Annotated in this window: 50 protein-coding genes and 1 riboswitch (1 of these 51 running past the window's edge); of the genes, 8 read left to right on the top strand and 42 right to left on the bottom strand. The window is 54.2% G+C overall.

All coding sequences use genetic code 11. The annotated features are described in order from the left end of the window. From serC to liaF, 13 genes are all read right to left on the bottom strand, one after another. Window positions 1-675: the 5' portion of a 3-phosphoserine/phosphohydroxythreonine transaminase gene (gene serC, locus B5M42_RS19420; RefSeq protein ID WP_134752760.1), read on the bottom strand. 414 nt of this gene lie to the left of the window's left edge; the window shows 675 of its 1,089 coding nt (coding positions 1-675); the start codon lies at window positions 673-675; its stop codon lies beyond the left edge, outside the window. Between the two features lie 205 nt (window positions 676-880). Beyond that, window positions 881-1,396 (bottom strand): mismatch-specific DNA-glycosylase, encoded by a 516-nt coding sequence (locus tag B5M42_RS19415; protein ID WP_134752758.1) that lies wholly within the window; start codon window positions 1,394-1,396, stop codon window positions 881-883. A gap of 155 nt (window positions 1,397-1,551) precedes the next feature. After that, window positions 1,552-2,976 (bottom strand): type I glutamate--ammonia ligase, encoded by a 1,425-nt coding sequence (gene glnA / locus B5M42_RS19410; protein WP_134752756.1) that lies wholly within the window; start codon window positions 2,974-2,976, stop codon window positions 1,552-1,554. A 241-nt stretch (window positions 2,977-3,217) separates the two neighbouring features. Further along, complete coding sequence (gene aroF / locus B5M42_RS19405; protein WP_134752754.1) at window positions 3,218-4,261, bottom strand: 3-deoxy-7-phosphoheptulonate synthase; 1,044 nt, start codon at window positions 4,259-4,261, stop codon at window positions 3,218-3,220. A 156-nt stretch (window positions 4,262-4,417) separates the two neighbouring features. After that, entirely contained in the window at window positions 4,418-4,966 is a 549-nt protein-coding gene (locus tag B5M42_RS19400) for a DUF2062 domain-containing protein (protein ID WP_134752752.1), read from the bottom strand. 33 nt (window positions 4,967-4,999) lie between these two features. After that, entirely contained in the window at window positions 5,000-5,956 is a 957-nt protein-coding gene (locus B5M42_RS19395) for a 4-hydroxy-3-methylbut-2-enyl diphosphate reductase (RefSeq protein ID WP_134752750.1), read from the bottom strand. A 57-nt stretch (window positions 5,957-6,013) separates the two neighbouring features. After that, window positions 6,014-7,492: a sensor histidine kinase gene (locus B5M42_RS19390; protein WP_134752748.1), complete on the bottom strand. Its 1,479-nt coding sequence runs from the start codon at window positions 7,490-7,492 to the stop codon at window positions 6,014-6,016. A 1-nt stretch (window position 7,493) separates the two neighbouring features. Then, window positions 7,494-8,183, bottom strand: coding sequence for a response regulator transcription factor (locus B5M42_RS19385; protein WP_134752746.1), 690 nt, complete (start codon window positions 8,181-8,183; stop codon window positions 7,494-7,496). A 157-nt stretch (window positions 8,184-8,340) separates the two neighbouring features. Next, window positions 8,341-9,942: a S1C family serine protease gene (locus B5M42_RS19380; protein WP_134752744.1), complete on the bottom strand. Its 1,602-nt coding sequence runs from the start codon at window positions 9,940-9,942 to the stop codon at window positions 8,341-8,343. A 213-nt stretch (window positions 9,943-10,155) separates the two neighbouring features. Next, window positions 10,156-10,569 carry a YugN family protein gene (locus tag B5M42_RS19375; protein WP_134752742.1) on the bottom strand — a complete coding sequence of 138 codons (414 nt, stop codon included), beginning with the start codon at window positions 10,567-10,569 and terminating at the stop codon, window positions 10,156-10,158. A 79-nt stretch (window positions 10,570-10,648) separates the two neighbouring features. After that, window positions 10,649-11,314: a response regulator gene (locus tag B5M42_RS19370; RefSeq protein ID WP_209280709.1), complete on the bottom strand. Its 666-nt coding sequence runs from the start codon at window positions 11,312-11,314 to the stop codon at window positions 10,649-10,651. Further along, window positions 11,307-12,377 carry a HAMP domain-containing sensor histidine kinase gene (locus tag B5M42_RS19365; protein ID WP_134752738.1) on the bottom strand — a complete coding sequence of 357 codons (1,071 nt, stop codon included), beginning with the start codon at window positions 12,375-12,377 and terminating at the stop codon, window positions 11,307-11,309. Before B5M42_RS19365 ends, B5M42_RS19370 begins: the two co-directional genes overlap by 8 nt. Window positions 12,378-12,385: 8 nt before the next feature. Then, window positions 12,386-13,621, bottom strand: coding sequence for a cell wall-active antibiotics response protein LiaF (gene liaF, locus B5M42_RS19360; RefSeq protein ID WP_134752736.1), 1,236 nt, complete (start codon window positions 13,619-13,621; stop codon window positions 12,386-12,388). Between the two features lie 277 nt (window positions 13,622-13,898). On the opposite strand from liaF, the gene B5M42_RS19355 reads away from it, so the two are divergent. Further along, window positions 13,899-15,191, top strand: coding sequence for an ammonium transporter (locus B5M42_RS19355; protein ID WP_134752734.1), 1,293 nt, complete (start codon window positions 13,899-13,901; stop codon window positions 15,189-15,191). Between the two features lie 221 nt (window positions 15,192-15,412). On the opposite strand, the gene B5M42_RS19350 is transcribed toward B5M42_RS19355, so the two are convergent. From B5M42_RS19350 to B5M42_RS19340, 3 genes are all read right to left on the bottom strand, one after another. Next, window positions 15,413-15,730: a hypothetical protein gene (locus B5M42_RS19350; protein WP_230633026.1), complete on the bottom strand. Its 318-nt coding sequence runs from the start codon at window positions 15,728-15,730 to the stop codon at window positions 15,413-15,415. Between the two features lie 138 nt (window positions 15,731-15,868). Continuing rightward, window positions 15,869-17,392, bottom strand: a complete 1,524-nt coding sequence (locus B5M42_RS19345) for a methyl-accepting chemotaxis protein (RefSeq protein ID WP_167689892.1) — start codon at window positions 17,390-17,392, stop codon at window positions 15,869-15,871. A 316-nt stretch (window positions 17,393-17,708) separates the two neighbouring features. Further along, window positions 17,709-18,422 (bottom strand): 3D domain-containing protein, encoded by a 714-nt coding sequence (locus B5M42_RS19340; RefSeq protein WP_230633024.1) that lies wholly within the window; start codon window positions 18,420-18,422, stop codon window positions 17,709-17,711. Window positions 18,423-18,707: 285 nt separating this feature from the next. On the opposite strand from B5M42_RS19340, the gene B5M42_RS19335 reads away from it, so the two are divergent. From B5M42_RS19335 to B5M42_RS19325, 3 genes are read left to right on the top strand one after another with little or no spacing between them, the layout of a single operon-like run. After that, window positions 18,708-19,217 carry a MerR family transcriptional regulator gene (locus B5M42_RS19335; protein WP_134752728.1) on the top strand — a complete coding sequence of 170 codons (510 nt, stop codon included), beginning with the start codon at window positions 18,708-18,710 and terminating at the stop codon, window positions 19,215-19,217. After that, window positions 19,214-19,660, top strand: coding sequence for an SRPBCC family protein (locus B5M42_RS19330; protein WP_134752727.1), 447 nt, complete (start codon window positions 19,214-19,216; stop codon window positions 19,658-19,660). Before B5M42_RS19335 ends, B5M42_RS19330 begins: the two co-directional genes overlap by 4 nt. Continuing rightward, complete coding sequence (locus B5M42_RS19325; protein ID WP_134752725.1) at window positions 19,657-20,115, top strand: SRPBCC family protein; 459 nt, start codon at window positions 19,657-19,659, stop codon at window positions 20,113-20,115. The genes B5M42_RS19330 and B5M42_RS19325 overlap by 4 nt, the downstream gene beginning before the upstream one ends. 111 nt (window positions 20,116-20,226) lie before the next feature. On the opposite strand, the gene thrS is transcribed toward B5M42_RS19325, so the two are convergent. Together thrS and ytxC are read right to left on the bottom strand one after the other, a co-directional pair. After that, complete coding sequence (thrS, locus tag B5M42_RS19320) at window positions 20,227-22,161, bottom strand: threonine--tRNA ligase (RefSeq protein ID WP_134752723.1); 1,935 nt, start codon at window positions 22,159-22,161, stop codon at window positions 20,227-20,229. A 369-nt stretch (window positions 22,162-22,530) separates the two neighbouring features. Continuing rightward, on the bottom strand, window positions 22,531-23,478 hold the full coding sequence (ytxC, locus tag B5M42_RS19315) for a putative sporulation protein YtxC (protein ID WP_167689890.1): 948 nt from the start codon (window positions 23,476-23,478) through the stop codon (window positions 22,531-22,533). A 204-nt stretch (window positions 23,479-23,682) separates the two neighbouring features. Here ytxC and B5M42_RS19310 point away from each other — a divergent pair, with 204 nt between their 5' ends. Continuing rightward, a complete protein-coding gene (locus B5M42_RS19310) occupies window positions 23,683-24,774 on the top strand; it encodes a GGDEF domain-containing protein (RefSeq protein ID WP_134752719.1) in 1,092 nt (363 codons plus the stop codon). Window positions 24,775-24,832: 58 nt separating this feature from the next. Here B5M42_RS19310 and B5M42_RS19305 read toward each other — a convergent pair whose 3' ends face one another. The 8 genes from B5M42_RS19305 to B5M42_RS19270 all read right to left on the bottom strand — a co-directional run bounded on the left by B5M42_RS19305 (window position 24,833) and on the right by B5M42_RS19270 (window position 35,389). Beyond that, on the bottom strand, window positions 24,833-26,059 hold the full coding sequence (locus B5M42_RS19305) for an epoxide hydrolase family protein (RefSeq protein WP_134752717.1): 1,227 nt from the start codon (window positions 26,057-26,059) through the stop codon (window positions 24,833-24,835). Between the two features lie 117 nt (window positions 26,060-26,176). Further along, window positions 26,177-26,632, bottom strand: coding sequence for a MarR family winged helix-turn-helix transcriptional regulator (locus tag B5M42_RS19300; RefSeq protein ID WP_134752715.1), 456 nt, complete (start codon window positions 26,630-26,632; stop codon window positions 26,177-26,179). Window positions 26,633-26,730: 98 nt separating this feature from the next. Continuing rightward, a complete protein-coding gene (gene mqnC, locus B5M42_RS19295) occupies window positions 26,731-27,867 on the bottom strand; it encodes a cyclic dehypoxanthinyl futalosine synthase (RefSeq protein ID WP_134752713.1) in 1,137 nt (378 codons plus the stop codon). A gap of 164 nt (window positions 27,868-28,031) precedes the next feature. Continuing rightward, entirely contained in the window at window positions 28,032-29,339 is a 1,308-nt protein-coding gene (locus B5M42_RS19290) for an EAL domain-containing protein (RefSeq protein WP_167689888.1), read from the bottom strand. A 180-nt stretch (window positions 29,340-29,519) separates the two neighbouring features. Further along, entirely contained in the window at window positions 29,520-30,692 is a 1,173-nt protein-coding gene (locus B5M42_RS19285) for a trans-sulfuration enzyme family protein (protein WP_134752709.1), read from the bottom strand. Then, window positions 30,692-31,858 (bottom strand): aminotransferase class I/II-fold pyridoxal phosphate-dependent enzyme, encoded by a 1,167-nt coding sequence (locus B5M42_RS19280; protein WP_209280708.1) that lies wholly within the window; start codon window positions 31,856-31,858, stop codon window positions 30,692-30,694. The genes B5M42_RS19285 and B5M42_RS19280 overlap by 1 nt, the downstream gene beginning before the upstream one ends. Before the next feature lies 1 nt (window position 31,859). Continuing rightward, window positions 31,860-32,798 carry a homoserine O-acetyltransferase MetA gene (gene metA, locus B5M42_RS19275; protein WP_134752707.1) on the bottom strand — a complete coding sequence of 313 codons (939 nt, stop codon included), beginning with the start codon at window positions 32,796-32,798 and terminating at the stop codon, window positions 31,860-31,862. Window positions 32,799-32,879: 81 nt separating this feature from the next. Further along, window positions 32,880-33,009, bottom strand: a riboswitch (SAM riboswitch). A 163-nt stretch (window positions 33,010-33,172) separates the two neighbouring features. Next, window positions 33,173-35,389 (bottom strand): IPT/TIG domain-containing protein, encoded by a 2,217-nt coding sequence (locus B5M42_RS19270; protein WP_209280707.1) that lies wholly within the window; start codon window positions 35,387-35,389, stop codon window positions 33,173-33,175. Window positions 35,390-36,037: 648 nt separating this feature from the next. Here B5M42_RS19270 and corA point away from each other — a divergent pair. Further along, complete coding sequence (gene corA / locus B5M42_RS19265; protein WP_134752705.1) at window positions 36,038-36,973, top strand: magnesium/cobalt transporter CorA; 936 nt, start codon at window positions 36,038-36,040, stop codon at window positions 36,971-36,973. A gap of 35 nt (window positions 36,974-37,008) precedes the next feature. On the opposite strand, the gene B5M42_RS19260 is transcribed toward corA, so the two are convergent. Beyond that, the gene (locus tag B5M42_RS19260; protein ID WP_167689886.1) at window positions 37,009-38,016 is read right to left on the bottom strand and encodes an HRDC domain-containing protein; all 1,008 of its coding nucleotides are present in this window, start codon (window positions 38,014-38,016) and stop codon (window positions 37,009-37,011) included. Window positions 38,017-38,215: 199 nt separating this feature from the next. On the opposite strand from B5M42_RS19260, the gene B5M42_RS19255 reads away from it, so the two are divergent. Then, window positions 38,216-38,509, top strand: coding sequence for a DUF3055 domain-containing protein (locus B5M42_RS19255; protein ID WP_134752701.1), 294 nt, complete (start codon window positions 38,216-38,218; stop codon window positions 38,507-38,509). A 62-nt stretch (window positions 38,510-38,571) separates the two neighbouring features. Continuing rightward, complete coding sequence (locus tag B5M42_RS19250) at window positions 38,572-38,877, top strand: hypothetical protein (RefSeq protein ID WP_209280706.1); 306 nt, start codon at window positions 38,572-38,574, stop codon at window positions 38,875-38,877. 65 nt (window positions 38,878-38,942) lie between these two features. Here the strand turns inward: B5M42_RS19250 and B5M42_RS25385 are convergent, their stop codons facing one another. From B5M42_RS25385 to B5M42_RS19175, 15 genes are all read right to left on the bottom strand, one after another. Next, complete coding sequence (locus B5M42_RS25385; protein ID WP_268999288.1) at window positions 38,943-42,656, bottom strand: prenyltransferase/squalene oxidase repeat-containing protein; 3,714 nt, start codon at window positions 42,654-42,656, stop codon at window positions 38,943-38,945. A gap of 448 nt (window positions 42,657-43,104) precedes the next feature. Then, window positions 43,105-43,953, bottom strand: coding sequence for a 5'-3' exonuclease (locus B5M42_RS19240; protein ID WP_134757024.1), 849 nt, complete (start codon window positions 43,951-43,953; stop codon window positions 43,105-43,107). A gap of 140 nt (window positions 43,954-44,093) precedes the next feature. Continuing rightward, a complete protein-coding gene (gene ssuE, locus B5M42_RS19235) occupies window positions 44,094-44,636 on the bottom strand; it encodes an NADPH-dependent FMN reductase (RefSeq protein ID WP_134757018.1) in 543 nt (180 codons plus the stop codon). A gap of 164 nt (window positions 44,637-44,800) precedes the next feature. After that, window positions 44,801-46,966: a phospholipid carrier-dependent glycosyltransferase gene (locus tag B5M42_RS19230; protein WP_134757016.1), complete on the bottom strand. Its 2,166-nt coding sequence runs from the start codon at window positions 46,964-46,966 to the stop codon at window positions 44,801-44,803. 124 nt (window positions 46,967-47,090) lie between these two features. Then, a complete protein-coding gene (locus B5M42_RS19225; protein WP_134757014.1) occupies window positions 47,091-47,318 on the bottom strand; it encodes a DUF7667 family protein in 228 nt (75 codons plus the stop codon). A gap of 91 nt (window positions 47,319-47,409) precedes the next feature. Continuing rightward, window positions 47,410-48,588 (bottom strand): DNA sulfur modification protein DndB, encoded by a 1,179-nt coding sequence (locus B5M42_RS19220; RefSeq protein ID WP_134757013.1) that lies wholly within the window; start codon window positions 48,586-48,588, stop codon window positions 47,410-47,412. Further along, complete coding sequence (locus tag B5M42_RS19215) at window positions 48,588-49,724, bottom strand: DNA sulfur modification protein DndB (protein ID WP_134757011.1); 1,137 nt, start codon at window positions 49,722-49,724, stop codon at window positions 48,588-48,590. Before B5M42_RS19215 ends, B5M42_RS19220 begins: the two co-directional genes overlap by 1 nt. A 114-nt stretch (window positions 49,725-49,838) precedes the next feature. Next, a complete protein-coding gene (locus B5M42_RS19210; protein ID WP_134757009.1) occupies window positions 49,839-51,014 on the bottom strand; it encodes an aminotransferase class I/II-fold pyridoxal phosphate-dependent enzyme in 1,176 nt (391 codons plus the stop codon). Continuing rightward, window positions 51,011-51,379 (bottom strand): arsenate reductase family protein, encoded by a 369-nt coding sequence (locus B5M42_RS19205; RefSeq protein ID WP_134757007.1) that lies wholly within the window; start codon window positions 51,377-51,379, stop codon window positions 51,011-51,013. Before B5M42_RS19205 ends, B5M42_RS19210 begins: the two co-directional genes overlap by 4 nt. Window positions 51,380-51,565: 186 nt before the next feature. After that, on the bottom strand, window positions 51,566-52,090 hold the full coding sequence (locus B5M42_RS19200; protein ID WP_134757005.1) for a phage tail protein: 525 nt from the start codon (window positions 52,088-52,090) through the stop codon (window positions 51,566-51,568). 18 nt (window positions 52,091-52,108) lie between these two features. Then, the gene (locus B5M42_RS19195) at window positions 52,109-52,609 is read right to left on the bottom strand and encodes a phage tail protein (RefSeq protein WP_134757003.1); all 501 of its coding nucleotides are present in this window, start codon (window positions 52,607-52,609) and stop codon (window positions 52,109-52,111) included. A 16-nt stretch (window positions 52,610-52,625) separates the two neighbouring features. Next, window positions 52,626-53,135 (bottom strand): phage tail protein, encoded by a 510-nt coding sequence (locus tag B5M42_RS19190; RefSeq protein WP_134757001.1) that lies wholly within the window; start codon window positions 53,133-53,135, stop codon window positions 52,626-52,628. A 53-nt stretch (window positions 53,136-53,188) separates the two neighbouring features. Next, window positions 53,189-53,485 (bottom strand): DUF6916 family protein, encoded by a 297-nt coding sequence (locus B5M42_RS19185; protein WP_134756999.1) that lies wholly within the window; start codon window positions 53,483-53,485, stop codon window positions 53,189-53,191. Window positions 53,486-53,532: 47 nt separating this feature from the next. Further along, a complete protein-coding gene (locus B5M42_RS19180) occupies window positions 53,533-53,997 on the bottom strand; it encodes a GNAT family N-acetyltransferase (protein ID WP_167690285.1) in 465 nt (154 codons plus the stop codon). 169 nt (window positions 53,998-54,166) lie between these two features. Next, a partial coding sequence (locus tag B5M42_RS19175) for an S-layer homology domain-containing protein (RefSeq protein ID WP_230633022.1) occupies window positions 54,167-57,671 on the bottom strand: 3,505 nt, incomplete at its 5' end.

Genomic DNA, 57,671 nt, shown 5'->3' with positions numbered 1-57,671 from the left:
CAGCATGGTCGGGATGTTTTTCGGCAAGTCCTGAAGCATGTCCTCACGCAAAATAACGACCGTAACACCAGAAGGTCCGAGGTTTTTCTGCGCGCCCGCATAGATCATCGCAAATTTCGACACATCCACCGGACGGCTCAAAATATCGGACGACATGTCGCCGATCAGTGGCACGCTGCCCGTATCCGGGAAGCTTTGGAACTGTGCGCCTTCAATCGTCTCGTTCGACGTCAGGTGCAAATAAGCGGCATTCTCGGGAATGACAATCTCGCTGAGTGCAGGGATTTTCATAAATTTCTGATCCTTCGAGCTGGCTGCCAGCTGCACTTCGCCGAACAGCTGCGCTTCCTGGATCGCTTTCTCAGCCCAGGCGCCTGTCAGCACGTAGCTGCCAACCTTGCCGGCTTTCAGGAAGTTCATCGGAATCATGGCAAATTGCGTGCTCGCTCCGCCTTGCAGGAACTGCACTTGATATCCTTCCGGAATGCTGAAAATTTCTTTCAGCAACGCTTGCGTTTCGTTATGAACCTGCTCGTATTCCGCACTGCGGTGCGAGATTTCCATAATTGACATGCCGATTCCTTGAAATTCGACAAGCTCCTCTTGCGCTTTTTGCAGCACTTCAAGCGGAAGCGCCGCAGGACCCGCGTTAAAATTGTAGGCCCGGTTTCCCATGTTTAACCACACCTTTTCTACATGTATTATGGCTATGATAGCAATATTCCCCGGTTGCATCAAGTAAAACCTGACCGCACGGGCTGAAAAATACCTGCATCCGCTTCCACGGACCGTTCAGCTGCGGAATCTTCCGCTCACGGCTTCAAGCATGCGGCAGCGACGTACTGCGCCCTGCTCTCGCACCGCTTGCCTCCGCCATTTTTCACGGCTGTTCGACATACCTCAACAGCCCGCGGTAGATGTCGGTCATCTCGTCCAGCTTCATTCGCACCAGCCCGCTGGACGACGGACATACATATTCGACCACGCCCGGCACAAGCGGATCGGGCTGGGCGCCCCAGCCCATGCCGCGGCGACCGCTGTACTGCTCGTACACGCCTTTGCCGACAAAGCAAGCGACGCGCGGGCGGTACGCAGCGATTTTGCCGCGCAGTATCTCGCGACCTTCGGCGTATTCTGTGGGCGTAATTTCTGCCGCCGTCGCTGTCGGACGAGCGACAATATTCGTAAAGCCGTAGCCAAGCGCGAGCAGATCGCCGTCCTCTTGCGGCTTGTACAGGCGCGGCGTCAGTCCGCAGCCGTGCAAAATGCGATAAAATCGATTGCTCGGATTGGCATAATGATGCCCGGTTTCGCCCGAACGGATGCTCGGATTGTAACCGATAAACAAAATCGCCAGCCCCGGCCTCAAATGATCGGTAATCGGCGCAAGCGTCATCTGCGTCCACCGCCTTTCACGCATTGCCTCGCAGCTTCATCCGGCTTGGCGCACCGCAAACAGCCGCTTGATTTCACATGAAAGGGCTGTCCCCGAAGTCGCATTGACCTTCGGGACAGCCCTCGTCTTTCTATTCGCGCCTGTTTCGCCGCTAATTAGCAGTCGAAGTACAGGGAGTACTCGTGCGGATGAATGCGGATGGAAACAGCTTTCGCTTCGCCGCGTTTGTAGTCCACATAGTTGTTGATGAAGTCTTGCGTGAATACGCCGCCTTCGAGCAAGAACTCGTGATCGGCTTCCAGAGCGTCAAGCGCTTCGTCCAGTGTGCCTGGAACGCTGCGGATTTCCGCTTTGTCTTCGTCAGCAAGATCATAGATGTTTTTATCCAGCGGACCGTAGCCCAGTGCGCGAGGATCGATTTTTTTCTTGATGCCGTCCAGACCTGCCATCAGCATAGCTGCGAAAGCGAGGTATGGGTTAGCTGTGCTGTCCGGTGTACGGAACTCGATACGGCAGCCTTTTGGCGTAACTGCAGCAACCGGGATACGAACGGCAGCGGAACGGTTACCTTTGGAGAACACGAGGTTAACCGGAGCTTCGTAGCCAGGAACAAGACGTTTGAACGAGTTGGTGCTTGGGTTCGTCAAAGCGATCAGGGCTGGAGCGTGGTACAGGATACCGCCAATGTAGTACATAGCCAGATCAGACAGGTTAGCGTATTTGCCTTTTTCGTAGAACAGCGGCTCGCTGCCGTTGAAAATGGATTGGTGAACGTGCATACCGCTACCGTTGTCGCCAAACAGCGGCTTCGGCATGAATGTTGCTACCTTACCGTATTGTCTAGCTGTGTTGGCAACGATATATTTGTATTTCAGCAGGTTGTCGGCAGTTTTCGTCAGCGTGTCGAAACGGAAATTGATTTCCGCTTGACCTGCAGTTGCCACTTCGTGGTGGTGACGCTCGATGCGCAGGCCGGTTTCAGCCAGCAAACGACACATTTCACTGCGGATATCTTGTTGGGAGTCCGTTGGAGCAACTGGCACGTAACCGCCCTTTACAGGGATTTTGTACGCAAGGTTGCCGCCTTCTTCTTTGCGGCCTGTGTTCCAGCCAGCTTCTTCGGAGTCAACTTCGAAGAACGATTTGTTCATGCCGGATTCGTAACGAACGTCGTCAAAGATGAAGAACTCGGACTCAGGCGCGAAAAATGCAGTCGTACCCACGCCTGTCGTTTGCAGATATTCTTCAGCTTTTTGCGCGATGCTGCGTGGGTCACGCTCATAACGCTCGCCGTCCGGCGTGTGGATGTTACACATGATCACGAGTGTTGCGTGAGCTGTGAAAGGATCAATATAAGCCGTTTCTGTATCAGGCATCATAACCATATCGGACTCTTCAATGCCGCGGAAGCCAGGGATTGAGGAACCGTCGAAAGCAACGCCCACTTCGAACGTTTCTTCTTCAACTTCGGAAGCTGGAACGGAGATATGCTGCTGTTTACCGGAAAGACCTACGAAACGAAAATCAACCCATTCAATTTTCTTTTCTTTAATGAGGTTCAATACATTTTGAACTGACATTTAAAATAACCCTCCTGTTTCCGTACATTCAACGTACTTTGCGATATGATTGTTCAACTTTTGGTTGATATCTTGCACATATTATATAGCTTTAGAGCTTTCATCGTCAATACTTATGTAAGGTATTTTTTATAGGGGTGTGAGCTAATCTTACACTGTTCACAGATTTGTGCGAACCGCAAAAAAGAGGCCGTTTTCCCGCTTATGGGAAGCTCGGCCTCTTGATTTTTTCATGGTTATGTTAAGCCAGAATCGGCTCCTTTTTCGTATCGAAACGTTTGCCCAGCAGCGGCGCCAGCTTCTCCAGATCGGCCAGCAGTCTGGCGAATTGATCCGGGAACAGCGACTGTACGCCGTCTCCGGTCATCGAATTGTCCGGATCGGTGTGCATTTCGATGATCAGTCCGTCCGCTCCGGCGGCTACAGACGCCTTCGTCATCGGCTCGACCAGCTCGCGGCGTCCCGTGCCGTGGCTCGGATCGGAAATGACCGGCAGATGGCTCAGGTTCTTGAGCACGGGAATCGCGGACAAATCGAGCGTATTGCGCGTGTAGGTTTCGAATGTTCGGATTCCGCGTTCGCAAAGCATAACGTTCGGATTTCCACCCGCCAGGATGTATTCAGCGGCATTCAGAAATTCGTCGTAGGTGGAGCTGAAGCCCCGCTTGAGCAGCACCGGCGTCTGGATCGTTCCTAGCTTGCGCAGCAAGTCGAAGTTCTGCATGTTGCGCGTGCCTACCTGCAGGATATCGGCATGCTCGGCGCAAATATCCACGTATTCCGGCGTCATGACTTCGGTAATCGTCAGCAGTCCGTGCTTGCGTCCCGCTTCGGCCATCATCTCCAGTCCTTCAACGCCCACGCCCTGGAAGCTGTAGGGGCCCGTTCTCGGCTTAAAGGCGCCGCCGCGCAACACCTGACCGCCTGCCGCTTTGACCAGACGAGCGATTTCATCGATTTGCTCCGGCGATTCGACCGCGCAAGGTCCGCCCATAATGACGAGTTGATCGCCGCCGATCTCGATGTCCTTGATTTTAATGACCGTATTCGACGGATGGAAGTCGCGGCTGGCCAGCTTGTAGGACTTGGAAATCTTCACGACCTGCTCGACGCCCGACATTTGGCGCAGCTGCTCGGCCAGCTTGGGATCGGCTTTGCCGATAATGCCGATGACCGTCCGGTCCTCGCCTTTGGATACATGCGCTTGCACGCCGTTCTTTTCAATGATATGCACCAGCTCTTGAATACGCTCATCGGAAACTTTGTTGGATGTAATGACGATCATGTTATTCACTCTCCTAAACTCTTAATCACTTCAACGCGTGTATGCTTCTATGCGTGTATGCTTTTATGCTTGTTCGCTTCAACGCTTATTCGCTTTTAAGCTTTTAATCACTAAAGCAAATATACAACGCCTGACGTTATTTCGTCAAGCGTTAAATTATTTCGCTTTATCCAGAATCAGCAGCTGCTCCTTGCGCAATCTGCGCTTTTCCTTCCGGCGGTTAGCATGATACTGCAACAGCAGCACAACCGGAAAATACATGATAAGTCCAAGCACGGCGCCGACAACCATTCCTCCAACGAGCAGATCGAGACTGCTGCGGATAAACTTGACCAGCAAATGCGGCAAATGCGGAGATATATGGATCAAATAATATTTGACCGGCTTAGGTACGAGAATTTCACCGACCTGCTTGTTCAGAAAAGCGAGCGGAATATAGATCAGCTTGCCGAACAAAAAACCGATCAAAGCTCCGGCTAAATTGGCTCTCATCAAATATACGAGGGGAAGGATCAGCAAAGCGGCGAGACCCGCCGTCGGCAAGGTGAACATCTCAACGGCAAGACCGATGGAGAAGCCCCTGGCCACCTTGGACGGTCCTCCCTTGGCGCGAAGCAGCATCAGATACTTGTATCTGAACCAACGTTTGGTGCTTTTCCAATCGAAGCGAATTTTGTTGGCCTTCACCTTCTGTGCACGCTGCATACTGCTCATCCCTATCGGATTGGAATAAAAAAGCTATTCGTTGCTCACGTTCTTCGTCTTGGCGGCAGGAATCAGCTTCTTCATATTAATACTACGTTTAACTTCCCAAGTGGTTTCATCTTTCGGATCGTACGCTTCCAGATAATGAATGACCTCTTTGGTAATCGGCGTTGGCGTCGAAGCGCCCGAAGTTACCGCCACCTTGGAAATTCCCTCCAGCCATGCGCGGTCCAGCTCGGTAATATCGGCAATGCGGTACGCCTTAACGCCGGCAATTTCCTCCGATACCTGAGCCAAACGATTGGAATTGTTGCTCTTAGGATCGCCCACGACGATGACCAGCTCGGCCTGCTTGGCCTGCTCGGCGACAGCCTCTTGGCGCACCTGCGTCGCCAGACAAATCTCGTTATGAATTTCGGCGCGCGGAAACCGCTCCAGCAGCCGGTTCATAATGTGCTTGATATCCCATTGGCTCATCGTCGTCTGATTGGTGATGAGGATGCGCTCGGCAGTCAGCTCCAGCTGGTCCGCTTCTTCCAGACGCTCGATCAGATGCACGCGCCCCGGCGCAACGCCAACGGCGCCCTCCGGCTCGGGATGACCTTTTTTGCCGATATAAATGACCTCGTAGCCCTCGGCGACCTTCTCACGAATCAAAACATGCGTCTTCGTCACGTCGGGACACGTCGCATCGACCACGGTCAGCCCCTTTTCACGCGCCCTGCGGCGCACCTCGGGCGATACGCCATGCGCGGTAAAAATCACAGTCCCCTTCTCCACCTGCTCCAAAATTTCCAGACGGTTCTCGCCGTCCAGCGTAATAATGCCCTCTTCGTTAAAAAACTCCGTTACGTGCGCATTATGCACGATCATGCCCAAAATATAGACCGGTCTCGGTAAATTCAGATTGCGGGCAGCTTCCGCCGCCAGCGCCATCGCGTCGACTACGCCATAGCAGTAGCCGCGCGGCGATATTTTGATCACTTCCATGCTGGGTACACTCCGATCCGCCTACTACAGCAGCCGTTTTCTTTTTATTATAGCGAATTAGACGGATACAGGAAAGCTGGCGGGAATCCACACGACAAAGGTGCTGCCTTCATCCTTGCGCGTCGTCACCTCGATCGAGCCGCCGTGTTCATCGATGATCCATTTAGCAATTGAAAGGCCTAGTCCCGTGCCGGCCGTTTTGCCACGCGACACGTCCGCCCGATAGAAGCGATCGAAAATATGCGGAATCTCCTCCTTCTCCATCCCGATGCCCGAATCGGCAATTCGCAGTCCGATCTGATCCTCCGTGCGCAGCGCATCCAGCTTCACATAGCCCTCCGGCGTGTATTTGAACGCATTCTCGATAAAAATAAACAGCAGCTGCTGCAAATAATCGCGATTACCGGCAATGACGGCGTCATCCAATGCGCTCAAATCGCCGACGATCCAGTCGGCGGCATGCGGCAGCAGCTGCGCCTTGCGCGCCACGTCTTCGACGAGCGGGCGGGCTTCAAGCCGCGTCTTCTCCATCTGAATGCCGGCATCGGCCCGCGCCAAAGCCAGCAGGTCATTGACGAGCCGGCTCATCCGCTGCGATTCGCTCGCGATATCGCGCATCGCCTCCAGCGACAGCTCCATCTGCTGCGGATCGGCCAGCTGTGTCTGGTCTGAAGTCCGGCGCCACATCTTCTCCAACAGGTCCACATTGCCGCGAATCGTCGTCAGCGGCGTGCGCAGCTCGTGCGAAGCGTCGGATACGAACCGCCGCTGCGCCCTGTACGCCTCCTCCAGCTCGGAGTAAATCACCTGGATCCGCGACAGCATGCCGTTAATGGTGTCGGTGAGCCGGCCGATTTCGTCGCGCGGCCCGTCATACAAAATCCGCTTCTCCAGATCGTGGCCGCTTTCAATCTGATTGGCCGCTTCGATCACCTGGTCGATTGGCATGAGCGCCTTGCGCGCCAGAAACCAGCCGAGCGAAGCGGCAATGACGATCGTCACCAAGGCCAGCAGCGCCAGCACGTATTGGAGCCGATCCAGAAATTGCTCATATTGGCTAATCGGCTTGGCCGCCTGCAGCACGCCGAGCAGCTGCTTGGGCCCGTTCAAATCGCCGTAAATACCGATGTGATAAATCAGCAGATCCTGACCGGCGACACGCGCCTTCTCAAAATAGGTGCTGGATTGCTGCAGCTTGTCCAGCGTATCCTTCGTAACCGGCAGCTTGACATCGTAGTACTGCAAATTCGCCGAGCGGTTGACTGTTCGGAGCTGCACGTTATAAAGCTGCAGGAACGTATTGGTCGAATAGAAATCGCGGCTTTCCAGCTCCAGATCCAGCACCAGCCCCTTGAGCGACAAGCCGAGGTTTTTTTGCACGCGCGAATAGGTCGTCTCCGCTTCCCGCTTCAAGTCGCTGCGCACATCGTTGTATAGAAAGTAGTTGAGAAAAAAGTACAAGCCGATGCCGAACAGCAGCAGCGTCACCGCCAGGATGCCCGAATACCACAATGTCAGTCTGAGGCGGAGCGACATGTCAATTCTCTCCTCTCAACACATACCCGGCCCCACGGACCGTCTGAATGATACGCTTGTGACCGTGCTCCTCGGTTTTTTGCCGCAAAAGCGCAATGTAGACCTCCAGCACATTCGATTCGCCGCTGTAATCGTAGCCCCAGATTTTTTCCATAATCAAATCGCGCGACAGTACCCGCTTGGGGTTCAGCAAAAACAAATGCAGCAGCTCGAACTCCTTCGTCGTCAGCTCCACCTGCTTGCCTTCGCGGAACACCTCGCGCGTATCCAGATCCATCAAGATATCCTCGTAGCCGAGTCGGTTCGTAGCCTGCTCCTGCCGTTCCGTCCGCCGCCGCAGCAGCACGCGCACCCGGGCCAGCAGCTCCTCCAGCGCAAACGGCTTGACCAGATAATCGTCGGCGCCCAGGTCCAGCCCCTTGACGCGGTCGCTCACTTCATCCTTGGCTGTCAGCATCAGAATCGGCACCTCGCTGCCGCCCTCGCGGATCCGCCGCACCACTTCCCAGCCGTCGATTTGCGGCATCATAACATCCAGGATCAGCAGATCGGGGTCCTCCTCCAGCATTTGCCGAAGACCGTCCATGCCGTTGCTCGCCGTCGTGACGGAATATCCTTCAAAGGCCAGTCCGCGCCGCAGCATGGACGTAATTTTATCGTCGTCGTCTACTACCAGTACTTTTTCTCTCATTGTTTCTGAACCGCCTTTCCGTTTCGCACTCTACCTTATTGTACCAAATGCGCCTACGCAAAAAGAAGAGGAGCCCGCAAGCCGGCGGCCGCGAACTCCCCTTCTCCGATTTGACGGATCGCATCTAACCTTTATCGCTCTCTCTCTAAGTTGCGGATTACTCCGCTTGCTGCTGCTGTTCAAGCAGGGTGTTCTTGTCGCCGACCTCTACGACGATCTCCAGTCGTTTGCCGTCGCGGATGACGCCCAGCGTCACTTTGTCCCCTACTTTGGTCGCTTGAATTTTGGTAATGAGCTCTTGCGTGTTCTTCACCTTCGTGCCGTTGATGTCCACAACCACGTCGTACGGGCGAATGCCTGCTTTGAAAGCCGGGCTTTTGCGCTCCACGCTGCCGACCAATGCGCCGTCTGTGCTATCCAGCTTCAGCTCGCCAAGCCAATCTTTGCCGATATCCTGCAAACCTACGCCGATGTACGGAGTGGGATCCTTAGGAATTTTGACATTATTCTTGAGGTTGTCGAGGACCGAAGAAATCGTGCTGGTCGGAATCGCAAAGCCGATGCCCTGCGCCTGCGCGCTGACTGCTGTGTTGATGCCGATGACTTCGCCGTTCAGGTTCAGCAGCGGTCCGCCGGAATTGCCGGGGTTAATCGACGCGTCCGTTTGCAGCAAGTGCTTGTATTCGCGCGTGCCCTTCTCGTCCGGAATCGTAATCGGGCGCTCCTTGGCGCTCAATACGCCTACCGTAACCGTATGATCAAAGCCGTACGGGTTGCCGATGGCCACGACCCAATCGCCGACGTTGACGTCTTCGGCTTTGCCGAGCGGCAGGATTGGGAAATCCTTGTCGCCGTCGATTTTCAGCGCGGCCAGATCCAGATCGTAGCTGTTGCCGAGCAGCTTGGCAACGAACGGTTTGTCGTAGCCTTGGACCGTGATGTGGATTTCGTCGGCGCCGTCCACTACGTGCTCATTCGTTAAAATATAACCGGATTTTTCAAAAATGAAACCCGTACCCATTCCGGCCGCTTGCAGCTCACCGGAGGAATCGTTGTTATCCTGCTGCTGGTCCGGCTGATTGCCGAAATAGTCGTCGCCGAAAAATTGGCGGAAAAACGGATCGTTGAACAAGGAGTTGCCTCCGCTGCGGCTGACCGATTTCTTCTTCACGAACGATTCGACCTTGACGATGGCCGGGCCGGCGTTTTGCGCGATTTGCGCGATATTATTCGGCCGGACCACATCGAGCGCTGCCGTTTTGACGTCGCCCCCCGTACCGCCGCTGCCAGAGGCCGTCTGTCCCGCACCTGCAGTAGCAGCCGCTGCGCTCAGCGGCTCGTGGCCGGTGAACAGGTTCATCTTGTCGGCAGCAAACATCAGGCTGCTGACCACAAGCGCGCCGGCGAGGAACGAAGCGAAGATGCTCTTCGCGGATGAACGCCGCTTGGCCGGCTCCCACGGACCGGGCGGCACCTGACCGCCGCCGACATTTTCGCCCTGATAGCTGAACGGACGCAGCGTCTTGGGCGGCGTTACCTCCACGCTTGAGGTTCCCGTCGAGCTCGTAACCGAGGTTGTTCCGCTTTCCGGCTCTGGCTGCTGATGCTGCTGGTCGCCGAAAGCCGATTTATAAGGACCGTATGAGTAGTAGTAGGAAGGACGCTCCTGATTCGTTTCTGGCTGGCGCTCTTGCTCCCCTTGCGGCTCTTGCTGCGGCTTGAAAAAGTCGCTGTAGTCTTTTTTGTTGTTGTCTTCCATGATCTTACCCTCCCGGATTCGTCAATAATGTAACAAGCGCATGATAGCTGGATAGTAGTAAGTAGGTTGTGTATGCCTTGCTGTCTATGGATCTATCATGCACCCGCAACCTTAAACGAACCTTAAAAAACAATAAAAGGGAGGTAAAAAAACGCCTATAAACAAGGAAAAAAGCTGCGTGCGCAGCCTTGCTTCGCTTTCGCGCCTCGCAGCCTAATGCACCCAGCCCGTCTCCACTTCCTGCAAAACGTCCTTCGCTTCCTTCACCCACTTGTCCTCGATCGCCGCATCGGGGTCCAGCGGGGTTTGGAACTGATCAAGCATCGCGCCCATCGTCTCGGCTTCCGCTTCAACATCAAGCCCCTCGTTGTAGATGTGCTTGAGCACAAACGGCGTGCCGAGCTTGACCAGCGCATCGGTCGACGCGGTGTCGCCTTCAATCCGCCCGTCGACGACTTCAAACGGGATGCGCAGCCATACCTTATGCGCTTCATCCAAATATTTGTCAAAGTAACCGTGATCGTATTCCCAGCCGCCGCCCAGTGCAAATTCATGCTCGTGCAGCTTGTCGCGCACACTGTCGAACGATTCCTGAATCTGATCGAGCTTCGATGATAAAATCTGCATCTTCCGCCACTCCTTGCCTCTAGTTAAGCCTCTTGCGGCTCTAGGGGGTAGCATGCGCGAAAACGGCCGCTTTTATGTGTCAGTTGGCGGATTTCTCCACCCAGCCCTTGCGATGGGCGTAGATGGCCAGCTGCGTGCGGTCGTCCAGCTCGCATTTCATCAGCAGGTTGCTGACGTGCGTCTTGACAGTCTTGATGCTGATAAACAGCTCCTCGGAAATTTCCTTGTTGCTTTTGCCCTCAGCAATCAGCATCAGCACTTCCTTTTCCCGCAGCGTCAGTGCATCTTCTTCCTCATGATGGGCGGTCCGCTGCCGCAGCCCGCGCGCCAGCGCCAATGAAACCTCCGAGGTCATCACCGGCATGCCCTCATAGGCACTGCGTACGGCATGGATCAGCTGGTCGGAGGACACCGTTTTGAGCATATAGCCCGTTACGCCGGATTCCACCGCTTCCACGACCTTCGCTTCCTCCAGAAAGCTGGTCAGCATAATGATTTTGATGCCCGGATATTTCTGCGCGATCGCCTGCGTCGCTTCAATGCCGTTCATAATCGGCATCATTAAATCCATCAGCACAATATCGGGTAAATCCTCGGGCGGCTTGCTCGCCAATACGTCCAAAGCCTGCTTGCCGTTGGCTGCTTCCGCCACCACCACAAGATCGGGCTCCAGCGAAATATAAGTGCGCAGTCCTGTGCGCACCATATCGTGATCATCTACAATCATGATCGAAATGTCACTCATCAGATTCGTCCTCTCTCGTTTGGGAATCGGGGGAAATCCGCTCTGTCGCGGTAAATTTCGGAATTTGCACCTGCACGCGCGTGCCGGCGCCTGGCCGGCTGATGATGTTCACATCGCCGCCAAGCTTCTGCGCCCGTTCGCGCATCGTCGAAAGCCCGTGCGATGCCGAAGGAATGTCGCTGCGGGCAAACCCCTGCCCGTTATCCTGCAGCTGAAGCATGTACTGATGCTCCGTTTCGTAAATCGACAGCTCAAGCTGCTTGGCCGAAGCGTGCTTGACGACGTTGGCCATCGCCTCTTGTATAATCAGAAACAGCTGGTGCTCAATCGCCTCCGACATATCCGAATCCAGCTCGACATGAAGCTGACCCTGGAGCTCATTGGCCCGGCAATATTCCGGGAACCACTTCTCCAGAGCCTCTTGCAGCGTGACATCGTTCAGCTCGATCGGGCGGAGCTGGGAGATCAATCCGCGCATTTGCTTTTGCGCATGATGCGACATTTGAATCAGTTGGTCCATGACGCCGGCCGATGCCGCGGGATTGCGCTCCAAAATTTTGGGCAGCGAGGACGCCGCCATATGAATAGCGAACAGCTCCTGACTGACCGTATCGTGCAAATCGCGCGCCAGACGGCGCCGCTCCTCAATAACCGCGGCCTCTGTCAGCTCCTGCTCGCGCAGCGCTTCCGCCGCTCCGAGCTTTTGCAGCAATTGCACGCGATCCTCCACCGCCTGCGCCATCCGGTTGAACGTCTCGAACAGGTAAAGGAAGGAATCGCCGGGCTCAATCGTCATCCGTCCGGTAAAATTACCTTTGGACATCTCCAGCATCGCCAGCTGCAGCTCGTCAACCTTGCGCTGCCAGCGTTTGGTCGCCACATAGCCCACGCCGAGTGTGACAATCGGCACAATCGTGACCAGCATCGCCTGAAACAACCAGTCCGTAGCGTTCACCTGAAAATATTCAATCACAATGAACAGCACGGACATCGCAATCAAACCCGCGGCGAAAAAATAGCCGAGCAGCTGCCATTTCATATTGAATACACTCAATTTATACATACCCGACCTCATCCGATTTTTTTGATAGTAACATCGCCGATAAACATGCTTGTCGTGATGACCAGCTTGCGGTCCGCTTCTTCATAAGCTGCGGTCTGCGTGCGTACCGTGCGGAAAAAACCGCTCTCCCTGCGCTCCAGCACTTTCATATCGCCGATAAACGAGCTGGCGGAGATCCGAATCTGCACGTCCATGCCGTTGGGAACGAGAATTTTGACATCGCCGATAAAGGCCGTCACGTGAATCCGCGTTTCACCAAGCGGGATAATGGCCCGCGTCAAATCGACCACCGAGTCGCCGATAAAATGTGAGATGAACAACGGCTTGAGCTCCCAAGGCTCTTTGCCAAGATGTACGTCGCCGATAAAGCCATGACGATGAATGGTGTCTCCCGAATCAAAGCTGTTGACAAAATCGCTGTAATGATGATGGTCTTTGCCATAATGCTGGTGTTTGTGAAAATGACGCTCGTCCGGTCTGCGGACTCGTTCGGGACGCAGCGGCTCGCTGGACGGCGGCGGCGGTGGTGACGATGGCGTCGGGTCCGGCAGGGGCGGAACTTGCAGTCCGGCATCCCACGGCTCCTCGTATTTGTTCAAATCGATTTCGCCGTGGATGTCCTTGAGTACGGCCTTCTCCTCTTCGGTCAACTCGCGCTTTCCGGACGCCGACGGCTCCGTTGGAACCGGCGGAACTACTGGCGGTACGACGGGCGGAACCACCGGGGGCACACCCGGCTGAACGCCGCCCATGCCGTGATGCTGCCGTTTCCAGGCATCGCGGTATTGCTCGCGCGCTTCCCGACGCGCATGACGCAGCGCTTCCTTGGTTGCCTTGCGGTCGTCGAATCTCGTGCGCCATTCCTCCGGGCTGTGGCCCTGACCGTGACCGGCACCCGGCTTGCGCGGCCGGAACATGATATTCAGACCGAAAAGAATGAGTGCTACAGGCCCAAGCAGCTGGAACATTTGCCCCAGCGACCAATCGCCCACGCCCAGATTGTGCAGCAGGAAAATCGTGCCGACACCGCTAAGCATCAGGCTCCAGAATGCGCTGCCGTGGCGCATCCCCAGCTGCCAAAGGAATCCGACCACGCCGTAAAAAATCAGAATGACAGGCCAGTAAGTGGTCACGATATATCTAAGATCGATTTCGACCAGCCCGATCTGATTTAGCATGAAGAACACCCCGGCCGCAATCAGCACCAAACCCCAGATCACTCTTTGAAAAATGTGCGGATTCATATCGGTTTCCTCCAATTGATGTACGCTTCTGCTTATTGCTTACCTTTAGTCTATAAGATGAGAGCAGCCTTGAAAAGAGACGCAAGTTTGAAGACAATCTCGGTCTCCAGACCGAGGGACGAAACGCGGTTCAAGCATTTCTGCTCAGAACTGACATAAACACGAATATTAACGTTGTCTATGTTAGTTATTCTTACGTAATTCGTTGACATGCTTATCATCAGACACGTATAATGGGGGCAAATGGCTCGAGGAACGATAAGGAGAGATGAATTTCATGGCAGATTTGAACCAAATCGCCAGCGGTCTGGACACCATATGGGTCGTATTGACCGCAGCGATGATCCTGCTGATGGAGGGTGGCTTCGCGCTGCTGGAGGCAGGTTTTGTCCGGCAGAAAAACGCCGTCAGCATTATCATGAAGGTCTTTGTGGACATTGCCTTCGGCGCACTTATTTTTTATTTTGTCGGCTTTGGACTTATGTATGGCAAGGACGCAGGGGGCTTCATCGGCACGAGCGGCTTTTTCATGGGAGGAGACCTGACACACATCAAATTGTCGATCTCGCATGAAACGTACTGGTTATTCCAATGCGCATTTGTTATCGCTGTCATTTCGATTGTTTCCGGCGCAGTCGCCGAACGGATCAATTTCCGCGCCTACATCTTATATACCGTGGCCATGACGGCGCTGATTTATCCGATTGCCGGCCATTGGGTATGGGCTGTCGGCGGCTGGCTCGGCAAGCTTGGCATGGTCGACTTTGCCGGCTCGGCCGTCATCCACGCGCTCGGCGGCTTCTCGGCGCTTGCGGCAGCCGTGATCATCGGACCGCGGATCGGTAAATTTTCACCGGACGGCACAGCCAATATCGTTCCACCGTCCAACCTGCCGCTCGCATCCGTGGGTGCGTTCATTCTCTGGTTCGGCTGGTTCGGCTTCAACTCAGGCAGCACGCTCAGCGCCACGAACAGCTCGATCGGCCATATCGCCGTCACGACCATGCTCGCAGCAGCAGCCGGCGGCGCAACGTGCATCCTGTTCACGATGTTTCGCTACCGCAAGGCCGACCCGCCAATGGTCATCAACGGCTCGCTGGCCGGTCTCGTCGGTATTACCGCAGGCTGCGCCTTTGTCAGCGATGTCGCCGCTATCATCATCGGCGCCGTTTGCGGCATTGCGATGGTGTATGCTACTGAGTTGCTGGAGTCCAAAGGCATCGACGATCCGGTGGGCGCTTTCCCGGTTCACGGCATCAGCGGCAGTCTCGGCACGATTGCTGTCGGCTTGTTTGCCCAGCCTGACGCCGTCAGCGAAGGCACGTCCGGCCTATTCTACGGCGGCGGCTGGCACCTGCTCGGCGTGCAAGCGCTTGGACTGGTCGTTGTTTGCATCTGGGGCTTCGCGCTGACATGGGGCTTCCTCAAGCTGATCAACCTGATCGTTCCGTTACGCGTCAGCCGCGACGAAGAGCTTGTCGGACTCGATGTCGGCATTCACGGCGTGCCTGCATATAGCCAGGAAGATGGGTTCCTCGACCTCGGTCAATTGAAAAACAGCAATAACTAACATCCATCTGTACGTCTATCTACAACGAAGAAGCTCCCTGTAGCTTGTCATTCGACAAACGGCAGGGAGCTTTTGCATGAAATCCGTTTGACATCGCGCGCCACAATCGCAGCAGAGCACCGCAGCCGGATCGGCCGCTTCAGGAGTCGCGTAAACTCCGGTCTCCGGCCAACGGCAAAAAGCCCGGCACCGTCACACGGCATCGGGCAGCTTTTACAAGTTCAGTTCATTTCCTGTTCAATCTCGGCGGGTACCGAAATGACATCGCTCAGCTTGGATTCGTTCAAAATGACACGGGCCTGCTCAATCTCGGCGCGCAGCTTCTTGACCTGCTCCATCGGCTTCTTGACATAATGAATATATTCCACGGCCAGATGATGATCCGGCTTCTTCCCGGTCAGCATGCGGCGCAGCGGCGACATGGACTGATACGCGCGTTCTTCCTTCATTCTCTTGATCTCGTAGCGTTCCACCACCTGCTCGATCTCAGCAGCCTGCTGCTCCTTGCGAGCAATGTAAGCTTCCAGAAATGGGAACACATCAGCGGCTTTCCTCGGCTTGCCCTGAGGATGTCCGTTCGATAGCAAAGCGTTCAACATGACAACTCACCTATCTCCCCGTGTTAACATTCATTACAATAATTATATTTTACACTATAATTCGTGTTTTGAGAACTCCTATTTTAACATTAAATCGATGCCGACCACGCCAATCGGACTGCCCTTGTCGTCCAAAATCGCCTTGGACAAGGTTACGCAAGGCTTTTTCGTAATAGCTGACACGTATTGCTCGGAAACGAACAATTCGCCTGCCATCGCTTTTTTCCACCATTCACGCCCTTTACCGTTCACCAAACCGGCCTCCGGCAGCGAAAAGACGAACGTTCCATCTGCCCGATTGGACCAGATCGCTTCAATTCCCGCTGTTTTCTGCAAAGCTGACGTGAGTTGCATGGTGTGCTTCTCTTCATCCAAGGTCCGTATGTCAGCTAATAGTACAATGGAGCTGAGCAACTGCTTCATTTCGTTCAGGTTCACGTTGATCGTGCTTTCACCTTTGTGCAAACCGACTGCGGAAATGGCCGCGATCAGCTCGGAGGAGGAGCGGTCAAGGTTGCGGTTAATCTTCTGCAGCATGGCGATTTCCCGGCGCTGCTGCTTCATTTGGCCCAGCGTTTGCTCGACGCTGCTCATCGTGTCGTTCATCAGCTCAACGACGTGTCCGAGCGACCCGGTTGAGTCGGAGACGAGCGCCGATTGCTGCTTGGTCGAATTAGTCGTTCCCGACACCAGATTGTTCACATGCACGATCAGTGAAAAGATGGTATCGATCTTATCCTTGATCACTTTCATTTCCTCGATGCCCAGCGCCACCGATTTCTTCTCTTCCACAACCGCTTCGACGACCTGAGCAACGCCGCTTTCAATCGCCGACAAAATTTCCGAGGAACGCGTCACCGCCTCATGGCTTTGCGTAGCCAGCTTCTTGATTTCCTGGGCCACGACGGAAAAACCGCGTCCCTGCTCGCCGGCCCGCGCCGCTTCAATCGATGCGTTCAGCGCCAGCAGCGACGTCTGATTGACGACCTCGGCGATAAAGCTGTTAATTTCTTCGATCTTGGAGGTATGCGATGTAAGCTCTTGAATTTTCTTCTGCATGATGTCGTTGTTCGTATGCAGCTCATTCATCACCGCGTCGGTGGCGTTCAGCGATTTGCACACATCAACCACGGTATCCTTGGTTTGTTCGCTCTCCCGGTGCATATGCAGCGAAGAGTCAAGAATCTGGTCGGCTGCAGCGGCGACCTGCTGAATGGCCGCGAACGCCTCCTGCAGCTGGCCGACCGCTTGATTGCTGCGCGCCTTCAACTCCTCCTCGCTTTGAATCGAAGCGTCGGCAATCCATGTCAGCTCGCTGATCGAGCGATTGACCTCTTCCACGGCAGCCGCCAGCCGGTCAGCGACAACCTGCGACTCCTGAACAAACGTGCGAATCGTTTCCTGCTGCTGCCGTTCCTCTTCCGCCGCCGCGGCTGACCGAACCGACAATCGGGCAAATAAGGCGATAAACAAAAAAACAGCCAATATGGCAGCCGCAAATGCGCGGTAGGGCAGCCAAACAGCTATTGCGCTTACTACAATGCCAAGCCCAACCATTCCGTAGAACAGAGCTGCGCGTTTTCTTTCAAACCTTACACTCATCTCCATGCTCCTCCCACTGGCTATGCTAGTGTTAGTTTTTGTTACATTATAGCTAATAAATCAGCCGTTGAGAAGAGAAGGGCACAAAAAAAGAGAGACGCTTGTCTCTCCTTTACGCTTATGTTTGCTGGGTCAAACTTATTTGTTTTCCGTTTCGGAAGTCGATTGCTGTTGCTTTTTGTTAGGTACAGATGTTTCGCTCGCGAATTCTACGTCCTGATTCGCTTTTTTGTTTTTGTTTTTCGCCATGTCCATCACCTCCCCTGCAATGGTTATTATGACCGCAGGCAGAGAAGGTTATGTAGGAAATTTCAGGCTAAATGGCCGGAACGGCGGCGACGATTTCTTCCACCAGCTGACGCCAGCTGTCTTCGGTGACCTTTTTGCCGGTTCCTTTTTTGACAACAAAGACCTTGACCGTTTTCTTGCCCCATTCCTTGTACACTTGATCCTTCGTGTCGAAATAAAGATCGATTTTCCGGCCCTTGATCGCACTCCCGATATCGGCGACAACGCCGTAGCCGTAGCCCGGAATGAACAAAACCGTACCGAGCGGAAAAACGTCCGGATCGGCGGCGATCGTCGAAAGCGCCTTGTCGTCGCGCTTGACCTTGATGCCCGAATAGGTGATGCCGTACTCGGGGTCGCCCGGATTTTTGCCTGTCGACTCCTTGCCCGGCGAATAGCCGGTCGCAATCACTTCTACCGCCTTGTACTTCGACAAATCGTCGCTAAGCCGCGGAATGAACTTGTAGTTGGTCGCTTGCTGCTGGTGGTTGAACGTTGGTTCTATAGACGGCTGCACGTAAGGCGCAGGTTGCGGCGACGGCTGGGCTTGAACGCTTGCGACAGGCGCGGGACTGTGGGCAGGCCGGTAAGCAGGACCGTAAACAACGGCTTGCTCGCTGACGGAAGTCGGCTGCGAATCTTCGAGCTGGACCTCCTCTTGCCCCCAAAAAGCAAATAGTAGATTTACAGTCATAAGCATGCTGAACCACTTCGTTTGGCTGAACCACTCTGAAAAAGTCATGTTTCGATACCTCCCCCTACTACTGAAGGTTGTCCAGTTTTGATAGATCTCATACCTGCTGCGCAGATAGACCCATAGATTAGGATGACCAATTGGGCTCCGCTTTATGCGCCCACCCCGAATCAGCAGCCATCAGCGGCAGTTGCCGAGTTGGCTTTGAGCGGCGACAGATCTGCTGCCAGTGGCAACTAAAAACCGCTGCAACTTTCCGCTTGCACCTCACGTAACGTTAGGTGTTACAATGCAATTACCGGCACATGACTCGCGTCTGGAAAGGAGCTGATTATGAAACCTTATTGGAAGGTCGGAGATATCGCCAAGCTGACGGGGCTTACCATTCGCACGCTGCATTTTTACGACCAGATCGGCTTGTTTTCTCCGTCCGGTCAGTCAGACTCCGGCCACCGGCTGTACCATGAGTCGGACTTGCCGCGGCTGCATCAGATTTTATCGTTGAAGGAGCTGGGGTTATCGCTGGAGGAAGTGAAAGCGGTGCTGGACGGAGGGCAAATCAGTCCGCTTGACGTGATGTACATGCAAATGGACCGGATTAAACAACACATTCGTCAGCAGCAAACGCTGCTGGAGCAGCTCGGGCATGTGGTCAAGCATATGCAGGGGGATCACCCGCCCAGCGTAGAAGATTTCACCGCGCTGCTGCAGACGATGAAAACCGAATTCGTCAAGCCGTTTATCGAGCGGCAAACAACATGGGCACAGCATCTGGATCGGCTGGGCGAGCTTTTAGCACAAAAGAATGTAAACGGATTGAATAACGAGGAGGAATCACCATGAACGAACGATTTGTCAAACACGCGACCTTTGTTGTCGAGCGCACCTATGCGGCTACCCCGCAGCGCGTCTATCAAGCCTGGTCCGACCCGGCTGCCAAGGGGAAATGGTTCACCAAGCCGGACATCTTCGAGTTTCGCGTCGGCGGACAAGAGCGGAGCAGCGGCGGACCGCCGGAGGGGCCGGTATTTACTTTTGAAGCCAGCTACATCGACATTATCCCTGAGCAGCGCATCGTCTACACGTATTCTCTAGATATGGGCGATACGCGTTTGTCGGTATCGATTGCAACGGTTGAGCTGATTCCAACGCAGGGCGGCACCAAACTGATTATTACGGAGCAAGGCGCATTCTTCGACGGGCACGATACGCCGGAAATTCGCGAACACGGAACAAATGCGCTGCTGGACGGGCTTGGCAAGGCGCTGGAGGAGGCAGGTCAATGATTCCGACCGCACGTGAAAACGAACTGATCGCCGTCCGCGAATATCCGGTTCCCCGCGAGCTGGTGTATGAAGCGTGGACAACCCCCGAGCTGCTCGCGCGCTGGTGGGGGCCGCAAGGCTTTCGAAATACGTTTCACGAATGCGAGATGCGGCCGGGCGGCACATGGCGCTACACGATGCACGGACCGGACGGCACGGATTATCCGAACCTGAGCGAATTCGTCGAGCTGAGGCCGTTGGAGTGCGTTGTGCTTGACCATCTGGTCGGCCATCAATTCCGGGTCACGGCCACACTGCAAACCGTCGAAGGCGGCACCCAAGTGATTTTCAGCCAGCACTTCAAGCTCAAGAAGGCTTTTGAACAAGCCAAGCCCTATTGTATAGAAGGCAACGAGCAAAATCTTGACCGGCTAGGTGAGCTGCTGGCCGAATTGGCGGCAGATCGCTCTCGGTAGCTTCATGACTTGGCCACAGCAAAAAAAGACCTTATCCGCCACGATGTGCAGGATAAGGTCTTTTGCTGCCGCCGTCCGACATGCGTCGACACCGGCAGATAAGCGGTCAAGCTATTTTTTGCTGCGGATTTCTTCATTGATCATCGCGAGCACTTCATCGACCGGATGGACGCCAAGATCGCCCTGACCGCGCTTGCGCACCGACAGCGTGCCGCCGTTCATTTCGCTTTCGCCGACGACGAGCATGTACGGAATTTTTTCCAGCTGCGCCTCGCGGATCTTGTAGCCGAGCTTTTCATTGCGGTTATCGGCTTCGACGCGGACGCCGGCGAGCCGCAGACGCTCGGTCACTTCATTGGAATACGCCTCGTAAGATGGCGATACCGGGATTACCTTGGCCTGCACCGGCATCAGCCAGGTCGGCAGCGCGCCGGCGAAGTTCTCCAGCAGGAACGCTGTCATACGCTCCATTGTGGAGATGATGCCGCGGTGAATGACGACCGGACGATGCTTTTGTCCGTCTTCGCCGATGTATTCCAACTGGAACCGCTCAGGCAGCAGGAAATCGAGCTGCGCAGTGGACAGCGTTTCTTCTTTTTTCAGCGCCGTCTTGATCTGGACGTCCAGCTTCGGCCCGTAGAACGCCGCTTCGCCTTCCGCCTCGTAGAACGGTAGCCCCAGTTCCTCGACGACCTCGCGCAGCATACGCTGCGACATTTCCCACATCGCATCGTCCGGGAAATATTTCTCGGTATCCTTGGGATCGCGATACGACAAGCGGAAGCGGTAGTCGGTGATGCCGAAATCCTCGTACACCTGGCGGATCAGCTTAATGACACGCGAGAACTCTTCTTTAATCTGGTCCGGACGGCAGAAAATGTGCGCGTCGTTCAGTGTCATCGCCCGCACACGGTGCAAGCCGGTGAGCGCGCCGGACATTTCGTAGCGATGCATCGTGCCCAGCTCGGCCACGCGAACCGGCAGGTCGCGGTAGCTGCGCATATCGCTTTTGTACACCATCATATGATGCGGGCAGTTCATCGGACGGAGCACCAGCTCCTCGTTGTCCAGCACCATCTTCGGGAACATGTCTTCATGGTAGTGATCCCAGTGGCCGGAGGTTTTGTAAAGCTCGACGTTGGCGAGCACCGGCGTGTACACGTGCTGGTAGCCCAAACGCTCCTCCAGATCGACGATGTAGCGCTCCATCGTGCGGCGTACGGTTGCGCCGTGCGGCAGCCACAGCGGCAAGCCCTGACCGACCTCGCGGGAGAAGGTGAACATTTTCAATTCCCTGCCCAGCTTGCGGTGATCGCGTTTCTTTGCTTCCTCCAGCAGATGCAAGTGCTCGTCCAATTGGGCTTTTTTCGGGAAGGCCGTTCCGTAAATGCGCTGCAGCATTTTATTTTTGGAATCGCCGCGCCAGTAGGCGCCGGCTACGCTGAGCAGCTTGAACGCCTTGATTCGGCCTGTTGACGGCAAATGCGGACCGCGGCACAGGTCGAAAAATTCGCCTTGATCGTAGATCGTAATGACGGAATCCTCCGGCAAATCACGAATCAGCTCCAGCTTGAGCGGGTCCTCCAGCTCGCCGAAAATCGTCAAAGCGTCCTCGCGGCTGACGACGCGGCGTACAATCGGCAGATTCTCCTGCACGATGCGCTCCATTTCCTTTTCAATTTTGGTCAAATCTTCAGGGTTAAGCGGCGTTTCCAGATCGATATCGTAATAGAAGCCGTCTTCGATCACCGGACCGATCCCGAGCTTCACGGCTTTTTGCCCGTAAATGCGCTTGATGGCCTGTGCCATCAGATGCGCTGTGCTGTGCCGATAGACTTCCAGCCCGGCTTCCGAATCCACGGTCAAAATTTCCACGTCGGCGTCTTGCTCCAGCGCGAAGGTCAGATCGACCGGCTTGCCGTTCACCTTGCCGGCAATCGCGTTTTTTTTCAGTCCCGGAGAGATCGATTCCGCGACCTGTTCAACCGTTGTGCCGACCGCATATTCGCGGATCGCGCCGTCGGGCAGCTTGATTTGTACTACCATGTGAACTCCTCCTCGTAGGTAAACGAATGAAAATGCAAAAAAGCACACACATCCCAAAGGGACGAGTGCGCTTGATCTCGTGGTTCCACCCTAGTTCGATCCGCCCGCTCCCCGCCTCCGGCAGCAGCTTGCGAATCCTCATCAGCATTCGATAACGGGAATGTCCCGGCGTCGCTTACTGCCGATCTTCGCTGCGGTTCTTCGCAGCCCTTCGGGTTCAGCGGCACGGCTTGCAAAGGGGTAAACGATGGCTTCGCCGAAGGAGCTTGCAGCCGGGGGCTCCTCTCTCTGGACAGCAATGGGTCAATCGTTCGTGTCTTTGCTTGTAACGCCTTTCGAAATCTATTATAAAGTCGGTCGGCCTCAAGGTCAAGGAGACAATTGATCCTGCTTGAAATCGCCGTCGCCCAAATAACCGCTGCAGGTCCGGCAGTAGCCGCACAGCGTCGTCCGGTCTTCAAAAATTTGCGTAATCGTTTTGATTACCGGCATTTCGGGCTCGCGCGTGTGAATATAAATCGTTGCCGGCGACACCGTAATCAAGGTACTGACGATCATATCCTCGAAATTGATGTCCTTGTCCAGCACTTCAAGCTTAAAGGTCGCATCGAACTCATTGGCGTCGATTTGCTCCATCCGGTCGTTCAGAATCATAAATTCATGACCGCCTTTGTGGATCAAATGCGCCGCCGGAATTTTCGCATCCTGAATATAAACGAAATATTGCAGCAGCGAGATGAATTCCTGGTATTGCTTATCCATCATAAACTCGTCGATCGCATATTCTGCGACTTCCCGCAGCTCCTCCATATAATCCGGCAGGCGGAACCGCATGACTCCGTCGATGATCACCAACTGCGACTGCTCCATATAAGCGGAAATTTGCAGGGCCAGCTTGCCCTTTCTGCGCGATTCGCTTTGCCGGGCCTCGTCCGCCGTTATCTCCGGCTCTTCCCCTTGGCCATACAGCAGCTGGCGGCAGTAGCCGACGATTTGCTCCTGCTCCTCCGGCTTGTCGAAGCGGTACTCCCGCTTGACCAGCTCGCGCAAGAGCAGCGGTTCTTTTTCCTCCAGTATATAGCCGGCGAGCGCTGAGCCCACAGCTCCCTTCAGCCCGGTTGACGCCTCCGGTTCCTGCGCCGCGCCGCCTGCAGCCAGCTTGCACCGCACGACCGCATAACGCGGCTGCAGCTCGACCCTGATCTCTACCTGATTCTGCTCGATATGTAAAAGCTGAAGCTCAGCTCCGATCTGGCGGCTGAATGCCTGCGCCTGTATGTCCTCCTTTTCGGAAAACACGATTTCCCATCCATCCATGAGCCCACCCCTTTCCAACTGTCGTTGCAGCCTTCTACAAGTATATGGCCGATCAAAGACAGATATACGGCGAACAATTTGCCAGCGGCCGCTATGAATTGTTTGTCGAATCCTGCAAGAAACGCCTTCCATTTCACAAGATATTCATGGTATGATGAAGAATAAGATTGTATTTTGGCTAGATAGGTTGTGGAGTGAACAAGGATGGATTTCGAAGCGTTTAGTCAGGACAAATTCAATTGGAACCGCAGGTTGCTTAACTTGTATTGGAGCATGGTGATTATACAGGTTCCGATCGAACTCCTTTTCTTCTTTACCTCCCATGCCAGCGTGTCGTTTATTTGGAACTATCTGCTGCTGCCAACGCTCGTCATGGTCGCGGTCATGCTCGTACTGGAGCTTGTCTGCAAGCTGTTCAAGCCTTTTACCGACCACTTTATCATAGTCGGCGGACACTTGATTATCTTTGCCTTCCTGTACTTCAACTACGGCGTGAAGGCCGTCTCGATTCTGATCTTTTTGCCGGTGCTGATTTCGATTTTTTATTTCCAGCCGTCACGCATTTTGCTCTCCGTCTTTTTTGGCCTCCTATCGCTGTTCACCTTATTTTTCCTGAAGCTGGAGCCGAATGCCGGCTACAAGCCTACCGATCTCATCGCGATGATCCCGATTTTCGGCATTGCTTCCTTCGTTTCACTCAACATCATGAACCGCGGCGTCCAACTGCTGCATAACCTCAAAGCGACGACCGAGATGAAGCAGGAACTGATGATTCAGAATATCATTATGGACAAATTGTCCAAGATGGACGCGCTGACTGATCTGTACAACCATATTACCTTCCATGAATATCTGGAGAAGCTGATTGAGCAAAGCGAATCCGGTCATCTGGCCATTCATCTCGCCGTTCTGGATATCGATAATTTCAAGAAGGTCAATGACACATTTGGACATCGGGCAGGCGATACGGTGCTGAAAAAGGTCAGCGGCATCCTCAAGGAGCGCGTTGGTCTGAACGACTTTGTCGCTCGCTACGGCGGCGAGGAGTTTGCCGTGATTTTCACGGAAAAAACGCTGGATGAAGCATTCGAAACGCTGGAAGCGATCCGCTGGCACATTTCGCAAATCACGTATGAGGAGCTGAACGGCAACGCTGTAACCATCAGCATCGGATTAAGCGAATATCGGCCAGGACTCGGCAAGGAAGCGTTGTTCTCCGGAGCCGACCAATGTCTGTACACCGCCAAAAAAACCGGCAAAAACAAAACGGTGATTTTTCAATCGACAGCAAACTAACAAGAGAAAGACTTGGCGATCGTCTCGCGAAGTCTTTTTTACTTGCCGGTAGGTTCCGTTATATCCGTCCGCGAAACGTGCGGCGCAAATCCTCCACCCACAGCCCGGGAATTTCCCACGGGATAAAATGTCCGCCGCGGCTGTGTACGGCAACATGAACGTGGTTATACCACGGCGCCCGGTCGCTGTCGAGAAATTGCAACACGCGCTGCTCGGTTGTGACCCCGGGCGGATTCTCGTAAGCGACAAAGGTCAGCCCGGTCGGCGCCTCGACGACCGGCCAGCGATCATGCGAAGGCGTCCACGGATAGCGGTTGTTGTTGGCATATATTTTGATCGACGATTCAATCGCTTGATTGGCCCAAAATATCGTGGCGTGCGTCAACAGCTCATCCTTCGAAAACACACTTTCAAGATCGCCGTGATTATCGCTCCAAGCCGCCCAGCGCTCCAGCAGCCACGCCAGCATGCCGACCGGCGAATCGTTCAGCCCGTAAGCCAGCGTACCGGGATCAAGCATATGCACGGCAAGGTGGGAAGCGAATCTGCGGTCGAACTTCACGATATCGGCCCGCACCTCATCGGAAATACCATCGGGAATCGGCCGTCCCCCGGCATAATCCCAAGCCCGTTCCCCGTTAAAAAAGCTCAGCTTCAGACCGGAGCCGATATGAATGCCGTACAGCTCGCTGCTGTACTTATGGCCAAGCTGGCCGGTGACCAGCGCCCCGACATCACAGCCCCCTGCCGCATAACGGGTATAGCCGAGCGTTTCGGTCATCAGTTGATGCCAGAGATCGGCGATTTTCCAGAAGTTCATATCCGGACGGGATTGCAGCGGCGTCGAGAAGCCGAACCCCGGAAGTGAAGGCACAATTACGTCGAACGCTTCCTCAGGAGCACCCCCGAATGCCTCGGGATCGGCCAACTGATCGATGACCTTTGACCAGTGCCAGAACGTCCACGGCCAACCGTGCGAAAGAATCAGCGGAACCGGATGCGGCCCGACACCAGCTTTACGCATGAAATGAACGGGAACCCCGTCGAGATCAACGCGATAATGCTCGTACGCATTCAGCTTGGATTCCGCCGCACGCCAGTCGAAGACCTCCAGCCAATATTGAACCAGCTCCTGCAGGTAGCTACGGCGTACGCCATAATACCCGTCTTCGTTACCGGCATCCATCGGCCAACGAGTCGCAGCCAGACGCCGCCGCAAATCGTCCAGCACCTCGTCTGCCACATGAATGGGAACCGACACAAGCGGAAAAGCAGCTTTATGCATCGTATTTTCCCCCTGTCTTGTTACATACCCCTAATTATATCAGAAATTTATATAAGTAACTAATATAATTGGCAAAAAAAACGCGCCCTCGAAAGTGAATGCGAATGCGCAGCTTGCTCAAGCTTGGCCCCCCAAGTCAGCCAGCCTGCGCAATGCGGGCAGCGCAGCGGCGATAGCAACCTGCTCCTGCTCCGTCAACCCGCGGGCAAACGTCGAAAGACCGGCAATTCGCTCCGAACGACGCGATTGAATCACATCGGCCCCCGCCTCTGTGATATGCACCAGCACCACGCGGCCATCCGCCGGATCGGCTCGCCGTTCCACCAGACCATCCCGTTCCAGCCGGGTCACCAGCTGCGTAATCGCCGATTGCGTCACCTGCTCGGTCGCCGTCAGCTCGGTCAGCCGCATCGGACTTTTGCGGGACAACGTATGCAGCACTGACAACGTAGTAAAGCTCAGCTTCTCGACAGCGGGCAGCCGGATCAAAATGCGCGTCAATTCTTCCAAAGCGAGCGCCAGCTCCGTGGTGTTCAGCGCCCTGGAAGCCCCTCCACCGTTATGATTCTCCATCCTCAGTCACCTGCCGATCGGAAATGTAGTTTGCCAGTCCATAATAAAGAACGCCCACCCGGCACAGACAACGTGCGGGCAAGCGCAATGAAGCTTGATTAGTTCTGCATCACAAAATCTTTGTCAACCGTGGCATTCTCATCGTCAAACACGCGCAAAATCTCGTATTTCGTATTGCGCTGCGCCGGGATTTTGCCCGCTTCGCGGATCAGCTTTAAAGTCGAGCCGATGTTGACCTTGTGCGTCGTTCCTGCAGCCGACACGACATTTTCTTCGATCATCGTGCTGCCAAAATCGTTGCAGCCATAACGCAACGTCAGCTTGCCGATCTCCGGCCCCATCGTTACCCACGAGGATTGGAAGTTCGGAATATTGTCGAGCATGATCCGACTGATCGCCAACGTCTTCAGATATTCTTCCGGCGTCGCCTTCTCGACCTTCATATTCGTGTTGTCCGGCTGGAACGTCCACGGAATAAAGGCGAGGAAGCCTGGCGTGCTCAGCCCCTGCAGCGTCACATCGTCCTGCGCGTCGCGAATGCGCAGCAAATGCAGCGCACGCTCCTCCATCGATTCGCCGAAGCCGATGACCATTGTTCCGGTCGTGTGCATGCCAAGCTTATGCGCGGTTTGCATCACATTCATCCAATCGCGCCAGGAGCCCTTGAGCTTGCTGATCTTGCGGCGGGTCCGATCGTCAAGAATTTCCGCGCCGCCGCCCGGCAGCGAATCCAGTCCGGCTTCGTGAAGCTGGCGCACGATTTCCTCCAGCGGCAGACCGTCCGAGACGTCCTTCATCTTCATAATTTCCGCCGGCGAAAACGAATGCATCGTTATCGTAAAACGCTTCTTGATTTCACGCAGCAGGTTTGTATAATAGCTGAACGGCAGGTTCGGATTCGTCCCACCCTGCATCAAAATTTCTGTCCCGCCTACATCAAGCGTCTCCTGAATCTTTTGGAAAATCGTCTCGTCCGGCAGCACGTATCCTTCCGCGGAGCCCGGAGGGCGATAAAACGCGCAAAAGCGGCAGTACACGTCGCAAATATTCGTATAGTTGATGTTGCGTCCGATCACAAACGTCGTAATCGGCTCCGGGTGCCACTTGAGCATAATCTGATTGGCGGCGTGACCCATCTTTTCTATTTGATCGGATTCAAACAGCGTGATGCATTCTTCCACATCGATGCGTCCGCCCGAAACGGCTTTGTGCAAAATACGGTCTATCGGATTCATCCGGTTGCTCACTCCTTATGGCCTTGCGCTTGTTCAGTCTGTTCTTATCGTACCATAAAAACGCGCTCGACGCCTAGCAATCACGGTAAAAAAGCCGCGAAGCGCCTAGTCCCGCCGACGCCGCCAATAGCTTCGCCGGTCGGTTTTGCGCAGAAAAAAAGCAGCTAGGCGCTGTTCGCCTGACGCTGCTGAATTTTTTCCTTCAATCGGTCGAACTGAACGACGCGCTCGCTGGCGCTTTGCATCGGCTGCGGACGGGCAAAATAAAACCCCTGTCCCATCTGCACCTTGAGATGCAGCAGCATGTCCGCTTCTTCCTCGCGTTCAACGCCTTCAGCAATCACTTCGCAGTTGATGTTCTCGGCAAAAAACAAAAGCGCTTTCAAGAGAGATTGCTTCACTGAAAGCTGGTCAATGTTTTGGATGACCGACTTGTCGATTTTGATAATATCCGGAATCAGTTCCGAAATGGATTGCAGGCTCGAATAGCCGGCTCCCGCATCGTCTACGGCAAACCGGAAGCCCTGTGTACGGTAACGGGCCATAATGCTGCCCATATGCGCATAATCGCGAATGTTGTGGCGCTCGGTAATCTCCAGCACGATTTGCGACGGCAAAATATCCGGATACAGCTTCAACTCGTTCAGCAACTGGTCCAAAAACAACGGATGGCTCAGCGAGATCGGCGTGATGTTAATGAACACCTGCTCCTTGATGCCACGGTGATGAATTTCCTGCAGCGCCTTGCGCATGACGAGAAACTCCAGCTTGGACAGCAAATCGGCCTGATAAGCAAATTCAAACAGCTCCGTCGGCGTATGGAACGGCGTATTCTGCGGACCGCGGGTCAATATCTCCCACCCGAAGACATCGCCCTGACGCAAGCACATGATCGGCTGCGCCAAGACGGTAATCGCTTCTTCGTGAATAATCCGGTTCAGCTCCTGACGCGTTCGGGAAAAATGCGGCGGCAGCTTCTTCGTAGCCACCGATTGCGCATAATGCACGGCGCTTTGCACAGCCGCATGCGTATTCTCGATATCGCGGTCAAACAGGTAGGCGCCGGCCTGAAATTGCAGCGAGCCGTGGACAGGAGCCGCACTGCTGGTCTCCAGCTTTTTCTCCAAAAGCTTGCGCAGCGTATAGCCTGTCCGGTTCAGCTCTTCAAAGCCTGACGCATGCGCACCCTTGATAAATATGCAAAAATTTTCGCCGCCATACTGCTTGACGCCGATCACGTCGTCCATCTGCACATGCTCCTTGAGCGCAGCCATCAGCGATTTGCGGATGTGCCGCTGGAGCCGCTCCGTGTGCGAGAACGGGTATGTAGCGAAATAGTGATGGAAATCTTCCAGGTAGAGCAGCAAAAGTCCGCAGTTCTGTCCCTGCCGTCGGAAATGGCGAAGCCGCGACACAATCGGATCTCTCAAGCTGAAATCAGGCGGAAAAAACCGCAGAGAACTGTTCGACAACGGCAATGCCATCATAACCTTCAGGCGTTCTTTCCATTTATGAACAAAATATGAGACTCCCACGCACGCCACCCCTTAATGCCGCAATGCTTATGCAAGATCTGGATATACAATCTAACAAATTATATCATAGAAAAGGGGCGAAACCTATAGTTTCTGTTCCGAAAATCCGGCAAAATTCTACTCGATTTTCAGCGCCTGCTGCAAATCTTCAATAATATCTTCAATATCCTCAAGACCTACGGAATAGCGCACCAGTCCGTCGGTAATACCGCGTGCCAGACGCACGTCCCGCGGCATCGCCGCATGCGACATCATCGCCGGGTACGACAGAATGCTCTCGACGGCGCCGAGGCTGACCGCTACGAGCGGAATCCGCACATTGCCCAACAGCCGCTTCGCCCGCTCGCCCGAGCCAACGTCAAAGGATACGACAGCGCCGTAGCCGAGCGACTGCTTCTCATGGATCTCGCGGCCCGGATGATTGGCCAGCCCCGGATAATAAACGGCGGCGATATCCGGCTGTGCCGACAGCCACTCGGCCAGTCGCCGCGCGCTGCTCTCGTGCGCTTCCATCCGCGCCTTGAGCGTCTTCATGCCGCGGATCAGCAGCCACGAATCCTGGATGCCAAGCACGTTGCCCATGCCGTTCTGGATTTGCTTCATCCGCACGCCCAGCTCGTCGGTTGCGCACACAGCCAGACCGGCCAGCACGTCGCTGTGTCCGCCAAGGAACTTGGTCGCGCTGTGCAGGACGATATCGATGCCCAGCTCAATCGGACGCTGGTGGTAAGGCGTCATGAACGTGTTGTCGAGCATGGTCAGCAGCCCGCGCTCCTTCGCCCAAGCCGCCACTTCGCCGACATCGGTAATTTTCAGCGTCGGGTTGGACGGCGTTTCAATGAATACCGCTTTCGTGTTCGGACGCAAAGCGGCGCGGATTTGCTCTATGTCGGTCATATCGACAAACGTCGATTCAATGTTCATGCGGCTCAGAATCGTCGTCAGCAATCGGTACGTACCGCCATAGACGTCTTCTGTGCAGATGACGTGATCGCCGGCGGACAGCAGCATGAAGGCCGAGGAAATCGCCGCCATGCCGGAAGCGAAGGCAAAGCCGCGGGCTCCGCCCTCCAGCAGCGCGATATAGTCCTCCAGCGCCTGCCGCGTCGGATTGCCCGAGCGCGTATAGTCGTATTCCGGCGTTTGCTCCAAATCGGCCTGATGGAAGGTCGACGCTTGATACAGCGGCACGCTGGAAGCGCCGGTCACTTCGTCGATTTCCGCGCCGAAGTGAATCAGCTTGGTAGCGAAGGAGCCGATCGGGCGGCGTTTGTTATCGGAAGCGCTCATCAGTTACCGCCCCCTTCCAGTTCGGCTTGCGCCTGCTCCAAGGCATGGCCCAGATCGGCGATCAAATCGTCGACATGCTCAATGCCGACAGAAAAGCGCAGCAATCGGTCATCGACGCCCACCTTCTGGCGGATTTCCAGCGGGATGTCGGCATGCGTCTGCACGGCCGGATACGTCATCAGCGACTCGACCCCGCCAAGGCTTTCGGCAAAGGCAATCAGGCGGATATGACGCAGGACCGGCTCGACCAGCCGCGCATCCTTCACCTTAAAGGAGAAAATGCCGGTGTTGCCGCTGGATTGCTTGTTTTGCACCGCATAACCGGGATGCGACTCCAGCGCGGGATAATACACTTCGTCAATCAGCGGATGGGTAAGCAAATAGCGGGCAATCGCCGTAGCGTTCGCTTCATGACGCTCCATGCGCAGCGCCAGCGTCTTCATCCCTCTCATCAGCAGCCAGCTGTCCTGCGGCCCGAGCACGGCGCCGATTGAGTTATGCAGGAACGCCATCTGCTCGGATAGCTCCTTGCCCTTGGTGACGATCAGGCCGGCGAGCACGTCATTATGGCCGCCCAAATATTTGGTAGCGCTGTGGATCACGATATCGGCGCCAAGCTCGATGGGCCGCTGAAGGAACGGCGTAAGGAGCGTATTGTCGACAATCGACACGATCCCTTTTTGCTTGGCCCAGGCGCATACCTGCTCCAGATCGGTAATCATCATCAGCGGATTCGTCGGCGTTTCGATCAGAATGCCCTTGGTATTCGACTGAAACGCTCCCTCCAGCGCGTCAAAATCATTCGTATCCACATAGGTGGACGTTACGCCAAAGCGCGCCATGATTTTTTCCAGCAGCCGGTAAGTGCCGCCGTACAAATCCAGAGATACGATCAAATGATCGCCTTGACTGAAATAGGCGAAAATCGTTTGCAGCGCCGCCATGCCCGACGAACAGGCAAAGCCGGCATCGCCGGACTCCAGCACGGCAATCGCTTCCTCCAGCACCTTGCGCGTCGGACTTTTCGTGCGGGCGTAATCAAAGCCCGTGCTTTGGCCGAGCTTGGGATGACGGAATGCGGTTGCTTGATAGACCGGGAAGCTGACAGCTCCGGTGACGGGCTCTTCGATCGAGCCGATTTGGGCGAGACGGCTTTCCATTTTCATTTTACACTTGTACCTGCCTTTCTGATTTGGCGACATGAAGGTCGTACGGCGTTTCTTGATATACATAGTAGTTCAGCCAGTTGGAGAACAGCAGATTGGCGTGGGCTCTCCACGTAATCCGCGGCTCGCGGGTCGGGTCATCGTTCGGGAAATAGTTCCGCGGCACGGCAATCTCCAGCCCCTTCTTCACATCGCGTTCATATTCCGCTTTCAATGTACAGGAATCGTATTCGGAATGGCCGGTCACAAAAATATGCTTGCCGTCCTTCGTTCCTACGATGTACACGCCGGATTCGTCCGACTCGGACAAAATCTCCAGCTCCTCGTGCACGACAATATCCTCGCGGCGGATTTCCGTATGACGCGATTGCGGCACGAAAAACACCTCGTCGAAGCCGCGCAGCAGCTTCGTATTCGGCACGCCGACCGTATGCGGGAACACGCCGAATACCTTGTGGTCGACCGGATACTTGGGCACGCCGAAGTGATGATATAATCCGGCCTGCGCCGCCCAGCATATATGGAAGGTGGACGTTACGTTCGTTTTGCTCCATTCCATAATCTGCTGCAGCTCTTCCCAATACGTCACGTCCTCGAACGGTATTTGCTCCACCGGGGCTCCGGTAATGATCAAGCCGTCGAATTTCTCTTCTTTGATGTCGTCGAACGTTTTATAAAACATGTCCAGATGCTCGGCGGACGTATTTTTGGAAATGTGGGTTTTCGGATGAAGCAGGACAAAATCGACCTGCAGCGGCGTGTTGCCGATCAAGCGCAGCAGCTGGGTTTCCGTCGTTTCCTTCGTCGGCATCAAATTCAGCAGCGCAATGCGCAAAGGACGAATGTCCTGATGGTACGCCACGGATTCATCCATCGTAAAGATGTTCTCCTGATTGAGTATTTCTTTGGCTGGCAGGTTGTCGGGAACTTTGATCGGCATCCTGATTCACTCCTTTTCGCAAAATAAAAAATGACCCTCTCGGTCGAGAAAGGCCATCTGAAAAATCACGTTCAATGTCCTCTCTCATCTCCCAGAACCGCGCCGAACGCGCAGATCCGCAAGAATTAGCACCGTGCATTCCTTTGTGTCCAAAGGTTTGTCGGTTGCCGGGTATCATCGGGCTAGTCCCTCCACCTACTCTTGATAAGAAAAGTCGATATGCTTTGTATACAATGATACAACAAAATAACATAATGTCAAGGAAAAAGCCGCTCCTCCCCAGGTAGCGGGCGTACCGCTTCCCGCGCTTGAAAAAAACGCTTTTCCGCAAGGTTGGCTTGCGAAAAAGCGTCGCAGATTTCATTTCATTTCGATTAGAACGTGAAGCTAGTCGTAGCTGTTTCCGGCTGCTGTACGCCGTTTTTCTGGTACGTAAACGAGTAGTTGACGACATTGCCTGTCGACAGACCGGAAATGGTCGTCGTGTAAACGCCGCTGCCGGAAGTCATCAGCACGTTTTGCTGCGCGCCGCCGTACAGAGCAGTCGATTTGTAGTGAATGATCGGGCTGGTTACGCCCGTGCCAGGCGTAAATTTGACCGTTGCCGTGTTGCCGGATTTCGTAATCGTGACGGTGTAGTCGCCGGATACGGTCGAAGTCGTCACTGTGAACGTTTTGGCTGCGCTGGTGCCTGCGGAAGTCGTTACCGTTACGTTAACGCTGCCTGCGGACAGGCTGCTTGGAACAGTTACAGTAATCGAGCTGGCCGACCAGGAGCTGACAGCTGCTGTTGTCGTGCCGAACTTCACGCTGGAGCTGCCTTGGGAAGACCCGAAGTTCGAGCCGCTGATTGTTACGCTTGTGCCAACCGCACCCGAAGTCGGGCTCAGCGAGCTGACGCTTGGCGCAGTCGAGCCGGAACCGCCACCGCCAAACGTGTAGTTCGTAAACGCCGTGTCAGGTTGCTGGATACCGTTTTTCTGATACGTGAACGAGTATTTAACGATGTTGCCTGCGGACAGGCCGGAAATGGTCGTCGTGTAAGCGCCGCTGCTTGACGTCATTGTCACGTTTTGCTGCGCGCCACCGTACAAGGACGTCGATTGATAATGGATGATCGGGTTGCCTACGCCGCTGCCAGGCGTAAATTTAATGGTCAGCGAGTTGCCGGATTCCGTCGTCGTTACTGTGTAGTCGCCGCCCACAGGTGTTGGCGTAGGAGTAGGCGTCGGTGTTGCAGTCGATGTCGGTGTCGGTGTTGGCGTTGCTGTCGATGTAGGCGTTGGCGTCGGTGTTGCTGTAGCCGTCGGCGTTGGCGTCGACGTACCGTTCAGGTAGGTGCCGGTGAACGGATTGTAACGGGCGATGGCGATGATCAGCCAGCCTGTGCTGGAGATACAGTTTTCTTGCGCCATTTTCCAATAGTTGTTGTTCGAGCCTTGCAGCGAGTATGGCAAGCCGCCAAGCAAGGTGCCGCTAGTGCCTTGTTTTTTGATCATTTCGTCGATAATCGTGTCCGCTTTCGCCGTGTTGCCGTTCATATAATGAGCGACCGACATAAAGGCGGAGCCTTCGAACCAAATGTCTGCGCACAGGTTGCCATTCGGCGCGCCAGTTTGCGTGAACGCCGCGGCGCAGTCCGACTGCCAATCGAAATCGTATGCGGAGATCGTTGTGCCGTTATAAGGAAGCGTTTGCGCATATTTCGGGCTGCTTGGCGATGTACCGTTGCCGTTGGAATTGTCGACATAGCTCAGGGAAGCCGCGTAGTTGCGCGTGCCGGACAGACCCAGTGCCAGAACGCCCCAAGGGTTAACGTCCATCGGTACGAACGGATCAATCGTATTGGTGTTGTTTTTCCAGCCGCCGTTCCAGCGTTTCAGCGTGTCATTCCACACCACGTTATCAAGGAAGCTTTTTGCGCTGTTTGCCGCATTGTTGTAAGTTGTTGTACGGTCGGAGAATTTGCCGGCATAGTATTTCAAAATGTTGTAAACGTCTTCATTATGCTCAGTGGAGCTCCAAACTTCCGGTGTCCAAGCACCGTTGGCATCCCAAGTCGTCATACCGCCGGAAATGGCGCCGTTCGATTTTTGGAAAGTAACGATCCAATCAAGCGCTTTTTTGGCCGAAGCCTGATATTTCGTGCTGCCGTACATTTTTTCATAATCCATGTAAGCCATAACAACCCATGCTACCGGACCGACGTGCTTGCGGATTTCTTCGCCGTAGCCGTTCCACCAGTAGGAGTTGATCCAGGAGCCGTCCGGGTCCTGAATAGCGACCATCTTGTCCAGCACTTTTTCAGCGCGCGTGCGGTCGTTTTTCAACATGAAAGCGATTGCAGCAACAGCCTGATCATATGTGTATACGATTTGTCTGCGATCCGTTGCATTCCACCAGTCATCAAAGCTATCTACAAGACCTTCCAAAGCAAAGCCAGTTGTCAGATCCTGCTGGGCTTTCAGCCAGGTATAGGCTCTGTCCGAAGCGAGAGTCTTGTCCGCCGCTCCTGCAGTCGCATAAGGTACAAGCAGCGCCAGCAGCATCAGGCTGATCAACGCGAGTTTTGCGGAAATCCATTTTTTCATACACTTGCCTCCATTAAATTAGTTTTGGTTTGTGATTGGCTTGCCGTCGGTTGCCCGACTTCCTTCCCCCTTATGTAGAGAGTTTGGCTGAAATCCATTTCCGAAAACTTAACTAAAATATTTTCGTGAATTTCGAACCTTGTAACTATATCATATTCGCTTTTTAAAGCGTTTTCAAGGGGTTTTGAATATTTTTTTTGGCGTATTCAACCATTTATTTTGTCGAATTAAGCAATTTCACGAAAAAATCACTAAAATATTTAGTTTCGTCTTTATTTTCTTGCGAAAAATGACCGAAAATTTTTGTTTTTTATTTGTTTTCACCCCTCTCTTCGCCCAAACGCAAGCACCGGACGCGCCCCGGCTCCATACTCTAAAGTAACGCCTCCAAACGGCGTTGTTGTGCCAATCTTTTCAGCTTGAAACGTGGAAAATGAAGGTATATACTAGACAAGTATTATGCGATATGTACGGGTAAAGGGGGGCACAACGTATGGACGGAGACCCGAGGAGTTGCAACGGCATGAACGGACTACAATTTCATAGGCATGGACGCAGCCGGCGCCTCCTTCCTACGCAGCTTCTTCTTACTGTGTAATTGTTATGTTGCGCTGTTCGCTCGCTTCCGTGCTCCAGGAGGAGACTCGGATGAAGACACGATGGGTACAAAACGGCGTATTTACGCTTCTGGAAGACGCTACGGCAGCGCTCACGCCTCCTTCCAACGGATTTTATTGGATTGACGCTGGCGTCGAAGATCTGGAGCTGCTCCAGCCTTTATTTCACCTTCACGATCTGGCGGTTGAGGACTGCCTGAGCGACGAAGAACAGCGCCCCAAGATTGAAATTTACGATTCGCACTATTTTATTGTGATAAATAGCATTCGTTTTGACGATGAGGAAATTTTCCTGCGCGGACTGAATATTTTTCTCGGCAAATATTTCATCATTACGGTGACCAAGCAGAAGATCAATGAAATTCGCGCGTTGAAGCCGTTTCTTTGGGAAGAAGAGGTCAACAGCGCCGATCGCTTCATGTACCATTTGGTCGATCTTGTCGTCGATAACTACGTGGCGGTCGGCGACCGTATCGAAGCCAAGATCGAAAAGCTGGAAGAAGATATTCTGATGCATACGAAGAAAACGCATTTGAACGAAATTATCGGGCTGCGTTCCGAGGTGCTTTGGCTGAAAAAGGTGCTGGTTCCCCAGCGCGACGTGATCGGCATGCTGAACAAAAAGGACCTGCGCCTGATCGATCATCAGCTGCAAAAATATTTCGGCGACATTTACGAGAACGCCGTCAAAATTGTCGATACGTTCGATACGCTGCGCGATCTGATGGGCAACTTACGAGAAGCTTATCAATCCAGCGTCGCCAACCGGGCGAACGAAATCATGCGCGTCTTCACCGCCTTGACGACGATCTTCATGCCCTTGACCTTCATCACCGGCGTATTCGGAATGAACTTTGACAATATTCTCGGCCTGCACGTTGCGCACGGCGATGAATATGTGATGGCGTTCATGGCATTGCTCGGCTTTTGCATGTACGTCCTGTTCAGAAAAAAAGAGTGGCTGTAAGCAAGCAGCCGCTCTTTTTTTTCGTTTCCGGCCCTCTACCCGGCCCGAGCCGGCAGCTGCTTGTCGCGGCGGAAGCGAAGGCGCAGCAAACGCAGCCATTCATAAATGCGGTCCGCATCTTTGTCATTGGGCGCCTCCTCGCCGTACAAGCGCTGCAGCACAGGTTTCAGATAACGGTCGCCTTCCGATTCGAATGCCTGCAACGCCCTTGCCTGCTCCTCGGCCGGCACGGCTTTCAGCTCCGTGTCGAGCAGCGGCTCCAGATCACTGCCTTCTCGCCCAAGCTCCTCCACCCACTGCAGCACCTCGCGTCTGGTAACAGCCAAGCTCGCTTGCAGCGCTGTAAGATTCCCGCCGGCCGCCACAAGCTCCAACAGCCTCCGCTTGCCCGCTTCCTTGTCGAGCTCCAGCCGCGCCCGCTGCTCCTTCTGCTCCAGCAGCCAAGCTTCAAAGCGTTCGTTATCCGTTTCCTGCGCCACCCAATCCAGCGGAAATGCGCCGGGTTGCGGCTTGCCTGCGGTCAGCTTGAGCACATCGGCGCCATACATGCCGCTTTTTTGTTCGCCAAAGCCGGGAATTTGCAGCAATTCCTCCTGCGTCTGGGGCGCAAAACCGGCAATCAGACGGAGCACGCGATTCGTCGCCAGCATATAGGGTGCCTTGCCTTCGCGCGCCGCCTGCTGCCTGCGCCAGCGGCGAAGCTGCTCGTAGAGCTCCTCGTCCGCATTCAGTTCGCTGAAATAGATCAGCTGCTGATTCCAGCGCGCTCGACCGCTTAGCGCCTGAACAGGATAGCTGTCACCGTTGACCAACGGCTTGAAGCCGGAACGAAATTTATCCTGCAAGCCGACGCGAAACGCAGCGAGCAGCTCCTCCCAGCTAACGCCCTCATACCACAGCTCCTGATGCGCGCGTCCTTGCGGATCGCTGCCGTTCCACAGCACACGCCATACCCCTTGCGTTTCGCCAATGGTGACTTGCCCTGTCCGGACGTTGCCTTCTCCGGCGATCTGCTCCAGCGTGTTCAAAAACACAATATTCATCTTTACACCCCTACCTCCCTTGAGAAATGGCAAGCAGTTCGGAAAACAAAAAACACCTCTCCCGCTTATCGCAAGAAAGGTGCTTCCTTCTTCTGAATATACATATAATACCATAAATGGATGAATGGTTCAACATCGTTTTGTATCGGCGTTTTTTTCAGGTATAATCGTGAAGAAACTAGGATAACGGAGGAACGCGATGTCTGACTTTGACTTTTTATACGACCATACCGAAGAAACAACTACCCGCTTCGTCTGTTTTGTGGGGGAAGCGCTGCGACGCTTCGATCTGGCCGTGATGACAACTACACGCTATTATGGAAAAAAATTAGTCATCGACCTGCAAACCGGCCGCAGCGCCGTCATCGGTCCCGACGATTTGGCCGAAGAAGGCTATCTGGAATACGCCTTTAAAATCAATGAAGAAGAAGCCGCCGAGCTGGTCTCTTTCCTCGGTCAAATCGTCGGCACGATCAACTTCACGGATATTTAAGCGCAGCTTGGGAAAACTGGAAGCAAACGCCGGAACCTTCCGGCCTGCCAACAGGAGGAACCATGAGCCGAGAAAAAGAGGATGCACAGACAAACGCCCCTGTCCAAGCGGGCTTTATTCGCGAAAACCGCGACGAAGCGACCGATTTGGCTACAGTGGAATCACAGCGCAACGATCTGGTAGCCGAGGAATTTCCCGACGGCCCCTACGGGACGCCGCTGCCTGTGGAATCGCTGGGCAAAAGCACCCCTTGGCGCGAGGACCAACGTCCGCCAAATCGGTTTTCCTACGAAAACCGCGAGCTGCATGAGGGATTGCAGCGCAACTTCCCAGGCGATCACGAGACGCATGACGAAAGCGCAGATTAATTGACAAAGCAAAGAGGAGCCCTTGCGGGACTCCTCTGTTTGTTGTATTCAGAGCGGTGAAGCCTTTACTGGAACGGAACCGTGAACTTGGAAACCTGAGCCGCGTTGGACGGCGCATTAACCAGAACGGTCGTGCTGGAGTTGCCGATGGCGTTCCAGACTTTAACGGTAATTTTGCCGTTCACCATGTTGGTGAATGAACCGGACGAGAAGCTTGGCGAAATGTTTCTCGTTTGGTTGTACAGCTCCCAGCCGGTGACCGGGTCGGTTGCAAAATAGTTATACGTTTCCGTTTTGACCAGCGTACCGTCACCGTGGAAATCGTACACAATTTGCACTTGCACCCCGTTGCCTACGCCTGTTCCCGCGTCCACATACAGGTTGAAGTTCGTTGTGCCTCCCGATTGATAGGTGCCGTTCAGTCCGGTGATGGTGTACACCTGAGCGTTGGTCGGCGAGCCGTCGCGGTTGGCGCCGCCTGCGCTTTGAACCGTATCGCTCGCTGCGCTGCTGCCGGCTGTACCGCTCAGCACACCGCCGCTTTTCACATACAACACCCCAGGCATGCTGCTTGGCGTCGGTGTCGGCGTTGGTGTTGCCGTCGGCGTTGGCGTTGGCGTTGGCGTAGGCGTCGGCGTCGGCGTTGGTGTTGCCGTCGGCGTTGGCGTTGGTGTTGGCGTCGGTGTTGGCGTCGGCGTCGGCGTCGGCGTTGGCGTCGGCGTTGGCGTCGGTGTCGGCGTTGGCGTCGGCGTTGGCGTTGGCGAAGAGCCATACGTTATTGGCGCCGTGAATGCTGCATCTGTAGGGCCGGGATAGAACTTCTGGCCGCTTGCTTGATTGAACGTATAGAAGCGCGCTTCAATGGTATTACCTGCAGCATAGGTGCCTGCCGGGCGCGTACTCGAATACGTGTACGTTCCGTTACCGTTGTTTACTTCGCTGGTCACTGCATTCGTATCGGCATAATCCTGCGCGCCGTTTTTCTTGGCGAATACATACACGTATGTTTTGGCCTCAGTTAATGTAATCGAGAATTTCACCGAGCCGTTGCCCAGATCCGTAATCACCACTACGCCGGTCACTGGCGTCGGTGTCGGAGTCGGCGTTGCGGTTGGCGTAGGCGTCGGCGTTGGTGTCGCTGTTGGCGTTGCCGTTGGTGTTGGTGTCGGTGTTGCGGTTGGCGTTGCTGTCGGCGAACCTGTAGGCGTCGCTGTTGGCGTCGCGGTCGGCGAACCCGTTGGCGTTGCTGTCGGTGTCGGCGTTGGCGTCGACGTATCGAGCAGCGTTGTGCCGGTAAACGGATTGTAGCGGGCGTTGGCGATAATCAGCCAGCCTGTGCTGGAAATACAGTTGTCTTGAGCCATTTTCCAGTAGTTATTGTTCGTCCCCATCATCGAGTAAGGAATGCCGCCGTTCGCAGCTTGAGCTTTGATGATTTCATTCAAAATCGCATCGGCTTTGTATGTGTTGCCTTTCATGAAATAAGCGACCGACATGAACGCGGAGCCTTCGAACCATACGTCGGCGCACATGTTGCCATTAGGCGCGCCCGTTTGCGTGTATCCGGTGGCGCAGTCGGCTTTCCAATCAAAGTCGTACAGCGAAATCGACGTATCTTTGTAAGGCAGCGTTTGCGCATAACGCGGACTGCTTGGCGATGTGCCGTCACCGCTGGCATTATTGACATAATCGATCGTGGCCTGATAATTGCGGGTGCCGGAAAGTCCAAGCGCGAGCACGCCCCAAGGGTTAATGTCCATCGGCACGAATGGATCGATCAGGTTGGTGTCATTTTTCCAGCCGCCATACCAACGGTTGTTGGCCGAATCCCAGACGACATTGTCGAGGAAGCTTTTTACGCCGTCAGCTGCATTGTTGTAAGCGGTTGCGCGATCAGGGAATTTGGCAGCATAATATTTCAAAATGTTGTAAGTGTCTTCGTTTTGCTCGGTCGAGCTCCACACTTCGTTCGTCGGCGCGTTCGGGTTGCCCGTATCCCAGGACGTTTTGCCGCCCGAGATGCCGCCGTTCGCTTTTTGGAACGAAATGATCCAGTCCAGCGCTTTTTTCGCAGAGGCTTGATACTTCGTGCTGCCATAGGTTTTCTCGTAGTCCATGTAAGCCATAACCATCCAGGCTACCGGACCTACGTGCCAGCGAATTTCTTCACCATAGCCGGTCCACCAGTAGGAGTTGATCCAGGAGCCGTCGGCACCTTGAATTGAAACCATTTTATCCAGCACCTTCTCGGCGCGGGTCCGGTCGTTTTTCAACATGAAAGCGATTGCAGCAACAGCCTGATCATAGGTGTACACGATTTGCTTAGGCTTCGCCGGCAGCGTGTTGTCCCACACGTCTTCAAAGCTGTCTACCAGACCGTCAAGCGCAAAGCCGGCTGTAGCGTCTTGCTGCGACTTCAACCAAGCATACGCTTTGTCCGATGCTACAGCGCGATCCGCGGCTGTACCCGGGTTAACGGCCGGCATCGGCGGTGGCGTGGTGCCCGCAGGCGTCGTATCGGTCAAGACATTGCCTGTAAACGGATTGTAGCGGGCGACGGCGATGATCAGCCAGCCTGTGCTGGAGATACAGTTGTCTTGCGCCATTTTCCAGTAGTTGTTGTTAGTGCCCATGATCGAGTACGGCAAGCCGCCGTTCGCGCTTTGGCCTTTGATCATCTCGTCGATAATCGCGTCGGCTTTCGGCGTGTTGCCCTTCATGAAGTAAGCGAGCGACATGAAGGCCGAGCCTTCAAACCAGATGTCGGCGCACATATTGCCGTTTGGTACGCCGGTTTGCGTATAACTCAGCTCGCAATCGGATTTCCAGTCAAAATCGTACAGGGAGATTTGCGAGTTTTTGTAAGGGAGCGTATGCGCATAACGCGGGCTGCTTGGCGATGTGCCGGCGCCGCTGGCGTTATTGACATAATCAACCGAGGCTTGATAGTTGCGTGTGCCGGAAAGTCCGAGCGCGAGCATGCCCCAAGGGTTAATGTCCATCGGTACGAACGAGTCGAGCGTATTGGTGTTATTTTTCCAGCCGCCGTACCATCTTTGATTGGTGCTGTCCCACACGACATTGTCGAGGAAGCTTTTGACGTTGTCGGCTGCGGTGTTATACGTCGTTGTGCGGTCAGGGAATTTGGCCGCGTAGTATTTCAGAATATTGTACGTATCTTCGTTCTGCTCGGTCGAGCTCCATACTTCAGGCGTCCACGCGCCGTTGGCATCCCAAGTCGTCATACCGCCGGAAATGCCGCCGTTCGACTTCTGGAACGAGATGATCCAGTCGAGCGCACGCTTGGCAGAGGCTTGGTACTTCGTGCTGCCGTACATTTTTTCATAATCCATGTAAGCCATCACAATCCACGCTACCGGGCCAACATGCTTGCGCAGCTCTTCGCCGCTGCCGTTATCCCAATAGTAGGAGTTGTACCAGGAGCCGTCACCCTGCTGGATTGCGACCAGCTTGTCGAGCACCTTTTCGGCACGCGTGCGGTCGTTTTTCAACATGAAAGCGATTGCAGCAACAGCCTGATCATAGCTGTATACGATTTTTTTCAGCTGTGTGCTGCTGGTTTTGTCTTCAAAGCTGTCTACCAGTCCGTCGAGCGCCGATCCGGTCGTCAAATCCTGCTGTGCTTTCAGCCATGCATACGCATTATCCGAAGCCGCTGCTTTATCCGCAGCCGATGCCGTCGTCGATGCGGCCGGAGCCAACATCATGAACAGCACTAGCGCGATCAGCGCCAGCTTTACGGGAACCCATTTTTTCATATTCGTCCCTCCATTTGGTCAGTCATCCACTTGCCTTCGATTGTGAAGCTTCCTTGCAAAACAGCCTCCTAACACCCATTTTCTGCCGTGCCTGACGCTTGTCCCCTCTTCGTCTTGCCCTCCTTAGTCCTTTGAGCAAAAGCTCCGCACACTCACGAAAATATTTCGTGAATTTAGACATGAAATTTCGCTCTTGCTTTCATCTTATTCCCTTTGTTTGCTGATTACAAGTAGGTAAAACAAATATTTTGTAAGATTTTATTCATATTTATTTATATAAATGGATATAAAAGGATATTATTTGCACAAATGCACGAAACACTTTTCATTAATGAATGGTTTCATTTTCGAAAATTCACGAATATTTACGATTTTTTGCATGATTTCTCGGGGCAAAAAATAAAAAAGCCTCCTTTTATGAAAGGAGACTTTCCTTGTTGACCTGCTGTCAGTCAAGCAGCTTCATCAGACCTTTAAATTCCAGTTCTTCGAATTTGCTGGCGACCTTGTCCCGCTCCAGCGTCCACACGCATTCTTCTAATGCGCAAGCAACCGGCGCGTCCAAGCGAATCGTCGCCAAATCGCGCGACAGGTGCAGCATGTCCAGCTCGGCTTCGATTTTGGCCCGCACGCCCTTGGGCAGCAACGTGATATTGTCCAATATGCCCTCAATGGTTTCGTATTCCAGCAGCAGCTTGACGGCTGTTTTCTCGCCGATGCCGCGCACGCCTGGGTAATTGTCGGCGGTATCGCCGGTGAGTCCCTTGAGATCGATAATTTGCCGCGGAGTCAGGCTTTTCTCCAGCATCAACGAATCCAGCGTATACACCATGTAGTTGGACTGGCCTTTTTTCATAATGATCACTTCCGTATTCGCATCCACCAGCTGCAGCATATCGTGGTCGCCCGTCAACACCTGGACCTTCATATGCGGGCTGTACGCGCGCGCCAGCGTACCGATGCAGTCGTCTGCTTCATATCCCGGCACGCCCACGTTCGGAATGTTAAAGCTGGCGGTAACGTCTTTGACCAGCGAAAATTGCGGAATCAGCTCTTCGGGCGCTTCGCTCCGGTTCGCTTTGTAGGCGTCGAATTTCTCCGTACGGAACGTTTTGCTGCCCATGTCCCAGCAGCAGACGACGTGCGTCGGCCGAAAGGTCTGGATGGCGTCAAGCAAGTATTTGATAAAGCCAAATACGGCATTGGTTGGCGTGCCGGAGCTGGTGCGCATAATGTATCCGCTGTATGAAGTGGCGTAAAAGCCGCGAAACAGCAAGGCCATGCCGTCTACCAGCATGACGGAGCCGGCGGGGTTCGTTTCGATCACATGAATCGCTCCTGTCGAATGGATAATGGACTTGTTTACAATCCGTATGAGCTATTATAGCACGTTGCCGACAGAACCGCCCATGAAAAATAACCCCGTCCAGCGCCGATCTACCGGCTTGTATGCCAGCCGATTTCGCGTATAAACGCCGCCGTCGCTTCCTCCAAGCGTACCGCTACCTCTTCGTCCAAGGCCGCTTGGCCCTCGGCGATCCACGTCACCTGCTTATCCAGCACATACACGCCCTGTAAAATGTTTTGCGCACCCAGCGCCGACAATACCGGCTTCAAGGCGTAATCAATCGCCAGCAAATGCGAAATCGTCCCGCCTACGGCCAGCGGGAATACGATTTTGCCGTCGAGCCCTTTTTGCGGCAGCAGGTCAAGGAACGCTTTGAGCACGCCGGTGTAGGCCGCTTTATAGATCGGCGTAGCGACCAGCACGGCGTCGGCGCCGGCCACCAGCGCATTGGCGCTAACGATGGCTTCGCTGTCGAATTTGGCATAAAGCAAATCTTCGGCGGGAATGTCGCGTACCTTGATCCAATCCGTCTGAATGCCGGCTTGCTCCAGTTGGGCGCGGGCAATGTCAATAACCCCGTGAATGCGCGAGGTCGGGGTCGGGCTTCCTGAAAGGATGACAACTTTGGCCATATGAAACACTCTCCAATACGGATAAAATGGGATGAAAAAAGACTCCGTGCCCTGGCCGACGGCGTCATGGGCGTGCGGAGTCTCCTGCTGTAAGGTCGACTTTAATTCATAGTTTTTCGCTTGGAATTAGTCTATCACGCGGGTCTTGCCCCCGTCAACGGCTTTTAGAAAAAGCTCCACCCCGGCAGCCAGCGCAGCATCAGCGGATACGATTTCGGAATCACCATGCCCGACAGGATCGGGTAAAAGATCGCAAACAGCGCGACGACGCCGGCTAGGTAGACGTAAATCCAGCGGCGCTTGACGGTCTCGTTTTCGATGGCATGCTTTATGTAATAGGTCAGCAGCAGCACCATAAACGGCACCATTGCAAAGTAATGGTAAATGAAGGTCAGACGCGGTACGAGAATCCACGGCAAGTATTGCGAGCAATAAGCGATTAGCAAAAGACGCAGCCGTTTGTCTTTATTTTTGAACACGAGCACAAATGAAAAGACGACGGCGGCAAAGCCCGGCCACCAGACCAGCGGATTGCCGAACGCAACGATGCTTGACATGTAGCCGTCCGGCAGCAGCTTGCCCTGATAATACCAGATGGGCCGCAGCATCAGCGGCCACTCCCACCACGGCGACGAAAACGGATGCGTGGCGACGAGGTTTTTGTGATAGTCGTACATGTGCTTCTGGTAGGTGACGACGTCGATCAGACCGTGTCCCGGTCCGGGCACCAGCATGAACGGGATGTAGGACAACGTGTACACCGTCAGCGGCACGATGACAAAGGTGAGCACGCACCACAGCAGCGTTAACGCGGTGTAACGCGGAAACGCGCGCACGACCGCGGCCAGCCGCTCGCGGTCGGCTGGCGCCAGCGGCGCCCCCGCGGCGGCGCCGGGGAGCTCGGCCCGTACGTCGGCGACGGCGGGCCCGTCAGACGGCGGCGCTGCGGGAGCCGCCGCCGGGTCCAAGCCCGCGCGGTCGGCGGGCGCGGGCTCCGGCTCCGCCCGCGGCGGCGCGTGGCGGCGGGCGTTGTCCTCGCGCAGCGCAGCGCGCGCGAGCCGGTATTCGGCGCTGCGTTCCAGCAGCGTCAGCGCCAGCAGCAGCGCCAGCCCGGCGCCGCCGTAAATGACGATCCATTTCGACGCCGCTCCGATCCCGAAAAACAAGCCCGACAGCCCCAGCGGCACGAGCGTCTTCCACAAGCCGGCGCGATAAAAGCTTAACGTCGTATACCGATACATGTAATAAAACATTAACATGATAAAAAATACGCCGTACACATCAATCGTCGCAATCCGCGTCTGTGCGAAATGCATGAAATCAAACGTCAGCAAAAATGCTGCCACCAGTGCAAATTCCGGGCGTCCGAACATTCGCTTAGCGAACAGATACATCACCGGAATCATCGCAACGCCAAACAACGTGCCGACAATTCGCCAGCCAAACGGATTCAACCCGAACAGCCAAATCCCGAAGGCAATCAAGATTTTCCCAAGCGGCGGATGCGTGCTCTCGTAAGGCTCAATCCGGTGCAAATGCTCGTAGGCGGTGCGGGCATGATAAATCTCGTCAAAATAAGAGCCCTCCATGTACGTAGGCGCATACGGGACTACGTCAGGCTCGTCAAAAACCAACTTGGGCTCCCCCTGATCATCCGGGCGCGTCTCCAGCGCTTGAACCTGCGCAACCGGCAGCGGTCGGGTCACCTTCGTCCCGCCTTCGCCGAATATGCCGACTTCATGCAAGTAGAAGCCCGGCGTATCTGTCGAGATTTTCACATATCTGGCACTAACGTCAAGCTCAGCTGTATGCCATGTAAGGACCTGAGTATGATCGGACTTGACGATTGTTTGCTTGCCCCAGTCCTTTCCGTCCGCAGAAAACCAATAGGAATAAGCGCCTTCTCCTACGCCCGCAAAGCTGTTGATCCGCGTCACATGACGCTGCTCGCCCAAATCGGCGACCAATGCCTCCCCGGCTCTGGCCGGCTTCCAGAACGTCTCAGGGTCCTGATGTCCGCCCAGATGGTATAGAGCAAGCAGCGTATACACAAGCATAAGCGCTCCCAAATACCAAGCGTCCTTTTTCCCGAAAAAACGGCGCCCCGTCTCTTCGCCACCTGACTCTGACTCCGTCCCTGATTCCGGCTCCCAGATTCGCCGCCAGCGCTCGCTCGTGTCAGCTTCGTCTTGTCCGTCTTCGTTCGATCCGGGCAGATCAACCCGCTCCTCCGCAAGCTCATCACTCGTATGTCCATCGGCCGGCGCTGCCATATCCTGCTGCAGCTCCTCCCGCCGCTTCTCCTCGTATTCCACGCAATAAGCCCCCATCTCTTCTCCTGGCTACTCTCCTGCTAATCCCATTATACCGATCCCGATCTTCTGAGAAAAGCAAAAACCTCCATCCTTGCCGCTCTATTCGAGCGGCGCCGATCGAGGCTTCCTGAGTTTGTTGTCATTGGCGGGCTTCCAGCTTTTCCAACTGGGCGCAAATATCGTGGAGCCAATCATAATCCTGCGTCATGGAGGCGCATAGGGACAGGTTCTCCAGCTTGGCCTTCTTCCACAAATGATTCGCGTTCGCTTCCAAACATAAAAACAGCTCCGACTGCTCGGCTTCGGTCAGCTTGCGGCTCTTGCGCAGCGTCCACAGCTCGGCCATTCGTTGATGTACGATCAGCATGCTCCTCCAAGCCTCCTGTCGAGTTCACCTCTTGATGCAAATTGCGTCGAACGAACGCGCCGCAACGGATGCTTCTGACGTCCGGCTGAGATTAAGCGGGTGAAGCGACCTCATCGCTCTGTCCGGCGTCATCCGTCCCCTCCAGGAACAACTGCACCAGCTTCACATGCTTTTTCAGCGATTTTTCGTGAATCAAATTGATCTTGCCGTTATCCAGCTTGCCGAACACATAGATCAGCTCTTCGTTGTCATGCGACCAATCGAAGCCGTCTAACAGATCGAGGCAGCTCGTCCACCCCTCGTTATAAGCTCCATTTTGAAACAGGAAGCGGTTGGCATACAGCGCAACGCTTTCCTGAATTACCCGGTTGGCCGACGTATATTGCGCGAGGCCTGGCTGTTCCGGCATCAGTGGCAGCAGCGTATTGAAAAACTGGTGCAAAATCTCCACATACGTGGACGGCTCCTGACGAATCTTGCGCTGCAGCTCGTAGGAAGGCTGCATCCGACCGGAAAACAGCATCGTCGCCAGCGTATACAGCCAGCTGAAGCAGGTGAAATTGCGGTTGAACGAGGTCAGGTTGCTGCGCCGCTCCACACCGGCCGCTTTCAGGTAGACATTGTGGTCGACCACCTGCTGGATCACCAGGTTCAGCGGATCGATTGAATCAAACGAATGCCCGAGCTCCTTGCTCACCAACTGCACCTTGGAATTGATGTCGCCGAACAGCTGCTGCTCCTCTTCCTCGGACAGTCCGATATAAATTTGAACCGCCAGCTGCGTATCGAGCAAATCCAGACGACGGCGTTCCAGTTGGCCGACCAAGCCTTCCAGCTCGTCGACCTCTTGCGCGATGTCGGCATCATGCGGCATTTTACGCAACTTGAGCTTGAGCGTGGCCAGCTTTTTTTCGTGACGACGCACTTCCTTTTGCAGCTGATCGTTGACAAAGCCGAGCGCGACAATACGATGCTGTCCGTCCAGCACGCTCAGCTTGGAGCCATGTCGCAGCACCAGTCCCTGCTCCAGCTTGGTCAGCTGATTGACCTCGCGCAAGCTCAGCGTCACCGGACCGAAAAACACGTGATCCAGCTCGCGTTCCTGCAAGTAATTGGAGATTTTGCGGCGCTGCATCAAGCTGAGCTTGCGCTGCACCATCGGGTCGATCATCGTGTAGTTCAGCAATTCCTGAACGCGCAACGCCACCGTCGCCAGTCCGAATTTTTCGCAAAACGGGTAGATTTTCATGTGTAGACATAATCCATCCATTACACGGCATCCTCCTTATCGCTGATGAGAAACGGGTTATGCTCCTCATAGAAGCTTTTCAGATACTGGCAGGCCTTCATAATCCGCGTTCTTCTCGGTAAGCGGTCCTTTTCATCTCCGGCATAAATGCCGGCCCAATCGACGTGCGGCAAAATTTTCAGCGTATGGTCCAGCGCATAGCGGTTGAATTTGCCGGTTTTCGTCGCCTGCTCGTGGCAAAATAGCGCCAACGCGATCTGGATATTTTCCGACCAGGCCAAATCACCCTTCGACGGCGGAGGCAGATGATCCAATAGCGCCTGAAAATAAGCGCTTGCTTGCGCCACATGCTCCTGCAGCTCACGCTCTTCAAACTCGTAGCCGTTATTGCGCGCGCCCGATTTGAGCCGCCCTTCGAACAAGGCGACCAAAATTTCAATCAGCAGGTGATACGAGAACAAAAATTCCGGCGATTTGCCCCGCTCGGAGAACGTGTCCACCGTCAATGTTTGCATCACCGTGGACTTCTCGGCCAGCTCAGTCGCCATCACATGGTAAAAACGGCGCTGATCGCGCAGCACGGCCAGATTGCCGCCAATTTTTCGCGGCAGCTTATTGATATCGGAGAACAACTGACGTTCCTGACGGGCGTTAATATCAAGGTAAATCATAATGGAGATCGGAAAATTGTACAGCCTGCGCAGCTTTTCCATGATCGTTTCCATTTTATCGTATTCACGGCGGTCCTTCGCTCGGGCCATTTGGCTTTGCAGGTTTTCCATGATCCGTTGAAAAGCGGCGAGCCGATGCTGCCCGTCGACCACGTACAGCTTTTCGACCGGCTGCAGGCGTAGCGACTGCTGCTCCTCATCGTAAGCTCCCGCGCCTCTGGCCGAGAAAATAATGCCGGGAAAATAAATCGGCTGTTTGTTTTCCAGATACAAATGAATGTAATCAATCAGCTTGGACAGATTGCGCGGAATGATCGCACGTTGAACCTCCAGATCTACCTCATAGATGGAAAAAAGCTTGTTCATAGACAATGTCGTCGCCAATGTCCTGTGACCGAACGTTTGTCCCAGCATACCGGGAATTTCCACAAACGAAGACGATTTGTGTTCAGCCAGCAGCTCGGATAAAGATGAAATAGCGTCCATTGTACGTTCCCCTTTCTCAGTGCGGGAGCGCGTCACCGGCTTTTGGCGGCGCATCACCCGTTACAGCTTATCCATAGTCTCTCATCCTCCTATTTTTACCAAGTGTAGACCGTTTCATTCCCTGCTGCCCAGCCAAAGGCCAATTCTTTTCGCAGCTTCAAGCAACCTCGCTTCATTTTGCACCAACGCAATCCGCACATAACCTTCGCCTTCCTCGCCAAAAGCATCCCCAGGAGTAACGACAACACCCGCGCGAAACAACATTTCCCGGGAAATTTGTCGAGAGGTCCAGCCTTGGGGAATCCGCGCCCAAATAAACATCGTTGCCTTAGGCGGCTGAACGCTCCATCCCGCTTCGCCAAGCGCAGCCAGGAACAGGTCTCTTCTTCGCTCATAAACGGCAGCAACCGTGTGCTCATTTTCCATATCTTCTTCCAATGCAGCAATGCCTGCAGCCTGTACGGCTTCAAATACGCCATAATCGATGTTCGACTTCAGCGTTTTGAGCGCTGACACAGCTCCCGCGTGACCGGCCAAAAAGGCGATGCGGCAACCGGCCATATTAAAGCTTTTGGACAGCGAATGAAATTCGACGGCAACCTCATTGGCACCGGCTATTTCCAAAATACTTATCGGCTTATAGCCGTCAAACGCCATTTCCGAATACGCCAGATCATGAACAACAAGCAGTTCGTTCTGCTTGGCAAACGCGACCAGCTCTTCGAAGAATGAACGGTCAGCCACAGCCGAAAGCGGATTGCTCGGATAATTCAGCAGCATAAATTTGGCCCGCTTCAACACCTCGACAGGAATATCGTGAAGCTTGGGCAAATAGCCGTTTTCCTCGCGCAGCGGAACCTTGTACGCCTCGACACCGGCCAGCACCAGACTTGCCGCATAAATCGGATATCCCGGGTCGGGAACAATTGCGACATCGCCCGGATCGCAAAGCGACATCGCCAAATGAGCCAATCCGTCCTGCGAGCCCATCAACGTGACAATTTCACTGCCAGGCTCCAGCTCCACGCCAAACCGATGCTGATACCACCGCGCTACGGCCTGCCGAAAAGCAAAACTGCCCTCCGACGTCGGATACCCATATAAACGCGGATTGCTCACCGCTTCGCGCATCGCTGCCATCACGCGCGCCGATGGGGGCAGGTCTGGGCTGCCGATGCCCAGATCTATAACATCAACGCCTGTCTGCGCCACCTCACGCTTCCACTCCGCCATCTCGGCAAAAATCGCCGAACCGAGCTGCGTCAGTCGCTTTGAGCCCGTTACCTTCATTCCTGTTTCCCCCATACAGCTGTATACTGCTCCTCTTTAAAACCGACCGTTACCTGCTTGCCGTCGGTCACAATCGGTCTTTTGATTAAACGGCCGTTGCCCGCCAGCAGCTCCAATTGCTCCTGCCGGCTCATCGACGCCAGCTTGTCCTTCAGGCCCAGCTCCTTATAGACTTCGCCAGACGTATTAAAAAATTTTTTCAGCTCCAGCCCGCTGTCGGCCACCAGCTTCTCCAGCTCATCCGCCGCAGGCGGCGTTTCAAATAACGGGATGCTCGCTTCAATCTCGATCTCGTGCGCCTTTAACCACTTGGTTGCGTTGCGGCATGTCCCGCATTTGTCATATCCGTATACTTTAACTCCCATTGCCGTCGTCCTCTCCTTACGTTGACCGTTACAGCCTTTTCCTTATCCTTGTTCTTGACCGCAGCAGTCCGCTGCCTCCCTGCACCTTCATCGTGCGCTTCGCTTCACATTGTGGTCCATCCCCGGCGCAAAGTCAATACAAAAACACCCCATCTCACCAAAGTGAAATGGGGTGCGTCTTCTCGCCTAGTTATTCGGCTTCGGCGGATAGTTGCCTTCCAGCGATATAATAAAGTTCATCGCCACATATGGCTGCATGTTATTGTGAGCTTGGCTGTTGCCCGTAACGCCGAGAGCGAGCGGGCTCATTGGGGTATCGAGAAGATTGGAGTAGATCGAAGGTCCGAAGGATGCCTTCGAGCTTGCCCAAACTGCTTGCGTTGGCTCAATCTGCGTGGGGGCTAACTGCGCATTGATCGAATGCGTGTGATTCGGTATTTGAGTTTCAAGCAGCATCACTGAAGACTCTCCACCGGATTCCCCCACGGTACGCGGCGTCAACCCAGGCCCTGTCCCTTGATGGATTGGAGCTGCTCCCTGAAAGTTGGGAAGAGCAAACGTTGTCGTACCGTTTCCGCCATAAAGTCCCCCGACAAGTGAAAAGAGCGCTGAGTTTTGCGAAACCGGCATAATTGTACCGTCACAAAAAGCCCAACCGCTCGGGGCATAGTTTCCTGCAAAAATCCGAATTTCTCCGAGATAAGGGTCCATTTTCTTCGCTCCTCCTTATTAGCTTCTTGGCGGGAAAATCCCTGTTAGTGCGATACAGTAGTTAACAGTTGTATACGGTTGCATGTTGTTGTGAGATTGGCTTGCTCCGCTAAGTCCAATTGAATCAGAGCTCATAACCGTGTTTGCTGTAGTTTGAAAAATCGAGTTATTAGTGGTGTTGGTCCCCCAAGTAAATCCGGTAGGCTTGTAGGCTGTAGCAGTCGATCCTCCGGTTACCTGATGCGTATGCATCGGCATTTCATTGATTGTCAGCGTATGTGCAGCTTCACCAGCCGATGTTCCGTAAGCAATCGAACTGCTGCGATGAATGGGCACTTTTCCTTGCAGGTTCGGAAGCGCGAAAGTGGTTCGGCCATCTCCCCCATACGTGGTGCCAATCAGAGAAAACAACGCGGTATTTTGTTGAATCGGCAGCAATTGTCCATTGCATTGTGCCCAGCCGCGCGGTGCGAAATTAAACGAAAAAGCCCGAACTTCAGCCAAAAACGGTTCCATGATTGTTCCTCCTCATCCCTTAGTACTGGCTTGGAAATACGCCTTCAGTGGCAATAATAAACGATACGGTCAAAAAAGGCATCATATTATCATGTGGCTGGTTACCACCTATCGAGCTGATCGCTGCCGGATTCATCGTCGTATTAGGAGCGGTTGTCGAATATGGCTGCACAGCAGCATTACTATTGGTAGCCCAAAAGGCATTCGCCGGACTTGCACTTGCACCTCCAACGTTCGAAGCGTTCGGAATATGCGTATGCGCAGGCATTTCCGTGGAGACCAGTGTTACCTTCTCGGTACCCGCCATTTGACCAAGCACGTAGCCAGCGCCCATATGTATAGGTAACCGGCCCCGCAAATCCGGCAAAGCAAACGTCGTACGACCATCCCCGCCGTAAGTTGTACCAATTAATGTATAAAGCACTTCATATTGACTGATGCTCAGCAGCTGTCCGTTGCATAGCAACCAGCCGATCGGCGCGAAGGTCCCGCTGAACATCCGAATTTCACCTACATATTGATCGCTCATAAAGCATCTCCTTTCAATATCGTCTACATAAGCGAAGCTCTGCGTTCTTAGAGCTACTCCTGATTTTTCAGCAAATTGAACACAGCTTCGTATAAATTGCCTTGCATATCCCGGCCAACTGGAACAAGCATCCAATCGACTGCCCCCAAAGTTTCATGTTGAAGTTGGTAAAGCCCTTGTTGAAGCGGAGCATCCAAAGCACCCTTAAATACAATCGAGAACTGCTCTACAGCATCATTGCTGCCTCTGTCCTTAACCTGAGTCACTTCCAAAGTCAAGGAATCCCCTTGCGGAACAACGACTTGAAAGTTACTGCCTTGCAATGCTTCTGCATCAGAAAAAGTTTTCATTCGACTTTTCACCTTCCTCAATGTTAGTGTCTGGAAAATCCTCTATTTTAAGATTCATTCCATTCCATGGAAACGTACGGAAACTGCCCGCCCGTAATTCGAAACCCCATCCTGGCGTAAAGCCGTTGGGCCGGATTGTTATGCAGCACGTGAAGTCGTACTGGTTTGCTTTGCTGTCTCGCCGTTTCCTGGACCTCAGCCAGCAGGCTGGTACCATGACCCTGATTGCGATATTCCGGGAGAAACACAAGGTCGACCACTAGCAACGCTTGCTCCGTAACAGCCGTTGAAATCTGACCGATGCGCTGATCGTCCTGATAGATGATCCGCTGCTCCAGACCGGCATATTGCGTCCGGTAAGACCGCTGCTGGGCATGAAACTGCATACGCAAAAATGCGTCCTGCTGGGCGTTATCCCAGCCCAACACGCTCAGCTCTTCCTTTCTCGTGTCAGCATACAGCTCGTACAGGAAAAGCTCATCATCAGAAGCCGCCGGTACAAATCGAAGCATGAAATCCCTCTTTTGTTTAAAATTCTGCAACGACATTGGGCACCATTTAATTCCAAAGTCCTAATTTCTATATTGCGGGATGAAGCGAATATTGTCAATTGCTGTATGAAAATAATGAGCATAGAAAAACCGGGAAGTTCCTTGAACTTTCCCGGTTTTTGCTTGATTTTTAAATTAAATTCGCTGCTTCCAGCATTCTCTTGATCATAGCTGCGGTTTCCGCACGCGTAATGTTGCTGGCCGGACGGGCCAAGCCGTCGCTGCCCTCGACAATGTGCAGGTCCATACACAGCGCAGCCGCACTGGCCGCCCAATTGCCAAACTCACCTTTGTCTGCAAACGCGCCGAGCTGAGCGGCAATCTGTTCATTCGACAATACGTTGTCATGACCTGCCAGCTTCAATGCCCGCTGGATAATGACCATTGCTTCCTGACGACTGATCAGCTTGCCCGGACCGAATTCCGATTCGCTGTAGCCCTGAATCAATCCATACTCCTGAGCAATCGCTATTGCCGTGTAATACCAGTCACCTTCGGATACATCGCTGTACGAAAGCGTTTTGTGGGCCTCGCGCAAGCCCAAAGCGCGTACCATAACCGCTGTGAACTCTGCGCGCGTAATGGCTTGATCCGGAGCAAAATGCTCGTCGTCAACACCGTTAATCACCATGCGCGCACCCATTTCGTCAACAACATCTCTGGACCAATGATGCTCTACGTCGGCAAATGTTTTTTCGTTATACACGACAGAGTAAATACTGTTGGTCAAGCTGTTGATGACTGCATAGTATTTGCCGTCTTTTTGAATGACCTTGGTTGGAACGTGGACAAACGTGCCGTCCGGCATCGCCACGACGCCCGTCGTAATTTTTTTCGGGTCAACCCCGTCCGGAATGGCGATTGTACGCTCTACATAAGCGTTAAATTGGCTAACCTCTACTTCTTTGCCACCGTAGCTGCCCGTCAGCTTGAATTCAAATGCTGGCGCAATAATGACGACATTGCCATTCTTTTGCTTCTGCGTCGTTACAGCCGGGCTATTTGGCGCCAGATTCGTAATTTCAACCTTGACCTGAATGTCCCTCAAAGCGATACTCTTGTCAAAAGCGGCGGACACCGCATCGATATTGATTTGCTGAGCAGGAATCGTATACGATGCATTGTTCGTTTGAACCTGAAGCACTGCTTCACGGTTCTCCATGTTTTTTACCATTTGACCGTTCAGCACGCCGAATACCTGGTCCGTATCCTTGGTGAACGGGATCGTCACAAGCGCTTTGTTGCCTTCTTTTTCAAGCTTGGCGTTCATCTTGTCTTCATCAATCATAATCATGCTGCTCTTGCGGCCGTCCGGCAAGTTCTCCGTTTTGGCCGTTGCCAGCTGCTCCTGCACAACTCCGTTAACGATAACTTGAACGGATTCCTGACCAGCGCCTGCAATCGGGCCCGTTGGAGCCGCGCTGGAGCTGGAGCGGGTAGCAAATGATACGGTAGCGTCGCTATCGGCATACAATTCGCCGTCATAGCCGTTCCACACCAGCTGCGCTGTACCAGACCAGCCCCGCTGCGGCGTGTAAACCAGCTTGTCGATATCCGCCAGATCGATTTCCTGACCGGCTGTGACCAAGACATTGTTGAATTTCAGCGAACCGTGAGCCGGCAACGCGATAATTTTAATTTTTTGCAGTACGCTGTCATCCTCATTGCTGTAACCGAAAAAGCCCGCGGAGAGCGTGATGACTTGCGTATCCTGCGCCGATTTCAAGTAATTGACGATTTGCGGCACTGATTTGTAATTGATCGTATCGGTTAAGCTTGTGCTGGTATTGCCCAAAGCATCCTTCAATTGCATGTAAACAGTTTTTGTCCCCTTACCGTTCGTCAGCGTCCACGATAAGGTAGACGGTATGTTCTCCCATGCCGTCCAATCCGTATTATCATTGGAGAACCGGGCTTGAATACCACCTACACCCGTACCGTCTGTTCCCGTGATGGTCAGATCGACATGCTTTTGCTTGGTCAACGCATCGCCATTGTTAATGGTAATGGTTCCGGTTGGGGCCGTTTTATCAAGCACAAATTGAATCGTTGTGCTGTTGCCTGCCGCATCAGTCACAATCAGCGTATGCGAGCCTTCCGCGCTGACTGTATTGCCGCTCGTAAACCCAGCGCCGTCCAATGTTGCCGTGCCTTCATTGAAGCTAACGGTCAGATCGCTGGTGTAGCTTCCATTGTTCATGACACCGGTAATGACCGGAGCGGTCTTATCGATCGAAAAATTCACTGTTGTCGCATTGCCTGCTGCATCGGTTACGATCAGCGTATACGCGCCATCGGCGCTTATCGTAGTGCCGCTGACAAAGGCCGAGCCGTTCAGCGTCGCTGTGCCTTCGTTAAACGTAACTGTTTTGTTGACGTTGTACAATCCGGCATTGCTTACTCCTGTGACGACCGGAGCTGTTTTGTCGACTGTAAACGTAATCGTCGTTGTGTTGCCGGCCGCATCTGTGGCGATCAGCGTATGCGAACCTTCCGCACTCACTGTGCTGCCGCTCGTAAAGGCCGAGCCGTCCAGCGTCGCCGTTCCGTCGCTCAAGGTGATGGTACGGTCGGTATTATAGCTGACCCCATCGGCTGCGCCCGTAATTGTCGGACCTGTTTTGTCAATCGTAAAGTTGACCGTCGTCGCGTTGCCCGCTGCATCGGTAACGATCAGCGTATGCGCACCCTCCGCGCTTACTGTGCTGCCGCTCGTAAACGCCAAACCGTCCAGCGTTGCTGTGCCTTCGTTAAACGTAATCGTTTTGTTCACATTGTATAAACTTCCGTCCGTCGCCCCGCTGACTACCGGAACCGTCTTATCAATGGTGAATGTAATCGTCGTGATGTTGCCTGCCGCATCCGTGGCGATCAGCGTATGCGAGCCTTCCGCACTTACCGTGCTTCCGCTCGTAAATGCCGCACCATCCAGCGTCGCTGTTCCGTCGCTCAAGGTGAGCGTGCGGTCCGTATTATAGCTGACCCCATCGGCTGCGCCCGTTACCGTCGGGCCCGTGGTATCCAGAGTAAACGTCACCGTTGTCGTATTGCCCGCTGCATCGGTCACGACCAGCGTATGCGGGCCGTCTGCGCTTACTGTGTCCCCGCTGCTGAAAGCCGAACCGTCCAACGTTGCCGTGCCTTCATTGAAAGTGATCGTTTTATCAACATTGTAAAACGATCCGTCTATTACGCCGCTTACGACCGGCGCGGTTTTATCAATCGTAAATGTAATCGTCGTCGTGTTGCCTGCTGCATCCGTGGCAATCAACGTATGCGAGCCTTCCGCACTCACGGTGCTGCCGCTCGTAAACGCTGAGCCGTCCAGCGTCGCTGTGCCGTCGCTGATTGTGAGGGTACGATTCGTGTTGTAGTTACCCAAGTCAGCTGCTCCCGTTACCGTCGGGCCGGTTTTGTCAATCGTGAAGTTGACCGTCGTCACATTGCCCGCTGCATCGGTCACGATCAGCGTATGCGCGCCCTCCGCGCTCACTGTGCTGCCGCTCGAGAAGGCCGAGCCGTCCAGTGTCGCTGTGCCTTCGTTGAACGTCGGCGTCTGGTTCGTATTGTACAAGCCGCTGTCCGTTACGCCGCTTACGACCGGCGCCGTTTTATCGATGGTGAACGTAATCGTC

Source organism: Paenibacillus athensensis (genome assembly GCF_004514475.2).
In the GTDB taxonomy this organism is placed as follows: domain Bacteria; phylum Bacillota; class Bacilli; order Paenibacillales; family NBRC-103111; genus Paenibacillus_AL; species Paenibacillus_AL athensensis.
Note: the sequence above shows the minus strand (reverse complement) of the source record. Positions and strands in the feature narration are given on the sequence as shown.

Excerpts from the sequence above, each read along its gene's own strand:
- B5M42_RS19415 (WP_134752758.1), bottom strand. The coding sequence starts at position 1,396 with ATGACGCTTGCGCCGATTACCGATCATTTGAGGCCGGGGCTGGCGATT.
- glnA (WP_134752756.1), bottom strand. The coding sequence starts at position 2,976 with ATGTCAGTTCAAAATGTATTGAACCTCATTAAAGAAAAGAAAATTGAA.
- aroF (WP_134752754.1), bottom strand. The coding sequence starts at position 4,261 with ATGATCGTCATTACATCCAACAAAGTTTCCGATGAGCGTATTCAAGAG.
- B5M42_RS19400 (WP_134752752.1), bottom strand. The coding sequence starts at position 4,966 with ATGCAGCGTGCACAGAAGGTGAAGGCCAACAAAATTCGCTTCGATTGG.
- B5M42_RS19395 (WP_134752750.1), bottom strand. The coding sequence starts at position 5,956 with ATGGAAGTGATCAAAATATCGCCGCGCGGCTACTGCTATGGCGTAGTC.
- B5M42_RS19390 (WP_134752748.1), bottom strand. The coding sequence starts at position 7,492 with ATGTCGCTCCGCCTCAGACTGACATTGTGGTATTCGGGCATCCTGGCG.
- B5M42_RS19385 (WP_134752746.1), bottom strand. The coding sequence starts at position 8,183 with ATGAGAGAAAAAGTACTGGTAGTAGACGACGACGATAAAATTACGTCC.
- B5M42_RS19380 (WP_134752744.1), bottom strand. The coding sequence starts at position 9,942 with ATGGAAGACAACAACAAAAAAGACTACAGCGACTTTTTCAAGCCGCAG.
- B5M42_RS19375 (WP_134752742.1), bottom strand. The coding sequence starts at position 10,569 with ATGCAGATTTTATCATCGAAGCTCGATCAGATTCAGGAATCGTTCGAC.
- B5M42_RS19370 (WP_209280709.1), bottom strand. The coding sequence starts at position 11,314 with ATGAGTGACATTTCGATCATGATTGTAGATGATCACGATATGGTGCGC.
- B5M42_RS19365 (WP_134752738.1), bottom strand. The coding sequence starts at position 12,377 with ATGTATAAATTGAGTGTATTCAATATGAAATGGCAGCTGCTCGGCTAT.
- liaF (WP_134752736.1), bottom strand. The coding sequence starts at position 13,621 with ATGAATCCGCACATTTTTCAAAGAGTGATCTGGGGTTTGGTGCTGATT.
- B5M42_RS19355 (WP_134752734.1), top strand. The coding sequence starts at position 13,899 with ATGGCAGATTTGAACCAAATCGCCAGCGGTCTGGACACCATATGGGTC.
- B5M42_RS19345 (WP_167689892.1), bottom strand. The coding sequence starts at position 17,392 with ATGAGTGTAAGGTTTGAAAGAAAACGCGCAGCTCTGTTCTACGGAATG.
- B5M42_RS19340 (WP_230633024.1), bottom strand. The coding sequence starts at position 18,422 with ATGACTTTTTCAGAGTGGTTCAGCCAAACGAAGTGGTTCAGCATGCTT.
- B5M42_RS19335 (WP_134752728.1), top strand. The coding sequence starts at position 18,708 with ATGAAACCTTATTGGAAGGTCGGAGATATCGCCAAGCTGACGGGGCTT.
- B5M42_RS19330 (WP_134752727.1), top strand. The coding sequence starts at position 19,214 with ATGAACGAACGATTTGTCAAACACGCGACCTTTGTTGTCGAGCGCACC.
- B5M42_RS19325 (WP_134752725.1), top strand. The coding sequence starts at position 19,657 with ATGATTCCGACCGCACGTGAAAACGAACTGATCGCCGTCCGCGAATAT.
- thrS (WP_134752723.1), bottom strand. The coding sequence starts at position 22,161 with ATGGTAGTACAAATCAAGCTGCCCGACGGCGCGATCCGCGAATATGCG.
- ytxC (WP_167689890.1), bottom strand. The coding sequence starts at position 23,478 with ATGGATGGATGGGAAATCGTGTTTTCCGAAAAGGAGGACATACAGGCG.
- B5M42_RS19310 (WP_134752719.1), top strand. The coding sequence starts at position 23,683 with ATGGATTTCGAAGCGTTTAGTCAGGACAAATTCAATTGGAACCGCAGG.
- B5M42_RS19305 (WP_134752717.1), bottom strand. The coding sequence starts at position 26,059 with ATGCATAAAGCTGCTTTTCCGCTTGTGTCGGTTCCCATTCATGTGGCA.
- B5M42_RS19300 (WP_134752715.1), bottom strand. The coding sequence starts at position 26,632 with ATGGAGAATCATAACGGTGGAGGGGCTTCCAGGGCGCTGAACACCACG.
- mqnC (WP_134752713.1), bottom strand. The coding sequence starts at position 27,867 with ATGAATCCGATAGACCGTATTTTGCACAAAGCCGTTTCGGGCGGACGC.
- B5M42_RS19285 (WP_134752709.1), bottom strand. The coding sequence starts at position 30,692 with ATGAGCGCTTCCGATAACAAACGCCGCCCGATCGGCTCCTTCGCTACC.
- B5M42_RS19280 (WP_209280708.1), bottom strand. The coding sequence starts at position 31,858 with ATGAAAATGGAAAGCCGTCTCGCCCAAATCGGCTCGATCGAAGAGCCC.
- metA (WP_134752707.1), bottom strand. The coding sequence starts at position 32,798 with ATGCCGATCAAAGTTCCCGACAACCTGCCAGCCAAAGAAATACTCAAT.
- B5M42_RS19270 (WP_209280707.1), bottom strand. The coding sequence starts at position 35,389 with ATGAAAAAATGGATTTCCGCAAAACTCGCGTTGATCAGCCTGATGCTG.
- corA (WP_134752705.1), top strand. The coding sequence starts at position 36,038 with ATGAAGACACGATGGGTACAAAACGGCGTATTTACGCTTCTGGAAGAC.
- B5M42_RS19260 (WP_167689886.1), bottom strand. The coding sequence starts at position 38,016 with ATGAATATTGTGTTTTTGAACACGCTGGAGCAGATCGCCGGAGAAGGC.
- B5M42_RS19255 (WP_134752701.1), top strand. The coding sequence starts at position 38,216 with ATGTCTGACTTTGACTTTTTATACGACCATACCGAAGAAACAACTACC.
- B5M42_RS19250 (WP_209280706.1), top strand. The coding sequence starts at position 38,572 with ATGAGCCGAGAAAAAGAGGATGCACAGACAAACGCCCCTGTCCAAGCG.
- B5M42_RS25385 (WP_268999288.1), bottom strand. The coding sequence starts at position 42,656 with ATGAAAAAATGGGTTCCCGTAAAGCTGGCGCTGATCGCGCTAGTGCTG.
- B5M42_RS19240 (WP_134757024.1), bottom strand. The coding sequence starts at position 43,953 with ATGCTGGTAGACGGCATGGCCTTGCTGTTTCGCGGCTTTTACGCCACT.
- ssuE (WP_134757018.1), bottom strand. The coding sequence starts at position 44,636 with ATGGCCAAAGTTGTCATCCTTTCAGGAAGCCCGACCCCGACCTCGCGC.
- B5M42_RS19230 (WP_134757016.1), bottom strand. The coding sequence starts at position 46,966 with ATGGGGGCTTATTGCGTGGAATACGAGGAGAAGCGGCGGGAGGAGCTG.
- B5M42_RS19225 (WP_134757014.1), bottom strand. The coding sequence starts at position 47,318 with ATGCTGATCGTACATCAACGAATGGCCGAGCTGTGGACGCTGCGCAAG.
- B5M42_RS19220 (WP_134757013.1), bottom strand. The coding sequence starts at position 48,588 with ATGGATGGATTATGTCTACACATGAAAATCTACCCGTTTTGCGAAAAA.
- B5M42_RS19215 (WP_134757011.1), bottom strand. The coding sequence starts at position 49,724 with ATGGACGCTATTTCATCTTTATCCGAGCTGCTGGCTGAACACAAATCG.
- B5M42_RS19210 (WP_134757009.1), bottom strand. The coding sequence starts at position 51,014 with ATGAAGGTAACGGGCTCAAAGCGACTGACGCAGCTCGGTTCGGCGATT.
- B5M42_RS19205 (WP_134757007.1), bottom strand. The coding sequence starts at position 51,379 with ATGGGAGTTAAAGTATACGGATATGACAAATGCGGGACATGCCGCAAC.
- B5M42_RS19200 (WP_134757005.1), bottom strand. The coding sequence starts at position 52,090 with ATGGACCCTTATCTCGGAGAAATTCGGATTTTTGCAGGAAACTATGCC.
- B5M42_RS19190 (WP_134757001.1), bottom strand. The coding sequence starts at position 53,135 with ATGAGCGATCAATATGTAGGTGAAATTCGGATGTTCAGCGGGACCTTC.
- B5M42_RS19185 (WP_134756999.1), bottom strand. The coding sequence starts at position 53,485 with ATGAAAACTTTTTCTGATGCAGAAGCATTGCAAGGCAGTAACTTTCAA.
- B5M42_RS19180 (WP_167690285.1), bottom strand. The coding sequence starts at position 53,997 with ATGCTTCGATTTGTACCGGCGGCTTCTGATGATGAGCTTTTCCTGTAC.